Here is a 56,086-nt window from a genome sequence, read left to right as displayed (position 1 = left end):
CGAACTGCCCTGCAGCAACCTCGCGCACGGTTTCGCCGCATGCAGCGGCTCCGACCGGCTCGCGGTGCGCGGCGTCAGCAAGCCCGGGGTGGCGATCGTGTCGGCCTACAACGACATGCTCTCCGCGCACCAGCCCTACAACGAGTTCCCGGCGTGGCTGAAGGACTCGGTGCGCGAAGCAGGCGGTGTCGCGCAGTTCGCGGGCGGCGTTCCCGCGATGTGCGACGGGATCACCCAGGGCCGCACCGGCATGGAGCTGTCGCTGTTCTCCCGCGACGTGATCGCGATGGCCACCGGTGTGGCGCTGTCCCACGAGATGTTCGACGGGGCGCTGATGCTCGGGGTGTGCGACAAGATCGTGCCCGGTCTGCTCATCGGCGCGCTGGCGTTCGGTCACCTGCCGACCCTGCTGGTGCCGGCCGGCCCCATGCCCTCGGGCCTGCCCAACCGCGAGAAGAGCCGCATCCGGCAGCTCTTCGCCGAGGGCAAGGCCACCCGCGAGGACCTGCTGGAGGCCGAGTCCGCCTCCTACCACTCCCCCGGCACCTGCACGTTCTACGGCACCGCCAACTCCAACCAGCTGGTCGTCGAGGTCATGGGCCTGCACCTGCCCGGCTCCAGCTTCGTGCCGCCGGGCACCCCGCTGCGCAAGGCGCTCACCGAGGAAGCCGGCCGTCAGGTCGTGCGGCTCGGCCAGGGCGAGGGGCGCACGCCGATCGGCGAGCTGCTCGACGAGAAGGCCATCGTCAACGGCGTGGTCGCGCTGCTGGCCACCGGCGGCTCGACCAACCACACGCTGCACCTGCCTGCCATCGCCGCGGCCGCGGGCATCGAGCTGACCTGGGACGACTTCTCGGAGCTGTCGGCGGTCGTGCCGTCGCTGGCGCAGGTCTACCCGAACGGATCCGCCGACATCAACCACTTCGCGGCGGCCGGTGGCGTGCAGACGCTGATCGGCGAGCTGCTCGACGCGGGCTTGCTGCACGCCGACGTCAAGACCGTCGCCGGGCCCGGCCTGGACCGCTACCGGCAGCAGCCGTTCCTCGACGACGGGGAGCTGGTGTGGCGCGATGGCCCCGCCAAGAGCCTGGACACCGACGTGCTGCGCGGCGTCGACGACCCGTTCGCGCCCGATGGCGGACTGCGCGTGCTGGAGGGCAACCTCGGACGCGCGGTGATCAAGGTGTCGGCCGTGGCCGCCACGCACCGCACCGTCACCGCGCCCGCGCGGGTCTTCGACGACCAGCACGACTTCACCGCGGCCTTCTCCGCGGGCGAGATCGACCACGACGTCGTGGTCGTGATCCGCAACCAGGGCCCGCAGGCCAACGGCATGCCCGAGCTGCACGGCCTCACCCCGGCGCTGGGCGTGCTGATGGATCGCGGGCACCAGGTCGCGCTGGTCACCGACGGCCGGATGTCGGGCGCCTCGGGCAAGATCCCGGCCGCCATCCAGCTCACCCCGGAAGCCACCGCGGGCGGACCGCTCTCGCGCATCCAGGACGGCGACGTGATCCGGCTCGACGCCGACCGGGGCACGCTGGAAGCCCTCGTTCCCGATGACGAGCTCACCGCGCGGCAACCCGCGCGCGGGGCGGACCCGGCGCCGTTCGGCACCGGCCGAGAGCTGTTCAGCGCCTTCCGCCAGGCCGTCGGCCGGGCCGACCAGGGCGCGAGCGTGTTCGGGCAGGCGCAACCGCAGGTGCGAGTATGACCAGCGGCGGAACCACCGCCCCGACGCGATTGGACGAGCAGATGAACACCGCAGCCGACGTTTTCGACCTGGCACCCGTGGTGCCGGTCGTGGCCCTCGACGACGCCGAGCACGCCGTCCCGCTGGCCGAAGCGCTGCTGCGCGGCGGGATCCGGACCATCGAGGTCACCCTGCGCACTCCGGCCGGACTCCCGGCGATCGAGCGGATCGCGGCCGAGGTGCCCGACATGGTCGCCGGCGCGGGCACGATCACCGAGGTCGGCCAGGCCAAGCAGGCCGCCGACGCCGGTGCCCGCTACCTGGTCACCCCCGGCACCACCGACCGGCTGCTGGACGACCTGGACGCCTCCGGCGTGCCGTACCTGGCGGGTGCCGGCACGGTTTCCGAGGCGATGCGGTTGGCCGAGCGCGGGGCGAGCGCGATGAAGTTCTTCCCCGCCGAGCTCAGCGGCGGGGTGCCGTTCCTCAAGGGCATCGCCGGACCCCTGCCGCACCTGCGGTTCTGCCCGACCGGCGGGATCAGCCCGGCGACCGCGCCGGACTACCTGGCACTGCCCAACGTCGGTTGCGTCGGCGGTTCCTGGCTCGCCCCGAAGGACCTGCTGGCAGCGGGCGACTGGGCGAAGATCGAGCAGCTGGCCGCCGAGGCCGCCGCGCTGCGCTGATGCTCGGGGCGCCCGCACCGGCGGGCGCCCCGGCTTCACGCCGCGATCAGGCTGAGGGCCTCCGGAATCGAGTCCACGACCGGGTACCCGGACTTCTCCAGCTTGGGGCGGTCCATCACGCCGGTGGTCACCAGAACGCACTGCGCACCGGCCTGCTCGGCCGCGTGGGCGTCGTCGAGGACGTCGCCGATGAGCACCACCTCGGCCGGATCGAGCTCCTGAACCTTGAGGTGGGCGCGCAGGTGCTCGTCCTTGGAGCCACCTCCCACCGATGTGCGCAGCCCGTCCATCCGGTCGAAGAGCTCGTGCAGCCCCCGGGCCGTGACCAGCTCGACCAGCTCGTCGTGGAACCACATCGACAGCAGCGACTGGGTCCGGCCGGTCGCCGCCCAGTCCTGCAGCACGTGCGGCACGCCCTCGGTCATGCCGCAGGAGTCCAGCAGTTCCCGGTAGGCGACGTGGTAGAGCTCGTCGACGGCGGCCCAGTCCTCCTCCGCGATCTCGCGCCGCAGGAGGGTCTCGTAGCAGGCGCGCAGCGGCCTGCTGTAGATCGTGCGCCACTCGTCGATGTCGATGTGCTCCCGGCCGAACCGGGTGCACACGTTGTTCACCGCGGCCACGACCGCGTGGTTGTCGTCAAGAAGTGTTCCGTTCCAGTCCCACACGATGTGCTGCGGGCTCCTCGACTTCGTCATGACCCGGAACCCTACGACGCGCCACCGACGTTCTGGTACCCACGTCCCACAGTCAGAACGGACCGGCGAAGTGCGCGGTCTCCTCAGCGGCGAACGCCGGCTGCACGCTGACCCGGAGCTCGCCCGGCTCGGCCCCGATCTCGAAAACCACGGTGTAGCGCGCTTCTCCGCCCGGCGGCAGCTGCGCCACCGGGATCGGGTCGCCCGCTCCGAAGTGCTGCTGGGCGAGCCGTCCGTTGTGGGTGACGGTGATCGTCGCGTTGATGACGTTGTAGGCGGTGTCACCACCGTTGCGCACCGCCACGTCGAACTGGACGTGCCGCTTCCCCTCGGGAGGACGGGAGAACTGGCTGGTCTCCTCGTAGTGAACGGGCGGGAGGATCGAGATCGTCCGCCCCTTGGGCCAGGTGTGCCGCTCGCCGAACGGCAGCCGCAGGGCAGGGGCCTGCGCGCTCGGCGGCGGCTGTTCTTGCTGCGCACCGGAGAGCACCCGGTCCAGCTCGGCGACCACGAGCCCTTGGAGCACGGCGGTGGCGGCGATCCCCAGCGCGCACAGCACAGCGCCGAGTCCGGCCAGCAGCTTCCGGCTTCCGAACAGCGCGATGACGCCCAGCACCAGACCGACGAGCGCGGCCAGGGCCGTGGCGTTGTTCAGGATCGGCAGGATCGATCCGCAGACCCCGACGATGCCGAGGATGAGCGCCGTCCACGCCAGCCCGCCGAACTTCGGTTTCGGCTGGGTCACGTACGGGTTCTGCGTTGGTGTTCGCGCGGGCTGACTCACCTTGTCCCCCAGGTCCGTCGAGCGCGACCGACGTCCACTGCGCCGATCCACGCGGCGCGCTGGAGCCTAGGGAGAGCGATCAGCTCCGCTCACGGTATTCACCGGGTTTCACCCCAACGGCCCAGGAACCGCCAGGGGTCAGGAGAAGTCGGAGTCCGCCGCGTCGCCGGCGTTCTCGATCTCCTCCTTGACGATGCGGTAGGCCAGACCTTCGGAGTAGCCCTTGCGGGCGAGCATGCCGACCAGGCGGCGCACCTTCGCGGTGTAGTCGAGCGATCCCGTGCTGCGCAGCTTGCGCTGCACCAGTTCGCGGGCGCGCTCGGCCTCGGCATCGTTGTCCACGTTGGACAGAGCCGATTCCACGAGGTGCTCGTCGATGCCCTTGCGCCGCAGCTCGAAGCCCAGCGCCTTGCGCCCCAGGCCCTGGGAGCGCTGGCGCTGGTTCACCCACTCCTCGGCGAACGAGGCGTCGTCGATGAGGCCCGCGTCGGCGAACTTCTGCAGCACACCGTCGGCGACGTCTTCCTCGATGTCCTTGCGCAGCAACGCCTGCCGCAGTTCGAGCCTGCTACGAGCGCGACTGGCCAGCAGCCGGTACACGATGTCGCGGGCCTGCGCGGCGGGGTCCTCGGGCTTGCGAGGCTGCTTCTTCTCCGCCGCCTCGCGGTCGCGAGGTTCGGCGCCGGGGGTGCGACGACCGCTCCCCCGGCGCGTTCCTTCGTCGTTCATCCGTGCCAAGGCGTCGATCAGAACTCGACCGGTGCCGGCTCGGCGGCGCTGTCGCCGCCCTCGGCGTCGAGGGTGGCGCCGATGCCGAGCTTCTCCTTGATCCGCTTCTCGATCTCGTTGGCCACGTCAGGGTTCTCCCGCATGAACTTGCGGGCGTTCTCCTTGCCCTGGCCAAGCTGGTCGCCCTCGTAGGTGTACCAGGCACCCGACTTGCGGATGATGCCCTGCTCGACACCCATGTCGATCAGCGAGCCCTCGCGGCTGATGCCGATGCCGTAGATGATGTCGAACTCGGCCTGCTTGAACGGCGGCGCGACCTTGTTCTTGACGACCTTCACGCGGGTCCGGTTGCCGACCGCGTCGGAGCCGTCCTTGAGCGTCTCGATCCGGCGCACGTCCAGTCGCACCGAGGAGTAGAACTTCAGCGCCTTACCACCGGTGGTGGTCTCCGGGGAGCCGAACATGACGCCGACCTTCTCGCGGAGCTGGTTGATGAAGATCGCGGTGGTCTTGGCGTTGTACAGCGCGGAGGTCAGCTTCCGCAGCGCCTGGCTCATCAGGCGGGCCTGCAGACCCACGTGGCTGTCGCCCATCTCGCCCTCGATCTCGGCGCGCGGCACCAGCGCGGCCACCGAGTCGATGACGATGACGTCCAGCGCACCGGAGCGGATCAGCATGTCCGCGATCTCCAGCGCCTGCTCACCGGTGTCCGGCTGGGAGACCAGCAGCGCGTCGGTGTCCACACCGATCGCCTTGGCGTACTCCGGGTCCAGCGCGTGCTCGGCGTCGACGAAGGCCGCCGTGCCGCCGAGCTTCTGGGCGTTGGCCACGGCGTGCAGGGCGACCGAGGTCTTACCGCTGCTCTCCGGGCCGTAGATCTCCACGACACGACCGCGCGGCAGGCCGCCGATGCCCAATGCGACGTCCAGCGAGATCGAACCGGTCGGGATGACCTCGACCGGCGGCCGCGAGTCGTCGCCGAGCCGCATGACCGATCCCTTGCCGAACTGCTTGTCGATCTGAGCGAGCGCCAGCTCCAGCGCTTTGCCCTTGTCCGGTGTCGCTGCTGCCATCGGGGTCCACCTCGGTGAAGTCTTCGAGTCGGGTCTTCGGGCGACTCTCTGGGGAGCGAGTCGTTCACGTCGTTTCAGACGCTACGGGCTGGGACCGACAATCCGACTCGCGGGGTTTGCGGGCCTTCCCGGTCCGTGGCCCCATACTAAGCGAACGGATGTTCGAGCGTCATGCCGACACGCCGGACGCATCACCTGGTCGAGTGACAGTGCGATCAGCGCACCACAGGTGGACACTCGGGATTACCTCGCTCGCAGGAGGTGCCCGAAATGCGCATGGATCGCTACCTACCACCGGAACACCCGCTGAACCGCTTCTACCGGGTCGCCGCGGCCGTGTTCGGGGCGTGCCTGATGGTCTTCGGCGTGCTCGGGCTCGCCAACCGGGTCCCGCTGTTCACCACCGACGGGATCGACGTGCTCGGGCTGTCCAGCAACGGCCTGCTCGCCGTCGTGTCGATCGTCGTCGGCGCCGTCCTGGTCGCCGCCGCGGCCTGGGGCGGCCCCGTCGCCTCCACCACCACGGCCGCCATCGGGGTGCTGTTCTTCCTGTCCGGGCTGATCAACCTCGGGCTGCTCCACACCCCGTGGAACCTGTTCGCCTTCGCGATGAGCAACGTGGTGTTCAGCTTCGTCGCGGGTCTGGTGCTGATGTTCTTCGGCTTCTACGGCCGGGTCAGCGGCGGACTCCCCGAGGACAACCCCTACGTGCGCTACCGCCACCACGAGCCACCGGTCCAGGAGGACCCCGAGTCCGTGATCGCCGACGAGCGGCGGATCTCCGAACTGGAACCGATGTGCGCCGACGAACTCGCCGTCGCGGAGAACCACGCCACGCCTGAGCAGCGACGACGGGTCACGGCGGACCGGCTCGAGCACATGCGCCAGGAGCGCCGCCGTGCCTACGACCACTACCGCGAAGCCGGGCGCACCGAGCAGCAGCAGATCAGCGCCCAGAACCCGTGGGCCGACTTCCAGCAGGAGGACGGGGCCCGGGGCTGAGCCCGCTGCGGTCCCTAGCGGCGTTCGGCCGGGACCTCGAAGGTCTCGCAGACCGCGGCCCAGACCTCCTTGGTCGTGTAGCCGTCCTCCAGGGCCTGGTCCACGGTGCGTCCCCCGAGGGCCGAGAACACGTGGTCCTGGGAGAGCATCTCGGACCGGACCCTGCCGAACTCCTCGGCCATGCGTTGGCGGAAAGCGGTGTGGCGCATCGTCGACCAGCCTACGTGGCGCCCGTACGCTGGTGGTGTGCTGCTCCTGCAGACCGATCCGACCGGTATGTCCACGCCGCTGGGGCAAGTGGTGATCGCCGCGACCCTCATCGCCGTGATCGCGCTGGCCATCCGCTTCTTCTGGCAGAACCGGAAGTGAGCGGCCCGCCCCCGCGGTCGCGGTAGGCCTAGGGGCCCGACGAGCGCCATCACCAGCGCCGTTCGTCGGTGTCGTGGTCCAGCATGGGGAGCATGAGCGACGTGCTGGACGGTTTCTCCGCCGCGACCCGCGACTGGTTCCGCAGCGCCTTCGACGCGCCCACCGAGGCGCAGCGGGGCGCGTGGCAGGCCATCGCGGCGGGCGAGCACGCCCTGGTGGTGGCGCCGACCGGCTCCGGCAAGACGCTCGCGGCCTTCCTCTCCGCGCTGGACCGGCTCGCTTCCGAGGGCGTGCCGTCGGAGCCGAAGAAGCGCTGCCGGGTGCTCTACGTGTCACCGCTGAAGGCCCTGGCCGTCGACGTGGAGCGCAACCTGCGCGCTCCGCTGGCCGGGATCCGGCAGGCCACCCAGCGGCTGGGCGGCGAGCCGCCGGACATCCAGGTCGGCATCCGCACCGGTGACACCCCCGCCGACCAGCGACGTTCCTTCGCCCGCACACCGCCGGACGTGCTCGTCACCACCCCGGAATCGCTGTTCCTGCTGCTGACCTCGGCGGCGCGCGAATCGCTGGCCGGGGTGGAGACGGTGATCGTCGACGAGGTGCACGCGGTCGCGGGCACCAAGCGCGGCGCGCACCTGGCGCTGTCGCTGGAACGGCTCGACCAGCTGCTGGCCCGCCCCGCGCAGCGCGTCGGGCTGTCGGCGACGGTGCGACCGGTCGAGGAGGTCCGCACCTACCTGGCGGGCGGTCGGCCGGTGCGCACCGTGCAGCCCGCCCACCCCAAGGAGGTCGAGGTCCGGGTGGAGGTGCCGGTTCCGGACATGGCCGAGCTCGGCGCGTCCACCGGCGACACCGGAGAGCAGGCGGCCGAGCAGCACACCTCGATCTGGCCCTCGGTCCAGGAACGCGTCCTGGAGCTGATCCGCCAGCACCGCTCGACGATCGTGTTCAGCAACTCGCGGCGGCTGGCCGAGCGGCTCACCGCCGGCATCAACGAGCTCGCCGCCGAGCAACCGGAGCCGATGACCCGGTTCCCCGCGGAGGCCGTCGGCGGCTCCGGCATCGGCTCGGGAGCTCCGCCGGTGGTGGCCAAGGCGCACCACGGCTCGATGTCGAAGGAGCAGCGGGCCGTCGTCGAGGAGGAGCTCAAGTCCGGGCACCTGCCGTGCGTGGTGGCCACCTCGTCGCTGGAGCTGGGCATCGACATGGGTGCGGTCGACCTGGTGGTGCAGATCGAGACGCCGCCGACGGTGGCCTCCGGGTTGCAGCGCATCGGGCGCGGCGGCCACCAGGTCGGCGCGGTCTCCCGAGGGGTCGTGTTCCCGAAGTTCCGCGGCGACCTGGTCGGGTGCGCGGTGGTGTCGGAGCGGATGGCGGGCGGGCTGATCGAGTCGATCTCCTACCCGCGCAACCCGCTGGACGTGCTGGCGCAGCAGATCGTGTCGATGGCGGCGATGGACGACTGGCCGGTGGCCGAGCTCGCCGCGCTGGTGCGCCGCTCGGCGCCGTACGCGGGGCTGCCGGACTCGGCGCTGCACGCGGTGCTGGACATGCTCGCCGGGCGCTATCCCAGCGAGGAGTTCGGCGAGCTGCGGGCGCGGATCGTGTGGGACCGGGTCAACGACGAGCTGCGCGCCCGTCCCGGCGCGCAGCGGCTCGCGGTGACCTCCGGCGGCACCATCCCCGACCGGGGCCTGTTCACCGTGACCACGCCCGGCGACGAGGAGGCCGGTCGCGGTGGTGTGCGGGTCGGTGAGCTCGACGAGGAGATGGTCTACGAGTCGCGCGTCGGCGACACGTTCCTGCTGGGCACCAGCGCGTGGCGGGTGGAGGACATCACCCACGACCGGGTCATCGTCACCCCGGCGCCGGGCGAGCCCGGGCGGATGCCGTTCTGGAAGGGCGATCAACCTGGACGCCCGCTGGAGCTCGGACGGGCCCTGGGCGCCTTCGTCCGCGAGCTGACCAGCGCGGACGCCGACGACGCCCGGGAGCGCATCACGGCGGCGGGGCTGGACGAGTGGGCCCGCGACAACCTGATGTCCTACTTGGACGAGCAGCGGCGCGCCACGCGGCACGTGCCGGACGACCGGACGATCGTGGTCGAGCGCTTCCGCGACGAGCTCGGCGACTGGCGGATGGTGATCCACTCCCCCTTCGGCGCCCAGGTCAACGGGCCGTGGGCGCTGGCGGTCGGCGCGCGGATCAGAGAACGGCGGGGTGTCGAACCGCAGATCGCCTCCTCCGACGACGGCATCGTGCTGCGGCTGGCCGACGCGCTCGACGATTCCGGCGCCGAGGTGCTGCCGACCGCCGAGGACGTGCTGCTCCCACCGGCCGAGGTGCAGCAGATGGTGACCGACGAGGTCGGCGGTTCTGCGCTGTTCGCCGCCCGGTTCCGGGAGTGCGCGGCGCGGGCCCTGCTGCTGCCGCGCCGGGACCCCCGCCGCCGCACCCCGCTGTGGCAGCAGCGGCAGCGGTCGGCGCAGCTGCTCACCGTGGCGGCGCAGTACGAGCAGTTCCCGATCGTGCTGGAGGCGATGCGGGAATGCCTGCAGGACGTCTACGACGTGCCGGGGCTGACCGAGCTGATGCAGCAGGTCGCGGCCCGCAAGGTGCGGGTCGTCGAGGTCGAGACGCCGACGCCGTCGCCGTTCGCGCGCAGCCTGCTGTTCGGCTACATCGGCATGTTCCTCTACGAGACCGACGCTCCGCTGGCCGAGCGCCGGTCGGCGGCGCTGAGCCTGGACTCCACGCTGCTCGCCGAGCTGCTGGGCTCGGAGGCGCTTCGCGAACTGCTGGATTCCGAGGCCCTGGACGAGATCGAGCAGCAGTTGCAGCGGCTCGCCCCCGAACGCCACGCGCGCGACGCCGAAGGCGCGGCCGACCTGCTGCGCTTCCTCGGCGATCTGTCCACGTCGGAGGCCGAGAAGCGCGGTGTGCGGCCGGAATGGCTCGACGAGCTGGCCGAGCAGCGCCGCGTCCTGCAGGTCCGGATGGCCGGCGAGCAGCGCTGGATCCCGATCGAGGACGCGGGCAAGGTGCGCGACGCGCTCGGCGTCGCACTGCCGGTCGGCGTGCCGGAGGCGTTCACCGAGCCCGTCGCCGATCCGCTGGCCGACCTGCTGATCCGCTACGCGCGGTGCCGCGGCCCGTTCACCGCCGACGCCGCTGCCCGGCGGTTCGGGCTGGGCGTGGCCGTGGTGCACGGCGTGCTGGACCGGCTGACCGGCTCCGGACGTCTGGTGCGCGGCGAGTTGCGTCCCCTGGAGGCCGGTGGCGGGGGTGCGCTGGACTACTGCGACGCCGAGGTGCTGCGCCGGTTGCGGCGGGCGTCGCTGGCTCGGCTGCGGGCCGAGGTCGAGCCGGTGGAACCCGCTGCGCTGGGCCGGTTCCTGCCGGTGTGGCACGGCATCGGCGCGCGGCTGCGCACCGCTCCGACCGTCGACGACGTGTACTCGGTGGTCGAGCAGCTCGCCGGGGCACCGGTCCCGGCGAGCGCGCTGGAGTCGCTGGTGCTGCCCGCGCGGCTGCCCGGTTACTCCCCCGCGCTGCTCGACGAGCTGACCGCGACCGGTGAGGTGAGCTGGGTGGGGTCGGGATCGCTGGCCGGTGGTGACGGGTGGATCGCGCTGGCCCCGACTGATGTCGCCGACCTCCTGCTGCCGGACCTCCCCGAGGATTCGACGGATTCGCCGCTGCACCGGGCGGTTCTGTCCTCTTTGGAGGGTGGTGCGCTGTTCTTCCGGCAGCTGGCCGACCGGGCCGGTGGGCTCCTGCTGGAGCAGGAGGAGGCGGCACCTGCCGACGACGCGATCACCACCGCGCTGTGGGACCTGGTCTGGGCCGGGGCGGTCACCAACGACACCCTCGCCCCGCTGCGCGCCCTGGTCTCCGGCCGCGGTGCCGCGCACAAGCCGCGTCGCAGCGCGCCGCGCGGCCGGTACGCGCGGCTGCGCGCCGGACGCCCGTCGATGCCGCCGCGCAGCGGACCGCCGACGGTGTCCGGTCGCTGGTCGCTCGCCCCGCAACCCGCTGCTGAACCGACGCGCCGCGCGCACGCCCGCGCCGAAGCGTTCCTGGAACGGCACGGGGTCCTGACCCGGGGCGCCCTGGACGTCGAGCGGGTGACCGGCGGGTTCTCGGCGGTGTACAAGGTGCTTCGCGCGATGGAGGAGTCCGGGCGCTGCCGGCGCGGTTACGTGATCGAAGGACTCGGCGCCGCGCAGTTCGCGGTTCCGGGTGCGATCGACCGGCTGCGGGCGCTCGCCGGCGACGACGAGGCGAGCACCGATGCGGTGGTGCTGGCCGCCGCCGATCCCGCGCAGCCCTACGGCGGTGCGCTGGACTGGCCCGCGCCGATGGGCGACACCCGGCACCGACCGGGCCGGAAGGCCGGTGCGCTGGTGGTGCTGGTGGCCGGTGAGGCGGTGTTCTACGTCGAACGCGGCGGCAAGTCGCTGCTGTCGTTCACCGACGACGACGCCGCGCTCCGGGCGGCGGCAGCGGGCCTGGCCCGGGTGGTGCGCGAGGGCTGGCTCGACCAGCTCGCGGTCGAGCGCGCCGACGGCGAGGGCGCGTGGGGCTCGCGGCTGGCCGAAGTCCTCACCGAGGCGGGGTTCCGGGCCACGCCGAAAGGTCTCCGACTTCGGGCGTGAGCGTCCGCTACAGCTGCATGAACGGTGCCGCGTAGGCGAATTCGCCGCGCACGGCCGGATCGTGGGCGGTCAGCGGGCGGACCTGGAAGTGCGAGGCCCACTCGGCCACCGGCGGTGCGATGCCGAAGTCCGCGGCGGGTTCGAAGCCGAACCGGGGGTAGTACTCGCGGTGGCCGAGCAGTGCGACCAACGGTTCGCCGAGCGCGTCGGCGGCGCCGAGCACGGCGTGCATGAGCGCCGATCCGACGCCCGCGCGCTGCGACTCCGGCGGCACGCCGATCGGCCCGAGCGCCAGCACCGGCACCGCGCCCACGTGCGCCCGGCTGCACACCACGTGCCCGGCGATCTGCCCGGACCGCTCGGCGACCAGCGACAACGCCGGAAGCCACGCGTCGCCCGCGCGCAGGGCGTCGACGAGCCCGACCTCGACCGGCTCGCGGTCCGGGTTCTCGGCGTCGGCGAAGGCCGCCGCGTGCACCTGGCGGATGGCGGCGAGGTCGGCGGGGGTTTCGCGGCGGATCAGCATCCGCCCACGATGTGTCACCTCCTGGGCTAGGGCAATCGAATTTCGCCGCACCGGCCACGCCGGACCCGTGGTCATCGGGTCGCCAGCTGCAGCAGACCCCAGAGCTGGGCGATGGCATCCGGGTCGCCGCTGGTCTCCACCGCGCGGTTGGGCAAGCGCCCCCACATCCACAGGTAGACCGCGCTCGGGTCACCGCCGACCACCGCGTCCGGGGTCGTGGTGGCCACGTCCTCGGAGCTGGTCACCGCGGCGCCGCTCGGGTCCGCGGTGATCAACCAGTTGCGTCCCGGCACGTGCACGCCCACGGAGCAGGGCCGGGTCGCGGTGATCTGCAACGAGTGCAACCGGTAGCCGAACCAGGCCCGCAGCACCTCGTCGATGCCGTCGGCGGCGACCTCCGGATCGATCGGCGTGTGCTCGATGCCCGCCGCCGTCTGCACGTCGGCGCGGTGCACGGTGGTGGCGTGCAGCATCCGCCGCACCCAGAAGGCCACGGTGTGCTGCTCGGGCCACCACGTCGGGCACGGGTCGTCCGGCGGGCGGGAGATGAACTCGGCGAGCAGGTCGGCCATCCGGATGGCGAACCGGTTGGTCAGCTCCCGCAGGTCGGGTTCGGCGGGCGGGTCCCAGTGCCGTTGAGCCTCCGGCGATCCGAGCCAGCAGAGCACGTCCTCGCACAGATCACCGAGGTGCTGGAGCGTCTGGCCGACCGTGCGGCCGGACGCGCTGAACACCGGTGCGTCGGCGTGCACGTCGTGCGTCGCGGTGGTCAGCAGCTGCGCTTCGACGCCCAGCTGATCGAGCATGCGTCCGTAATCGAGTCCCACGTCAGTACCGTTCACGCGTCGCCCCCAGCAGGCTCCGCCCCACGATGCCGAGGAATTCCCGGCTGTTGTCCAGCAGTTCGTCGGCGTGCGCGTCGGTCGTGGTCGGGACCCCGGCCTCGGCAGCGGCCCGCCGGTTGGAGCGCGCAGCGAAGTAGGCGGCCCACTCGCGCAGCTCTGGTGCGGCGGCGGTGAGCAGCTGCCACACGCTCGCCGGGCGCTTGTCCTCGCGCGGCGCGGCACGCGCCACGACCACCGCTGTGGCCGCCCGCAGCGCGGCCAGGTGCGCGGCGATGAATCGCTCACCCGGGCGGTCCGCGGTCTCGGCCTCGTGCAGGCAGGTTCGCGCGTGCAGCAGGAGTGAGAGGGCACCGGCGGGCGTGTCCGCTTCCGGCGTGGGGCCCTGGTTCTCGACGGAGTAGCGCGGCGACGGGATCGACAGGTCGGTGGGATAAGACATCGGCTCTCTCCCTTCAGCTGTGAGGCCCGGCGGTGAGGTGCTTCCCCCACCCCACCGCCGGACCGAGGTTCGAACGAACGTTCGTCGAACGCTCGTTCGAACAAGCTCAGATTAGCGTCGAACGGAGATCGACTCAAGCGATGCGCTGTAGCTCACCTGTTCGAGTGCCTGCCGGCGTGCGGCACCGGCCGAACGGCGTTGCCCGGGAGCAGGAAAGACCTCAGACCCGAGAGGCGTTAGTGTTCGGCCGTGACCGCTGCGCCATCCCCCAGCTGCGACCGGGTATTCGAACTGACCGCCGAACAGTTGCGAGCGAGACTCCCGGAAGCCCTCCGGATCTACGTGACCGCGATGGGCTACCCACCGGTGACCGCCCAGCAGCGCGCCCCGATGTGGTCGGCCCACATGCTTCGCGCCGGCTGGCGCTGCATCGGCGCGTTCAACGACGACGACGAGCTCACCGGCATCGGCTACGGCTACCTCGGCGCCCCGGGGCAGTGGTGGCACGAGCAGGTCCGCCAGGGGCTGGCGACCACGGGCGTCGGCGGGGAGTCCTGGCTGGAGGACTACTTCGAGCTCACCGAGCTCCACGTGCACCCGAGCGCGCAGGGCGCCGGGCTCGGCGAGGAGATCCTGCGCAAGCTGCTCTCCGGAGCGCCCGGCAGCAAGGTCCTGCTGTCCACCCCGGAGGGCCCGACCCGCGCCTGGAAGCTCTACCAGCGCGTCGGCTTCCAGGACGTCCTGCGCAACTACAGCTTCACCGGCGACCCCAGGCCCTTCGCGGTCCTGGGCCGCCCCCTCCCCCTGGCCTGACCGGTGCGGAACTGCGGTGCTCGCCAGGGCGAACACCGCAGTTCTCGTCCCGCCGGTCCTACAGCTCCACGAGCTGCTCGCGGAGGGTGTCCAAGCCCATCGAGCCCATCTTGAGGGCTTCGGTGTGGAACGCCTTGACGTCGAAGTTCGCGCCGTGGCGCTGCCTGGCCTCGTCGCGAGCGGCGCGCCACAGGCGTTCGCCGAGCTTGTAGGACGGCGCCTGACCGGGCCAGCCCAGGTATCGGTCGATCTCGTCACGCACCTGCGCCGGGTCGGTGATGGTGCGGCTGAGCATGAACTCCAGCCCCAGGTCCGGCGTCCACCTCTCACCCTCGTGGAACCCCGTTCCGGCCGGGATCTCCAGCTCCAGGTGCATGCCGATGTCCACGACCACGCGCGCGGCGCGGAAGAGCTGGTCGTTGAGCATGCCGAGCAGGTCACCGTCGTCGGAGAGGTAGCCCAGCTCGCGCATCAACCGCTCCGCGTAGAGCGCCCAGCCCTCGCCGTGGCCGGAGACGAAGCAGGCCAGCCGCTGGAACTTGTTGAGCCGCTGGGCCTCGTGCACCGAGGTCGCCACCTGCAGGTGATGCCCGGGCACGCCCTCGTGGTACACAGTGGACACTTCGCGCCAGGTCGGGAAGTCCTGCCGGTCGGCGGGAACCGACCACCACATCCGGCCGGGACGCGAGAAGTCGTCGGTGGGGCCGGTGTAGTAGGCGCCGACGCCCCCGCCCGGCGGGGCGATCTTGCACTCCAGCCGCATCAGCGCGTCCGGGATCTCGAAGTGCGTTCCGCGCAGGTCGGCCAGGGCCTGGTCGGACAACCGCTGCATCCACTGCTCGAACTCGCGCTGACCGCGCACCCGGTAGCGCTCGTCGGCGTCGAGCACGGCCGCCGCTTCGGCCAGCGTCGCGCCGGTCTTGATCCGATTCGCGACCTGCTTCATCTCCGCCTCGATGCCGGAGAACTCCTGCCAGCCCCACTCGTAGGCCTCGCGCAGGTCGAGCTTCGCGCCGGTGAAGTAGCGCGACCAGAGCCGGTAGCGCTCCTCCCCCACCGCGTCCTTCTCCGGCGCCTTGGGCAGCAGGTCGCCGCGCAGGTAGTCGGCCAGGCCGGCGTAGGCCTCCGCGGCCGATTCCGCGGCCGTCTCCAGCTCGCGGCGCAGCGAGTCCTCGATGCCCTGGGCGCGGCCGACCATCGCGGCGAAGAACGACTCCTCGCCGTTGCGCCCGGACCAGGTGTCGCACTGCTCGGCGACCTTGCGGACCTGCCGCGCCGCGGAGACGTTGCCCGCCGCAGCCGCTTCGGTCAGGCCCGCGCGCAGCCCCAGGACGGCTTCGGGCATCGCCGAGAGGCGGCGGCCGATGGTCCGCCAGTCGGCGTCGGTGTCACCGGGCATCAGGTCGAAGACCTGCCGCAGCTCCTGCGCCGGGCTGGCGATCACGTTCAGCGAGGACATGTCCGCGCCGATCTCGTGCAGTTCGAGGTCGAGCCCGATGCGCTCGGTGAACACCGCCTTCGCGATCCGCTCGGCCTCGTCGGCCGGTTCGGCCTGGCGCACCTCGGCGAGGCTGCGGGCTGCCAGTTCGGCGCGCGCCCGGTGGCCGTCGGGCGAGTAGTCGGTCAGTTGCTCTTCCCCACCGGGCAGGCCCAGGTAGGTGCTCGCGATCGGATCGAGCGCCGCCAGCTCGTCGACGAACCGGTCGCTGATCGCGTGTACGCCGTTGTGGTCAACTCCCATGCGGCCACGCTAGCGCGCGCCGAAAGAACCGACGCGATACGACGAAAAGCGGACACCGCCGACGATCACACGAACGGCGAACTCCCCGCTTCGATGGCAGCATCCCTCGCGTGGAGGGGAACACACCGCGCCGAACCCTGTTGGTACTGCTGATCATCCTGCTCGGCACGATGCTCAGCGGGTGCCTGCACGTCAGGTCCGCCATGACCATCTCCGGCGACGACATGGTGTCCGGAGAGGTGCTGGTGGCCACCGAAACGCCGGACGGCAAGGTCCCGTTCGACCTCCGACCGCCCCCGGACCTGGCCGATCGCGTCCAGGTCCGGCCCTACCAGGAGGGCACCAGGGTCGGGGCGAACCTGTCGTTCAACGACCTCTCCTTCCAGGAGGTCGAGCAGCTCGCAGCGGCGATGAGCCCGACGGATTCGCGCTTCTCGCTCCAGATGCACCGCAGCGGCTCGCTGGTGATCTTCCAAGGTCAGGCGGACCTGACGCCGCTGGCGGACACCGACAGCGGCATCGAGCTCAAGATCAGCGCACCGGGTCAGATCACCACGACCAACGGTGAGGAGAGCGCGGGCACGGTCACCTGGCTGCTGAGCCCTGGTGAGGTCACGCAGCCGTACGCGACCTTCCAGTTCACCACCGGTTCCGGGATGGACTGGATCGGGTGGGCGCTGCTGGTGGGCGGAGTCGCGATCATCGCGGCGGTCCTGATCGCCGCGCTCGCGCTGCGCAACCACCTGCGAACCCGGCCCGGCGCCAAGCTCTGATCACGGGCTTCGCGAGACCACCCGAGATCGTCACCCTCCGGAGTTCGCCCAGATACGGGGAGCAACGCCGTGGCCCCGCAGGAAGCCGCGTGACGGCATCGCGCAGGATGGAGGTGTGCCTCCCATGTACTCGGCCACCATGCGGGCCGTCGGCGGCAACGCCGATTTCGAAGCTGATCTGCCCGGTCACGTCCAGCGGGTGCTGGCCACCTGCCTGCAGGCCCGGCGCGACGAGGCGGCCGACCTCGACCCCGCGGTCGGATCGGCGATTGCCGAGCTCAACGACTTCGTGCTCGGCGGCGGCAAGCGCATCCGCCCGACCTTCGCCTGGTGGGGCTGGCGGGCCTGCGGTGGCGCGGCCACCGGGCCCGAGGCGGAGGCGATGCTCCAGGCCGCCAGCGCCCTGGAGCTGATCCAGACGTGCGCGCTGGTGCACGACGACCTCATCGACGAGTCCGACACGCGGCGCGGCAAACCGACGATCCACCGCCGGTTCCAGCAGCAGCACCGGGACTCCGACTACACCGGCGACGACACCCAGTTCGGCATGGCCGCGGCCGTGCTGCTCGGCGACCTCGCGCTGGCCTGGGCCGACGACATGCTGCACACCTCGGGCATCCCGGCCGAGGCGATGATGCGGGCGCTGCGGCCGTGGCGCGCGATGCGCACCGAGGTCCTCTCCGGCCAGTACCTGGACGTGCTGGGGCAGGTCAACGTCGACGAGTCGCCCGAAGCCGCGCTGAAGATCTGCCTGCTCAAGGCCGCCTCCTACACCGTGCAGCGGCCTCTCGAGCTGGGCGCAGAGATCGCCGGGGCCACGCCCGAGGCGCTGACCGCGCTGCGCCGGTTCGGCTCCGACATCGGCGTGGCGTTCCAGCTGCGCGACGACCTGCTGGGCGTGTTCGGCGACCCCGCGGTCACCGGCAAGCCCGCCGGGGACGACCTGCGCGAGGGCAAGCGCACGGTGCTGATCGCCGAGGCGGTCGCGGCCGCCCACGAGCGCGACGACCAGGCGAAGCTGGACCTGCTGCACGAGGTGCTGGGCGATCCGCTGCTCACCGAGCAGCGAGTGGCCTCGGCCCGCGAGGTGCTCACCGAGCTGGGAGCGGTGGCGGCCGTGGAGAAGCGGATCACCGAGCTGACCGGATCGGCGATGCTCGCGCTGCACACCGCGGGGCTCGACGAGCCCGCGGCGTCGCGGCTGGCCGAGCTGGCCATCGCGGTCACCGACCGAAGCCACTGACGCGATGCGCTCGGTCACCGGACGCACCGACCACGTGGTGATCGTCGGCGCCGGGCTGGCCGGGTTGTCCGCGGCGCTGCACCTGGCCGGTGCGGGACGCCGGGTGACGGTCGTGGAACGCGCCGAGGTTCCGGGCGGCCGAGCGGGCCTGAAGGTGCTCGACGGGTACCGGATCGACACCGGCCCGACCGTGCTGACGATGCCGGAGCTGCTCGACGAAGCCCTGCACGCCGTCGGCTCGTCGGTGCGCGAACGGCTCGACCTCATCCCGCTGCACCCGGCCTACCAGGCCACGTTCGCCGACGGGTCGGTGCTGGACGTGCACACCGACGCCGAGGCGATGGAGCACGAGGTGCGGCGGCTGGCCGGACCGCGCGAGGCCGACGGGTACCGGCGGCTGCGGCACTGGCTGACCGAGGTCTACCGGGCGGAGATGCACCGGTTCATCGACGCCAACTTCGACTCGCCGCTGGACCTCATCTCGCCGGAACTGGCGCGGCTGGTGGCGCTCGGGGGCTTCGGCAGGCTCGGCCCGGCGATCGGGCGGTTCCTGCGCGACGAGCGGCTGCGCCGGGTGTTCTCCTTCCAAGCGCTCTACGCGGGCCTGGACCCGCGCCGCGCGCTGGCGCTGTACGCGGTGATCTCCTACATGGACACGATCAACGGCGTGTGGTTCCCGCGCGGCGGCATGCACGCGGTGCCCGCGGCGATGGCCGAAGCCGCAGCGCAGGCCGGGGTGGAGTTCAGGTACGGGACCGAGGTGACCGGGCTGGAGCGCAGCGGCGACCGGGTCAGCACGGTGCTCACCGCCGACGAGCGGATCCCCGCCGACGCCGTGGTGCTCACCCCCGACCTGCCCGTGGTGCACCGGCTGCTGGGCAACCGGCCGAAGCGCCGGCTGCGCTGGTCGCCGTCGGCCGTGGTGCTGCACGCCGGCACCGCGCGGAGCTGGTCGACGGCCCATCACACGATCTCCTTCGGCGAGGCGTGGCAGAGCACCTTCACCGAGATCATCCGCGACGGACGACCGATGACCGACCCGTCCCTGCTGGTCACGCGGCCGACGGCGAGCGATCCTTCGCTGGCGCCGGCCGGCGGGGAACTGCACTACATCCTCGCGCCGTGCCCGAACCTGCAGACCGGACCGATCGACTGGGCGCGCGTGGGACCCCGCTACCGCGAGGAGCTGGTGCGCGTCCTCGAGGACCGGGGGTTCTCCGGTTTCGGCGCGGCGATCGAGACGTCGGACCTGGTGACGCCCGTGGAGTGGGCGGCGGAGGGACACGCCGCGGGCACTCCGTTCTCGGCCGCGCACACCTTCTCCCAGACCGGACCGTTCCGGCCCAAGAACCTGGTCCGGGGTCTGGGCAACGTCGTCCTCGCGGGTTCCGGGACGACTCCGGGCGTCGGGGTCCCTCCGGTGCTGATCTCGGGGAAGCTCGCCGCGCAGCGGGTCCTGGGCGGTTCGAGCCCGAGCTGACCAGGCGAAAGGGATTGTTCGGACCCGCCACCCCCGGATGGCGGCGCGCCGCCGATGTGGCGATGATGCTCCTCGCGGGGATCGGTGATCTTCACGGCTCCGCCGCAACGACACCCCAGTGATCGAGGAGACCACATGTCCAAGCCGCCGCTGCCGCCCGACGCCGTCGAGCTGTTGCGCCGCGCCAACCCGTCCGTGATCACGACGCTGCGTTCCGACGGCACGCCGGTGTCCACCCCCACCTGGTACCTGTGGGAGGACGACGGCCGGGTCCTGATCAACATGGACGCGGCCCGCGTTCGCCTCAAGCACATCCAGCGGGACCCGCGCGTGACGCTGAGCGTCCTGGATTCCGGCGACTGGTACACCCACGTCACCGTCGTCGGCCGGGTGGCCGAGTTCAAGGACGACGAAGGACTGGTCGACATCGACCGCCTCGCCCACCACTACCTCGGCAACCAGTACCCGAACCGGGAGAACCCGCGGGTCAGCGCCTGGATCGAGGTCGACAAGTGGCACGGCTGGGGCTCGATGAAGGACAACGACCAGCCCGGCTGAGCGCGTTCTCCCCGGGTGGTGCCACGCCACCCGGGGAGCCCGTCAGAAGCCCAGTGCTTGAGCCCGGCGCTTGACCTCTCGGCCCCGGTCGCCGCGCAACGCGTCGATCGGAGCGCCCGGGAGCGTGTCGTCCGGGGTGAACAGCCACCGGAGGATCTCGTCCTCGTGGTAACCGGCGTCCCGGAGCAGGGTGATCGTGCCGGGCAAGCCCTTCACGATCTCGTCGTCGACGAAGAAGGCGCTGGGCACGCCCAGCTCCTTGTTCCGCCGCAGGGCGAGCAGATGACCATCACGAATGAGTTGATGCACCCGGGTGACGGACCGACCGAGCTTCTCAGCCACGGCGGTCAGCGGTACGACCTCCACATCGGGAGCCAGCACGTCCGGGGCAGCAGGGATTGCAACCACATCGAACACCTTGCCACATGACCGCCCGGCGTGCCGTGCACCGCGCGGGTAAAGTTGTTGATCACCACCTCCGCCCCACCGAGCACCGGTACCGTGCGCGTACCTGCCACAATCGGTGGTGGCAAGGAACCCGGGGAATGGCGAGCGATGACACCTGAGACGCGGCAAGGACAGGGCAACAGCCTCGTCGGAGCCTTTCTCGAACGTCGCTACCGGGTCGACTCGATGATCGCGCGCGGCGGCATGTCGACCGTTTACCGAGGTCTGGACACCCGCCTGGAGCGCCCGGTGGCGCTGAAGGTGATGGACGCCCGCTACTCCGGCGACCGCTCCTTCGTCGACCGGTTCGAGCGCGAAGCCCGCTCCGCCGCGAAGCTGCACCACAACGACGTCGTGGCCGTCTACGACCAGGGCGTGGACCACGGACCCGACGGCGACCACGTGTTCCTGGTCATGGAGCTGGTCGAGGGGTGCACGCTGCGCGACCTGATCCTGGACCGCGGCGGGAAGCTGCCGCTGGCCATGGCGATCAGCGTGATGCAGCCGGTGCTCTCGGCGCTGGCCTCCGCGCATCGCGCGGGCATGGTGCACCGGGACGTCAAGCCGGAGAACGTGCTCATCGGCAAGGACGGTTCGGTCAAGGTCGCCGACTTCGGGCTGGTCCGCGCCGCCGCCGAGGCGGGCACGACCAGCGGGAGCGTCATCCTCGGCACCGTCGCCTACCTCTCCCCCGAGCAGGTCACCACGGGTGCCGCCGACGCCCGCACCGACGTCTACGCCGCCGGGATCGTGCTCTACGAGCTGCTGACCGGCCGCCCTCCCTTCACCGGCGACACCGCGATGTCGGTGGCCTACCAGCACGTCAACGACGACGTGCCCCCTCCCGCCACGACCTCACCCGAGGTGCCCGACGCGCTCGACGCCCTGGTGCTGCGCGCCACCCGGCGCGACCCGGCCGAGCGCCCCGCCGACGCGGAGGCGTTCCTGGCCGAGCTGGAGCAGGTGCGCAGCGACCTGGGCATCGCCCCGGTGGCCGTGCCGGTGCCGGCCTCGGAGGCCACGACCGCGCTGATGCCGCCGGTCGCCGACCCGCCGACCGAGCAGTTCCCGACCGTGCGGGCCCAGCCGACCCGGGTCGAGCCGGTCCCGGCGAACTTCGAGCAGCAGCCGCCGCGCCAGCACACCCGCGCGCTCGCCCGCCCGGCCACCGAGGACTACGACACCCCGCGACCGGGCGCGGGCATGGAACCGCAACGGCGCAAGGGCCGCCGCAACGGCGCGATGTGGGCCGCGATCGTGCTGGTCCTGGCGGCGCTGGTGGGCGGTGCGGCGTTCTGGCTCGGCTTCGGCAGCTACGTCTCGGTGCCCAGGATCGTCGGGGTGTCCGAGCAGCAGGCCGTCCAGACGCTGGAAGGCGCCGGGCTGACCGCGAACGTGACCAAGGAGAACGACAACGACGTGCCGGAAGGCATCGTGCTCAGCTCGAACCCGACCGAGGGTTCGCAGGTGCGCAGCGGCGGCTCGGTGGACGTCGTGGTCTCGCTGGGCAAGCCCGCCGTGCCGCAGATCGCCGCGGGCATCACGGTCGCGGAGGCCGAGAACCTCATCCGCAACGCCAAGCTGCAGCCCAAGCAGGACTCCTCGTCCGCGCAGTACGACCGCGCGGTGCCCGAGGGGCACGTGATCAGCGTGGATCCGGCCCCGGGCACCCGGGTGAACCTCAACTCCGAGGTGTCGCTGATCGTCAGCAAGGGTCCACCGCCGGTGCAGGTCCCGGACGTGCGCGGGATGAGCCGCGAGGACGCCTTCACCACGCTGAGCAACGCGGGCTTCGAGCCCTACGACGCGGGCCAGCAGTTCGACGGCGACATCGACGCCGGCAAGGTCGTCAGCACCAACCCGACGATCGGCACCGAGGTCAAGCTGGTCGGCCGTCCGCGCATCGGCGTGGTGGTGTCCAACGCGGTCCCGGTGCCCAGCCTCAACGGCATGAAGGTCACCGAGGCGCAGGTGCAGGTGGCTCAGCTCGGACTCCAACTCAGCGTGCAGGCTCTGTTCCAGCGCGAGGACATGATGATCCTGGGCCAGTACCCGCTGCCGGGAAGCCGGGTGCAGCCCGGTTCGGCCATCCACGTCACGGCGTTCTGACGACTCGCTAGCTGAATCGGCGGTCGTCTTTCCGGGGGAAGATCTCCACCCGTAGGCGTGATCCTGATCTCGTGTCCGAGTTGTAACGTTCTTGCGACGTGTGGATCTACCAGCGGCGATCCGGGATGCGAAGATCATCCGCGAAGCTACCGGAACACGCGATCTGACCTGGTCAGAGCCGGACCGGCGGGCGCTTGTGGAAATATTGAGCGCACCATGGCCCCGATTGTCTCCGTGGAGTCGGCACCAGGCAGGTCCGAACGGACCCACAACACGACAGCCGACCCGTTCAGCTTCGGCGGACGTCTCCCCGGACGTCCGCTGCCCCTGCGCACCATCGCGCTCGGCGCGATCGGTTCCGTGATGCTGCTGGCCGGCTCGGTCGGCGCCGCGGGAACCCTCATCCACGACCCGATCCTCGGCGACGGCCCGCTGTCGGTGCTGCGCTACGGCCACGGCCGCGATGTCGCGGTCACCGTCGTCTACGTGGGATTCGCCCTGCTGGTCTGGGCGTGGGTGCGGCTCGGCCGCGGCGTGATCGCACGACTGGTGTCCTCGCGCGGAGTGCTGTGGGCGACGGCCGCCTGGCTGGCGCCGATCCTCATCGCCCCGCCGCTGTTCACCCGCGACGTCTACAGCTACCTCGGCCAAGGGCTTCTCGCGCTCCACGGCCTCGACCCCTACGGCGTGGGCCCGGCGATGCTGACCGGCCCGATCCCGGAGAACGTCCACCCCACCTGGCAGACCACCCCCGCGCCCTACGGCCCGCTGTTCATGGGCGTGGCCAAGGGCGTGATCCTGCTGGCCGGGCACGACGTGATCGCCAGCGTCATCGTCATGCGGCTGGTGCTGCTCGGCGGCCTGGTGCTGCTGATCTGCGCGCTGCCCGGCCTGGTCGAGCACCTGGGCGGACGCCTGCCGGTCGCGCTGTGGCTGGTCGCGGCGAGCCCGATGACCGTGGTGCACCTGGTCGGCGGCCCGCACAACGACATGCTGATGATCGGCCTGCTCGCGACGGGCACGCTGGCGATGCTGCGGGGACGCAACGTGCTCGGCATCGGCCTGGTGTCGGCGGCGATGGCGGTGAAGGCGACCGCAGGGCTGGCGCTGCCGTTCCTGGTGTGGATCTGGGCGGCACGGCTGGAGGGCCCGAGGCTGCGCCGGTTCGTGCACGCGGTCGTGCCCGCGCTGGGCGTGTTCGCGGTGGTCTTCGGCTCCTGCACGGCGCTGGCGAAGGTCGGTTTCGGCTGGTTGTCGGCGCTGTCGGCACCCGGCATGATCGTGAACTACCTGTCGGCGCCGACCGCCGTCGGGCAGGCCGTGCACACCGTGCTGTCGCTGTTCGGCGAGCTCAACATCTGGCCGATCGTGGGCACCACCCGCACGCTGGGCTCGATGCTGCTGCTGGCGCTGCTGGCCTGGAACTGGTGGCAGGCCCGCGACGGCGGGACCGAAGCCGTGCGCCGCGCGGCGATCGTGCTGTGCTGCGGCGCGCTGCTCTCACCGGTGGTGCTGCCCTGGTACCTGACCTGGGGCCTCGCCCTCGGCTCGGCGTTCGCCTGGACTCCCCGCGCCCTGTCCTACGTGGTGGGCGCCTCGATCGCGCTGGTGCTCGCCTACTACCCCGACGGCGAGCAGGCGATGTACAACTGGCCGTTCGTCGCGGTCGGCATCGGCGCGGCCGTGCTGGGCGGGATCTCGCTGCTGCGCTTCGACCCGCTCGGCCTGAGCGGCCCGATCCGCGACTTCACCCGAGACCTCCGCGAAGAGAGCCTCCTCCGCCGCTGACCGAAGCAGAACGGGCCCGGAATCACTTCCGGGCCCGTTCTCTCGTCAGGCAAGCGGCGAAGCCGCTTTCCACATCAGTCGCGGATCCCGGAGCCAGAAGGTAGCGGGAAACGAGTCGCTGCTCAGCCTCGCAGCATCTCGGCGACGAGGAATGCGAGTTCCAGCGACTGCTGGGTGTTCAGGCGGGGGTCGCAGGCGGTCTCGTAGCGACCGGACAGGTCCGAGTCGGAGATCTCCTGGGCACCGCCCAGGCACTCGGTGACGTCCTCACCGGTCAGCTCGATGTGGATGCCGCCCGGGTGCGTGCCCAGCCGGTTGTGCACCTCGAAGAAGCCCTGCACCTCGTCGACGATGCGGTCGAAGTGGCGGGTCTTGTAGCCGGTGCTGGCCTCGTGGGTGTTGCCGTGCATGGGGTCGCACTGCCAGATCACCTGGTGCCCGGAGGCGGTGACCTTCTCGACGATGGCGGGCAGGACATCGCGCACCTTGCCGTTGCCCATCCGGCTGATCAGCGTGAGGCGGCCCGGCTCGTTGTTCGGGTCCAGCCGCTCGACGTACTCGACGGCCTGCTCGGGCGTGGTGCTCGGGCCGATCTTGAGGCCGATCGGGTTCGAGATCAGCTCGGCGAAGGCGATGTGCGCGCCGTCGAGCTGGCGGGTGCGGTCGCCGACCCACAGGAAGTGACCGGACAGGTCGTAGAGCCGAGGCGTGTCGCCGCTGTGGTCCAACCGCAGCATGGCCCGCTCGTAGTCGAGCACCAGCGCCTCGTGGCTGGCGAAGAACTCCACGGAGTGCAGGCTGGAGTCGTCGACGCCGCAGGCGTGCATGAAGCGCAGGCCCCGGTCGATCTCGGCGGCCACGGACTCGTAGCGCTCACCGGCCGGCGAGTTGAGGACGAAGTCCTTGTTCCAGTCGTGCACCTTGGTCAGCGCGGCCATCCCGGCGCTGGTCAGCGCGCGGGAGAGGTTCATCGCGGCGCTGGCGTTGGCGTAGGCGCGGATCAGCCGCGACGGGTCGTGCCGACGGGCCTCCTCGGTGGCGACCAGCGAGTTGACCATGTCGCCCCGGTAGGAGGGCAGGCCGAGCGCGTCGGTGTTGCTGGAGCGCGGCTTGGCGTACTGGCCGGCGATCCGTCCGAGCTTGACCACCGGCATGCTCGCGCCGTAGGTCAGCACGACGGCCATCTGCAGCAGGGTCCGGATGTTGCCGCGGATGTGCGGCTCGGTGTTGTCCGCGAACGTCTCCGCGCAGTCACCTCCCTGCAGCAGAAACGCCTCGCCACGGGCGACCGCGGCGAGGTGCTGACGCAGCTGGTCCACCTCGGAGGGCACGGTCACCGGCGGAACGCTCTCCAGCACCTTGCGAACGTTGCCGACCTCTTGGTCCGGCCACGTCGGCTGCTGAGCCGCGGGGCGAGCCAGGGCGTCATCAAGACGGGCACGCATCTCCGACGGCAGCGGAGGCAACTCGGGCAGGTCATCTACGGGGACGTCGACGGTCCAGTTCACGCGGTCAAGAATAGGCGCTCCGCGCTACTCCTTTTCCGTCGGGAGCGCAGTCTCACACTCGGACCCACGACGTCCACTACCGGTCGGCGTCGATTCAGAACCGGATCAACCCCATCCACCGCGCGAATCCCTTCAACCCACCGGGAACCCGCCGCTCCCCCGCGAGCAGCACCCGCACGGTCTCACGCACCGAGGGATGAACCCGGACCTGGTGCGGCGAGACCCGGCGTGCGGCGTTGAGCTCCGCGAGGGCGCGCTCACCGCTGCCGTGCAGCGTCCAGGCTCGCGCCTGGTCGATGTGGTGACGTGCAACACGCTCCGGCCTGGTGGGGTCGGCGATCACGACTCGAGCGGCGCGGCTCACGGCCTCCGTCGGGTCGTAATACTCGACCGGTACCGCGCACCAATGCACGTCAACGTTCAGCTTGCTGGCGTCGGTGTTGTAGTACGGCACAGCATCGGCACCAGCCCCGACCAGTTCCCTGGCCGACCGGACGTGATCATCGGCCCGTTCGACATCACCACTACGCGCAGCCAGCACCGCTGCCCGCAGGTGCAACTGCGCCTGCACCCCGAGCGCTCGCGGATCGCGCCGGTCACCAATCCGATTCAGAGCGCGACCGAGCAGACGGCTGCCCGCCGAGTGGTGTCCGGCCTGCAGGAAGTTGCTCGACCGGTGCCAGTCCGAGACCGCCAGACGAAGCGGATCTCCGGTTTCCGGCGCCAGCGCCACGTGCCTCTCGGAAGCGATCGCAGCCAGGTCCGGATGCCCGAACCGCCCTGCCGCCGAGGCGCTGAGCCGGTAGGCGTCGTGCAGGACCGACCGCACCTGCTCGCCGTCACTGGTGCCCGGTACGGCGCGCCCGGCAAGCGCATGGAGGTGGTGGAGAGTCTGCGGAAGCATCCGGGTCAGCTCGGCGTACCGCTGCGCGGCGCGGAGTCGTTCGGCTCGATCGAGGAGCGCTCGCAGCTCTTCCACGCCGAGTTCGGGGGCACTGGGTTGCGGATCATCGAACGCGTGCAGCGCTTCCCGGAGCTCAGGGATGTCGGCCTGTTCGCTGTGGAAATCAGTCACCACGTCGGCGACTCGCACCCCGTGCAGCTCGCGGACGTCGACGCCGAACGCCTTCGCGCAGGCCGCGATGAACGCCGAGCTGGGCGGCGTCCTCCCCTGCTCGACCTTCTTGACCAGGCTCGTGGACACGAAGGTGCGCGCCGCCAGCTGCTGCTGCGTCCACCCGGCGAGCTTGCGCAGCACGGCGATCCGAACCCCGGCGCTCTCCACTCGAGCATTGTCCCCGCGTTGTCCCTCAGAACCGCAAGTAACTCCTAGTGTCATTCATGGCACGTTACGTAATCGATAGTGATCGACCGGAGGCACCGCATGACCAACGCCGCGCGCTATTTCTGGCTCCCAGTGGCTGACGGCTCCCACGGCTACGGACTGACCCGGCACGCCTTCCCTGGGCGGAGAGCCAACGCCAGCACGGCGGCGCCTGCGCACTGCGGCAAGACCTTCGCCCTGGCCGTCCCATCCGAAATGGACTGGATCTGCGCTCCGACCTGCCAGGAATGCAACGACACCCTCAAGGCTGGCCACGCGAGGTGATCCGAAAACCTCCGTGCTCGGGTTCTGAAAAATGACGGTGAATCCGGCCACCGAATTGCTGCAGCGACGAGTTGTGGTGGCTCGAAAGATCAGGGGCCGACACCCGATTGACGTGAAACGTTGAAAACCGCCCCAGCGAACGTCTGCCCGCCGCTAGGCTCCCGCCGCGTTGATCGACACGAGAGGAGCCAGCGGTGACGGGGACTCGCGAGGAGCCCGGCCAGCAGCACGTTCAGGAGAGGACTGACCGCAAACCCCTTTCCCAACGGTTGTGGCCCATCAGCATCCTCGCCGATATCGCCGCAGTGGTCGCGCTGCTGACGAGTTCAACGCACAACATCGCCTTGGTCATCGCATCGCTCGCGCTGGTCCTAGGCACCGTGCACCTCTGGATCGCCTTCGGTAGGACGGTCGATCGGTGGGTGATCTTCTCCATCGTGGCGATCGTGGCCGGCGCCTCGCTCATCACGGCTGTGGCGACCAGCGCGATGATCACCCGGGCGCAGGCGGGATCGCCCACCAACTCCGGAAAACCATCCCAGGCACCCCAGCCCTCGCAGTCGTCCGATCAGCCGGCCCACGTCCCGTCGACGAGCTCACCCGTGACGACGCCGCAGGAATCGAGCCCGCCGAGCGAACCGGCTGGGGGTGACCCCAGCATCGCCAGGGCGAGCGGCGACAAGCCCATTGCCCTAACGCCCTACTACGCACTGGATCTCGACTCGCGCGAGCCCTACTGGATCGCGAAGTACTCGTCGAGCAGCAGCAACCCCAACCTCTCCGACGACCTCAAGAATGCGAGCGGAACCCTGACCGCGCCGTACCACTTGGCGTACATGGGCAGCAAGCAGGCGACCCTCGACGATTGCATCCGAGCTCCGTACAAGAGCTACAGCGGCTTCGAAGAGGTCGTCACCGGCGCAGTGTTCTGCGTGCGGACTTCTGAAGGCGCTTACGGGCGGATCACGCTGCTCCGGGCTGAAGAGCAACAGCTCATGCTGGACGCCGTCGTGTGGAGAACGTCCGCATGAGATGAGGACGGGACGTGGTGGCCTGGATGAACCCCGCTCAAGGGACCACGCCCGCTCAGCAGTGTCCCGGATCCGCGAGTTCCGGGCACCGCTTCAGTTGACGGCTGCGCGTTCCACGCCCGCTTCGACGGCGTCGGCGTCGTAGCCGACCGGTTCCCAGCGCTTGGCGAGGAGGGCGATCAAGCCCATGAGGGGTGCCAGGGCGATCACCCAGAAGACGCCGCTGGCGAGGGCCGTGCTCAGGACCGGGAAGAAGAACAGGGCCAGCGTCGAGCCGACGCGCAGCGTGCCCTGGTTGAAGCCGAGGCCGGTGCCGCGCATCGACGTCGGGTAGCTCAGCGACGCGAAGCTCATGAAGTGCGCGCCCGGGCCGGACGCCTGGGCGAACATGAACGCGCCCAGCGCGGCGATGGCGAACAGCACGTAGGCGGTGCCGTCTGGCTTGCCGATCAGGGCCAGCGCCACCAGCGAGGCCAGCTGGACCGCGAAGCCGACGAACGTCAGCTTCCACGCGCCGACTCGGTTGGCCAGCCGGATCCCCAGCACACCACCGGTGACCGCGAAGACCAGGTTGAGCACCAGCGACGCGCTGATCGTGTTCAGCGCGCCCTGCGCCAGGATGCTCGCGATGATCACCGGCAGGCCGTAGGCGACCGCGTTGTAGCCGAAGGTCTGCGCCAGGCCGATCGTCAGGGCCTGGAAGGTGCGGGCCCGGTAGCGGCGCTCGAAGAGCCGCTTGACCTCCGGAAGTCCCTTGCGCTTGGGCTTCTCGGGAACCTGAGCGTCCTCGGCGACGGTGGCGTTCACGCCGTAGGAGCGGGTGAGGATCTCCGCCGCGCGCCGCAGATCACCGTTGTCCGCCGCCCAGGACGGGGACTCGTTCATGTACTTGTTGCGCACCAGCAGGATCACCAGCGCCGGCACGGCGCCGAAACCGACGGTGAACCGCCACAGCAGACCGTGGTGGGCCTCCGGCAGCAGGAAGTACAGCGCCATGATCACCACGTAGCAACCGCTGGTCGCCACGTACCAGGCCGTCGACCAGGACGCGGTGCGCGCGCCCTTGCTGCCCTTGCCGCGCAGTCTGGAGAACTCGGCGAGGAAGGCCATCGCCACCGGGATGTCCATGCCGACGCCGAAGCCCATCAGGAACCGGAAGAAGATCAGCACCTCGGCGTTGGGGGCGAGCGCGCAGCCCAGCGCGGAGATCACGAAGAACAGCATGTCGGCCATGAACACGCGGTAGCGGCCGAGCCGGTCGACCAGCACGCCGCCGAACCAGGCGCCGAGGATCGCGCCCACGCTGATCGAGGCCGTCACCGCGCCCGCGCCCACCGAGGTCAGGCCGAACTGCTGCTTGATGTCGGTGATGCCGTAGGCCAGCGAGGTGAGGTCGTAGGCGTCCAGGAAGATCCCGCCCAGCGCCAGCAGGACGATCATCTTCGCGTGACTGCCGCGCGCCGCACCCGAGTTGACCAGTTCGGTGACGTCCTGCGCCGAGCGGATGAGCACCGGCGGGCGCTCGGCGGCGGATTGCGTGGACACGCGCGGGCTCCTTCGAGATGAACGGGGATGTCGGCCGCAACGCTGCGAACCGTTCGAATCGCGAAGGAAGAGCCTAACCGGACGAGAAACCGCGTCCACGTGGTGGAACGCAGGGGCCTTCGTTCGAGGCCCCCGCGTTGCCGGGTGGGTCAGCCGAAGAGGACTTCGGCTTCAGCGAGGCGCTCCTTGGGGACCGTCTTGAGCGCCGCCGTCGCCTCCCCGAGCGGGACCCGGACGATGTCGGTGCCGCGCAGGGCGACCATCTTGCCGTGGTCGCCGTCGGTGATGGCGTCGATGGCGTGCAGGCCGAAGCGGGTGGCCAGGACCCGGTCGTAGGCCGTGGGGGTGCCGCCGCGCTGGGTGTGGCCGAGCACGACCGCGCGGGACTCCTGGCCGGTCCGGTGGGCGATCTCATCGGCCAGCCAGGTGCCGACACCACCGAGCCGGACGTGCCCGAACGCGTCCTTCTCGCCACCGGCCAGCAGCTCCTCGCCGCCCTCCGGGATCGCGCCCTCCGCGACGACGATGATCGGGGCGTACTGGCGCTCGAAGCGCTGCTGGACCCAGTCCACGACGCGCTCGACGTTGAACTCCTGCTCCGGCACCAGGATCACGTTCGCGCCGCCCGCCAGGCCCGAGTGCAGGGCGATCCAGCCCGCGTGCCGGCCCATCACCTCGACCACCAGCGCGCGGTGGTGCGACTCGGCCGTCGTGCGCAGCCGGTCGATCGCCTCGGTGGCGATGTGCACGGCGGTGTCGAAACCGAAGGTGTAGTCGGTGGCGTCGAGGTCGTTGTCGATCGTCTTCGGCACGCCCACCACCGGCACGCCCTCCTGGGTGAGCTTCTCGGCCACGCCGAGGGTGTCCTCACCGCCGATGGCGACCAGCGCGTCGATCCGGTGCTCGGCGATCGTGGCCTTGAGCCGGTCCACGCCACCGTCGACCTTGAACGGGTTGGTGCGCGAGGAGCCGAGGATCGTGCCACCCCGGTTGAGGATCTCCTCCACCTTGTCCAGCGTCAGCGGCGTCGTCAGGCCTTCGATCGGGCCGAGCCAGCCGTTCCGGAATCCGATGATCTCGTGCCCGAAGACCGAGACCCCCTTGCGGGTCACCGCGCGGAGCACCGCGTTGAGCCCTGGGCAGTCGCCGCCACCGGTGAGTACTCCGACACGCATTCCAGCGGGCATCGCTGTTGCCGCCTCCTCGAATCCAACCCGTCAGTGATCCACGTCTCCCCCTCGGGACAGCGTTTCACGGACTGGATCGGTGCAGCAAGAACCTGACGTGCTTACTCGCCGGTATGGCGGAATTACAGCGGGTATCCGCGCTTGCGCTGGATCTCCTCAATGACCTTCCAGCGCTCGAGGTTGTGCTTGGCGTCGGCGAGCGCGTCGTGGGCGTTGTCCGGGGCCGACGGCAGCTTGGGCTTGCCGACGTCCTCCCAGCGCTGCCGCAGGTCGCGGGTGAACTTCGGGATCCGGGACGGCAGCGTCGGCATCGGGCCCCACAGCTGCGCCAGCGCCACGTGGTCGTAGGCGGCGTACCAGGCCCACAGCTCGATGTTCCCGCTGCGCGAGGTGAGGAACTTGTACAGGTCCTCGCGGATGCGGGACCGGGACTTCCAGCACTGCTCGGCCGGCGGCGGCAACTGCGGCAGGACGTGCTCGCGCACCCAGGCGCCCGCCCGGGCGGCGTCGAACTCGGTGGACACCGCGTAGAACTCGCGACCCGTCTCGTCGACCACACCGATCGACACCAGATCGATGGTCCGCCCGTCCTCGATGAACTCGCAGTCGTAGAAGTACCGCACCCACGAAGCGTATGCGGCGGTGTTCGAGCGACTCGGTCGGGCCCGTCAGCCCGCCTTGGACTGCGGCAGCCGCGAAGCCGAACTGCTGCTCCACCCGCCCAGGTCGTTGCCCTGCGCGGCCAGCTCGTCCTTGACCTTGGAGGCGTAGACGTCGACGTACTCCTGCCCGGAGAGCTCCATCAGCGCGTACATGATCTCGTCGGTGATCGAGCGCTCGACGAAGCGGTCACCCGCCATGCCCTCGTAGCGGGAGAAGTCCAGCGGCTCGCCGACCTTGACCACGACCTTGTGCGGCCACCACATCTTCGAGCCGATCGGGTTGACCTTGTCGGTGCCGAACATCGCGATCGGGATCACCTGCATCCCCGACTCCAGCGCCATCCGGGCCACACCGGTCTTGCCCTTGTAGAGACGGCCGTCCGGGGAACGGGTGCCCTCCGGGTAGACGCCCAGCAGCTTGCCCTCCGACAGCAGCCGCACACCCGTGTCCAGGGCGGCCTGCGCGGCGGCACCGCTGGAGCGGTCGATCGGCACCTGGCCGACGCCGGAGAAGAACGCCTTCTTGAACTTGCCGCGCACACCCTTGCCGGTGAAGTACTCGCGCTTGGCCAGGAACGTCACCCGCCGCGGCATCATCAGCGGCATGAAGAACGAGTCGGCGACGGCCATGTGGTTGCTGACCAGGATCGCGCCACCCTCGCGCGGCACGCGCTCGACGCCTTCGACTCGCGGGCGGCAGAACAACTTCATGAGGGGACCGAGCAGTAGGTGTTTCATCACCCAGTACATCACGGCGCCGCCGCCTCCTCACGCGCGAAACTTTGCTGTTCAGCCTACGGAGCGCGAACTTTGCGCACAATGAGCACCGTCCGGAAACCGATCACGTCACACCTGGTATGGAATCCTCCGTTCCGCTCGTTGTGCACTGCGCCGCGAACGGCCGATCCTCGGACGCTCGCGAGCCAGTCCCAATCGGCGGCTCCGCGTGCGACGATGAAGCGCAACAGGCACAGCGGCCCCGTGGCGTTCGAGCCGGGTGGGAGGTTCACGGGTGGGAGGAACAGGGTCAGTGCTAGTCGGCGCAGAACCATTCGCGCACGAGGGCTCCGACGACATCGGCGTGCTGCTGTGCCACGGGTTCACCAGCACGCCGCAGAGCATGCGGGGCTGGGCCGAACACCTGGCCGAAGCCGGCCACACCGTGCGCTGCCCGCTGCTCCCCGGCCACGGAACGCGGTGGCAGGAACTCAACCGGACGACCTGGCGCGACTGGTACGGCGCCGTCGAGCAGGCGCTCGACGAGCTGCGCGACCGGTGCCGGTCGGTGTTCGTCTTCGGGCTCTCGATGGGCGGCACGCTGACGCTGCGCCTCGCCGAGCTGCACCCCGACATCGCCGGGATCGTGCTGGTCAACCCGTCGGTCATGACCCTGCGCAAGGAGGCCAAGCTGCTGCCGGTGCTCAGCAGGGTCGTTCCGTCGATGGCGGCCATCGCGGGTGACATCGCCAAGCCGGAGGTCGTGGAGCTGGCTTACTCGCGCCTGCCGCTGCGCGGCATGGCGAGCCTGCAGCAGATGTGGAGCGTGGTGCGGGCCGACCTCGGATCGGTCCGGCAGCCGCTGCTCCTGCTGCACTCCGCCGTCGACCACGTCGTGGAGCCGGAGAACTCCGCGATCGTGCTGCACGAGGTGGGCAGCCAGGACGTCACCGAGGTCGTGCTCGACGACAGCTACCACGTCGCGACCCTGGATCACGACGCGCCGCGAATCTTCAGCGACAGCGTCGAGTTCGTGCACCGCGTCCACAGCGCACGGGTCGGTGAGTCGGCATGAGCGCCCGCCACAACTCCTCGGACGGGCCGGAGGACATCGACGCCGCCTTCGCCGAGATCGTCGCCGACCTCGAACGCGACACCAAGTTCGGCAAGTGGCCGGGCGAGGACGACGACGCGCAGCCGCAGCCGTCCCCGGAGGAGCCGACGCGTCCGGCGGCCGACGCACCGGAGGAGACCAAGCCGGTGGAACCGCCCGCGGAGCAAGGTCCGCGCGATTGGGCCCCGGCAGCGGAAGAGGAGGAGCACTTCGTTCCGCCCGAGCCCCCGCCGCTGCCGATCCCGCGCCCGGCGACCTTCCTCGGAGTCGGGATCGTGGTGCTCGGAGTGCTGGTGCTGCTGATCCCCGGCCTGGCGGGCATCGCGGCGACCGTGAAGCTCCCGCTGGGCCTGGTGCTGATCAGCGCCGGTATCGGCTGGCTGCTCTTCCGGCTCCGGCACACGCCGCCCAGCGATTCCGACGACGACGGCGCGCAGGTTTAGCAGAGGCCCGTTGCCTCAGGGGACTTTCGGGCCGGTCAGGACGTGCTGGCGGGCCATGGCCGCCGCCCCGATCATCGCGGCCGGGTCGCCGTGGTGGGCGACGCGGACCCGGGCGAGGGGCCGGTGGCCGGAGCCGGTGACGGCCGCCGCGTAGTGATCGCGGGCCTTGTCGAGGAACAGGTGCGCCGAGTCGGAGACACCACCGGAGATGACCACGACCTCGGGGTCGTAGACGTCGGCGACCAGCGCCAGCCCCTCCCCCAGCCAGCGGGCCAGGTCGTCCCACGCGCGGACCGCGACCTCGTCTCCGGCGTCCGCTGCGCGGGCGACGTCGAGGCCGGACGGTTCCGCCGGGAGCGACGTGCTGCCGGTTCCGGTGAGCTCGGCGGCGGTCGTGGCCAGCGCGGTTCCGCTGCAGTAGCGCTCCCAGCAGCCGCTCTTGCCGCACGGGCACTCCCGGCCGCCCGGCACCAGCCGCAGGTGGCCGAGTTCCGGCGCCACGCCGAACGCGCCCCGGAAGACCTCGCCGTCGATCACCAGCGCACCGCCGATGCCGGTCCCGATGGCCACCAGGGCGGCGACGCGGGCACCGACGGCGGCGCCGAAGCGCTGCTCGGCCACGGCCGCCGCGTTCGCGTCGTGCTCCAGCACCACCGGGAGCCCCAGCCGGTGGGAGAGCTCGTCGGCGACGGCGACGTGCCGCCACGGCAGGTGCGGCGCGAACCGCACCACCCGGCGGTCTTCGCTGACGAAACCCGCGACCGCCAGACCGACTCCGTCGATCGGGTACTGATCGGTGAGCACCCGGACCGTGTCGGCGATGGCCGTGTTGAGCTCCGGACCCGTCTTCGGGGTCGGCACCCGGTGCATCCGCAGGATCTGGCCGTGCTCGTCCGCCACGGCCGCGCGCACGCTGGTGCCGCCCACGTCCACGCCGATGGTCAGCACACCGCGTCTCTCTCCGCCAGAACCGGTCCCGCGACCCGCTGGACCTGGATGCGCTGCACCTTCGGCTCCTCCGGCTGAGCCTCCTCCGGCTCGTCCGCGGAGGGCTCGGCGTGGTCGGCCAGCGCTTGCCTCAGCTGCTGGACGATGCCCAGCAGCTGGTCGTTGAGCTCGGGACGCTGCCCGCGCGCCAGGTCCATCGCCGCGCACAGCGGGCACCAGCCGCAGCCCGCACCGGACTCGTCCGGCTGCCCGTCGCGCGCGCAGCCGCGCAGGTACTCCTCCGCCTTGCCCGCCAGGGCGTCCAACAGCAGCCGCAGCTCTTCGAGCAGTCGATCGTGCTCGCGCATCTGGTTCACCGCATCCACAGATCGGGGTCGGGACGGAACCGCACCGTCAGCCCGTCGTCGCCGGCCACGGCCGAGGTCACCACGCACCGCTGCAGCACAGCGGGCAGGGCGACGAGCCGTCGCCGTCCATCGACGGTAATCGCCAGCTCGGGTCCGATCCGGGCCAGGTCCAGCTCGGCCGCCGGGTGCAGCGGCAGACCGATGCGCAGCGTGTACTCCGCGTCCAGCGACTTGCCGCCACCGCCGACGCGCATCTCCGGCGGGGTCGCGTCGTTGGCGAGCGGGTCGCCGTCGCCGTAGAGCTCGGCGCCGAGTTCCAGCAGCTGCGCGGTGCCGACCGGCTCGGCCGCGCGGTGCTCGACGGTGCGCAGCGGCAGGTCGGTGGCCGCGCGCAGCGTGTCGAGGACCGCCTCCTGCTCCTTGCGGCGGGTCCGCAGCCAACCGGCGGCGTCGCCCCGAGCCGAACCCGGGTGCGGGACCACGCGATTGGCGACCAGCCCGTCGACGCGGATCCGCTGCAGCGCGAGGGCCGTCAGCGTCCTGCGGGTCTCGGCGGCGACGACGGATTCCGGCGTCAGCACCAGGCGAACGCTGGTGCCGGGATCGGTGAGCATGTCCTTGAGCGCGGCCAGCTGCTCGGCGAGCCTGCCGAGCCCGTCGGCGACGGCGTCCCAGCGCTCCACCTGGTCGCTGCCGGCGATGCCGGCCAGCAGACCGCGAACGGCCCTGCGGTGGGCGGGGAACAGCCGCTCCAGGTACCCGGCCAGGGACTCCGGAAGTGCCAGCAGGCGCAGCGTTTCGGCGGTCGGGCCGCAGTCGACGATGACGGTGTCCCACAGCCCGCTGCTCGCGAGCCGGTGCACCTCGGTCAGCGCGAGCAGGTCCTCGACGCCGGGCAGCACGGTGAGTTCCTCGGCGTCGACCTCGCCGACCCCCGCGCCCCGCAACAGGGTTCGCAGGTGCTCGCGGAGCTCGCGCCAGGTCCCGTCGACGAGGCTGCGGGTCTGGACCTCGGCGGCGTGCAGCACCGCGCCGGTGTCACCGACGCGGACCTCGGCGGGTTGCGCGCCCAGATCGGCGCCGAGCGCGTCGGCCAGCGAGTGGGCCGGGTCGGTCGAGACCGCCAGCACCTTGCCGCCGTCGCCCCCGACGCGCGCGGCAGTGGCCGCGGCCAGGGTCGTCTTGCCGACCCCGCCCTTTCCGGTGAACAGCAGGATGCGCAATGGGCGGTCTATTCCGCTTCCACGCGGCGCTTGAGCTCCTTGAGCGCCGTATCCATGATCATCTTCTCCGCCTTGCGCCGGAACAGGCCGATCATCGGGATCGCCAGGTCGACGGCGAGGCTGTAGGTGACCTCGGTGCGCTCGTCACCGAGCGGTTTGAGCGCGTAGCTGCCCTTCTGGGCCTTCTGCACCTGACCTTCGACCAGCTCCCAGCTCACCGAGAGACCGTCGGCGGACCAGCTGTAGACGTTGGTGTAGGTGTCCTTGACCACGCCCGCGTCCAGCACGAAGCGGACCCGCTCGGCGCTCCCGCCGGAGTTGTGGGAGAGCACCTCGGTCTCCTTGACCGCTTCCGCCCACTCCGGATACGCCGGGAAATCCGCGATGACCGCCATGATCCGCGCAGCGGGGGCCTCGATCTCGATGGACTGGGTGGACTGATCGACCATGCGCGCAGGCTACCGGGTAGCCACCCGCGCGGCGTCAACGAGGAGCGAGGTTTCTGCGAAGTCCGCGAAACTCACCTCCTCGGGCGTCGTTCACCACCGCAGGACGTACGGCCGCTCCGTCCGCTTGAAGTGCCCGACGTTGACGCACTCGGTGCGGCCGATGCGCATCCGCTGCGACAGCGGCTGGTGCACGTGCCCGAACAGCGACCACCGGGGCTGATCAGCGTTGATGCGCGCCAGCACGCTGGCGGAACCCGCCTCCTGGCTGCGCGCCACCACGTCGTAGGTCAGCTCCGCGACGGCGGGCGGCTGGTGGGTGCACAGCACGTCCACGGCGGGCAGCGAGGCCACCGCCTCGTCGTACTCCTCCGCGACACGCAGGTAGGGCACCCAGGCCGAGTGGGCGCGCAGCGTCGCTCCTTCGGGCAGCCGCACGCCACCGACGAACCCGAACGTCAGCCCGCCGATCTCGGTCGTCTCGCCGTCGAGGACGTGGATGCCCTCGCGCGCGAACTCCGGCCACAGGTAGGGCGCGTCGACGTTGCCGGGCGTCGCGTAGGTGGGCGCGGTCATCGCACCGAACAGCTCCGCGTACTGCTCGCGCACGGCGTCGGCGACCGTCTGGGCCGGGTCGGTCAGGCTCGCCCACAACGAGCGGATGTAGGCCCCGAACTCCGGGCCGCGGCGGCTGCGCCGCAGCTCGGCGAACCGCTCGACCTTCTCCGCGCCGAAGACGCGACCGAGGATGCCGTTGCCGTGATCGTGGTAGTCGACGAAGTCGATCAGGTCACCCAGCACGACCAGCGCGTCGGCCCCGTCGCCGGCGCGCTTGAGCGCCTCGACGTTGCCATGGACGTCGGACACGACGTGAACGCGCAACTTCCAACCCCACTTCCGCGATGACGGCTTCTGTCGAACCTAATCCGCCGAGGTGCCGGATCGCACCGCCCGTTGTGCACTTGTTCTTACCTGCCGTCGCCGCACCCGTCGCGCCGTCGACCGGTGGACGATCGTCCGAATGGAAGAGGTTTAGGCTGTGCCCGCTGGTGTGGCCTGAGATAACGGGGGCTACCGCCCAGTAACTATCAGCGTTAGGTTGAGCCCACTAGACAGGCTTTTCTTCGGAGGTTTCGACGTGCGAGAGTTCAGCGCACCCGCCACTACGAAAGTGGCCGAGGACGAGAACCTCACCGACATGGTGTGGGCCAACGCGGAGCGTTTCGGGAGTACTGTGAGCTTCCGGCGCCGGGTGGACGGCACCTGGGTCGACGTCACCGCCGCCGACTTCGCCGCGCAGGTCTTGGCCGTGGCCAAGGGCATGATCGCCGCCGGGCTGGAACCCGGCGACCGGGTGGGGCTGATGTCCCGCACCCGCTACGAGTGGACCCTGCTGGACTTCGCGATCTGGACTGTCGGATGCATCACAGTCCCGATCTACGAGACCTCCTCGGCCGACCAGGCCGAGTGGATCCTCACCGACTCCGGCGCGAAGGCCGCCTTCGTCGAGACCGAGGCGCACCGCGCCGAGATCGAGAAGGTCATCGACCGGCTCTCCGAGGTCCGCCACATCTGGCAGATCGAGGGACCGACCAGCGGCGGCGCGGCCGGCGCGGTCGACGAGCTCACCGCGCTGGGCGCCGAGGTACCCGACCAGCAGGTGCACGAGCGGCGCAGGGCGGTCACCGCCGAGGACGCCGCGACCCTCATCTACACCTCGGGCACCACCGGCCGCCCCAAGGGCTGCGTGCTGACCCACCGCAACCTGCTCGCCGAGGTGCGCGCCGACATCGACGCGTTCCCGCAGCTGACCAAGCCCGGCAACTCGTTGCTGATGTTCCTGCCGATGGCGCACGTGCTCGCCCGCGCGATCACCATCATGTGCATCTACGGCAAGGTCACCCTCGGCCACACCGCGGACGTCAAGGACCTGATCAACGACCTCGGTTCGTTCCGGCCGACGTTCGTGCTGGCCGTCCCGCGCGTGTTCGAGAAGGTCTACAACACCGCCAAGCAGAAGGCCCACGGCGACGGCAAGGGCAAGATCTTCGACGCCGCCGAGGAGACCGCCGTCCAGTACTCCAAGGCCATGGACGACGGCGGCGCGGGGCTCGGCCTCAAGGCCAAGCACGCGGTGTTCAACAAGCTCGTCTACGGCAAGCTGCGCGCCGCGCTGGGCGGTCGCTGCATCGCGGCGGTCTCCGGCGGTGCTCCGCTGGGCGAGCGGCTGGCGCACTTCTTCCGCGGCGTCGGCGTCCCGGTGCTGGAGGGCTACGGCCTGACCGAGACGACCGCCGCGGCCGCGGTGAACGTCGAGGAGGGCTTCAAGGTCGGCACCGTCGGCCGCCCGCTGGCGGGCACCTCGATCCGCATCGCCGAGGACGGCGAGATCCTGATCAAGGGCGACGTGGTGTTCAAGGAGTACTGGAACAACCCGACCGCCACCGAGGAGTCCATCGAGGACGGCTGGTTCCACACCGGCGACCTGGGCTCGCTCGACGACGAGGGCTACCTGCGGATCACCGGCCGCAAGAAGGAGATCATCGTCACCGCCGGCGGCAAGAACGTCGCCCCGGCCGTGCTGGAGGACGGGCTGCGCTCGCACCCGCTGATCAGCCAGTGCATGGTGGTCGGCGACCAGAAGCCGTTCATCGGCGTGCTGGTCACGCTGGACCCGGAGTTCGTGCCGTCCTGGCTTGCCAACAACAACCGGCCGGCCGACACGCCGATGTCCGAGCTGATCAACGACCCGGACCTGCGGGCCGAGGTCCAGGGCGCGGTCGACGAGGCCAACAAGGCGGTGTCCCGGGCCGAGGCGATCAAGCAGTTCCGCATCCTCACCGAGGACTTCACCGAGGCCACCGGCGAGCTCACCCCGAGCATGAAGCTCAAGCGCAACAAGGTCGCGGAGAACCACGCGGCCGACATCGAGGCGATCTACTCCTGATCCACCGGCACCGTCCGGTCGACCCGGGCGGTGCCGGTGCTCGAACGCCTCCGGGTGACACACGGCGGTGCGACGACCGGATTCCGGTTGGAGCACCGCCGTTCTCGTCCCTCAGGCCAGCGACCTCGGGAGGTCGGCGCCCCAGGCCGCCAGCAGCTGCGGCGAGGTCATGCCGGTGGACTCGTGGAGGGCGGCCTCCGCCTCGTCCGGGCTGGTGGCCATCGCGATGCGGCGGTAGAGCTCGGTGAGGCCCGGCTCGCCCAAGCGCTGCGCCAGGAAGTGCACCACCGACCAGGACTGCTGGTAGGCGAGGTCGAGACGGCGACCGGCCTGGTGGAACTCGCTGTTGGTGGGCAGCCGCAGCGGCGGGCCCACTTCCCGGACCGCGCGGGCGAGGTCCGGGGCGACGTCGCGCGGGGCCAGTCCGCTCTTGCGGTAGCCGATGTAGTCCGGGTAGCCCTCCAGCATCCACATCGGAGCGCCGTCGGCGGTGACCGCCCGAGCCGCGACGTGGGTGATCTCGTGCCGCAGCACCACGCCCAGCGCCACGCCGGAGAGCTGCTCGGTGGTGCTCGGGCTGAGCACGACGCGAGCTCCCTCCACCCGCCTCGTCCGGGTGTCCACCAGATCGGCGATCGCCACACCGGCGATGCCGTCGACGGCGAACTCCGGTCCCACCAGCGACCGCAGCTCCTCCGGTGAGCCGGGAACCAGCACGCCCACGCGCTGCGCCCAACCCCTCCCCCACACCTCGGTCACGTCGGCCACCGATGCGTCCAGCTGCTCCGCGACCCGGTCCACAGCGGCGGCGTCGTGGCCGACGACCACCCCGCGATCGGTGCGGCGCACCTCGACGCGGCCGAAGTCCCACGGTCCGCGCCACGCGTCGGGCACCACGCCGGTGTCCTCGGCGAGGTACCAGGAGGCACCTCGGCGGACGAACAGGTAGCCGAGCGGGCGCTGCGTGGGCACCGAATCGGCACCGGAGAGCGCGTACCGCAGCACCACCCGGGACGCCAGCACCTCGTCGGCGGCCGGAACCGGGGCGTGCGCCAGCGGAGCGCCGTCGAGCCGGTAGCCGAAGCTGCTCAGCGGCACGGACCGCAGGTTGTGGAACAGCTGCAGCTGGCGCTGCTGGAACTCGGCGGGCGCTTCCGGGTCCACAGTGGCTGCGAACGCCGCTTCGTCGCCGTCCCGGATGGATTCCTCGCGGCGGGCCAGCAAGTCGCGCACGGCCATCTCAGGGGCCGGCAAGCGGGCGGCCAGACCCGCGTGCCCGGCCGAGGCCGGGGCCGGCGGCGGTTCGACCGGAGCCGGCGACGGCAGACCCACCAGCGCGAGCCCACCCAGCACCGCAGCCGACGCGGCGAGCACCAGCCAGCCGCGCGCTTTTCCGGTCGAAGACACGGCTCGCATCGTAAGTCCGTTCACCGCACCGGTCGACGCACACCGCACGTGAAAACATTTCGGGGCCGGCACCCGAAGGCACCGGCCCCGAAGCACGACTTCGCGGATCAGCCCGCCACGCGGCGCATGGCCGTGACGTCACCGATCTTCTTGTAGTCGGTCACCTTCACCACGTCGCCCGAGGTCGGGGCGTGCACGGCCTTGCCGTTGCCGATGTACATCGACACGTGGCTGACCGGGCTGTAGTAGAAGATGAGGTCGCCCGGCTTGAGCTGGCTGGCCGTCACCGACTTGCCCTCGCTGACCTGGGTCTTGGTCGAGCCGCCGATGGTCACGCCCGCCTGCTTGTAGGCCCAGTACATGAGCCCGGAGCAGTCGAAGCTGCTGGGGCCCTTGGCGCCCCAGACGTAGGGCGAGCCCTGCTTGCCCAGCGCCGCGTTGACGGCCTGGATGGCCGCACCGGCACCGGCGATCGAGCCGACACCGGTCTCACCGTCGGAGATCAGGGAGTCCTGGTCCTCGCCGCTGAGCTCGGCGTACTTCTCCTCGACCTTCTCGATCTGGTCCTTCATGGCCTTGGACTTGTTCTTCATGTCCACGGCCAGCCGCGCGGCGTCCTGCTCGGCCTGGGCCGCGCGGTTGCGCGCGTCCTTCGCGGTCCGCTCCGCGTTCTCGGCCTGGTGCGTGGCCGCCGCGAGCGCCTTGACCGCGTCGTTGTTGTCCTTGGCCAGCGCGTCCAGCGCGGAAGCGCGGTTCAGGAAGTCGTCCGGGGTCTCGCTCACCAGCAGTGCGGAGAGCTTGTTCAACCGCGCGCCCTGGTAGGAGGCGTGGGTGAGCTTGTCGACCTGGCCGCGGAACCGCTCTTCTTCACCGCGGGCCTGGTTGGCGACCTGCTCGGCCTGCGCGGCCTGAGCTTCGGAACGAGCCAGTTCGGCCTTCTTGGCCTCGTGGTCGTCCTCGGCCTTCTTCATGTCCTCGGTGAGCTGCTCAGCCTGGTGCTGGAGCTCGCGGACCTGCTTGGCCGCGTCCGAGGCGTTGTTCGGGAGAGGCGGGTCTGCGAGGGCGGCACCGCCGGAGGTCATGCCGACGACTGCAGCGACCGCGGTAGCGGCCAGGGCGCCTCGCAATGAGCGCTTGATTCCGTGCGACGCCACGTCGCGCACAGCTCCTTCTGATTCCGACCGCCTGACCGCATGCGGAAAACCCGCTGGAACGCGGCCCGGTTCCCCGACAAAACCGAATCAGCGGCGCCTCGCGTGTCGCCCGGTATGAGCAACTGATCGCCACGAGGACTCAGGTAGGTTACGAAAGGTGAGGCGACACGTCTAGAAGCGGGGCCCGTTTTCTACTGAGCGCGACCGAACACCCCTAACGGAGGATAGTCACTTGCTCACAGTAACGGATCTTGCGCCACCGTCACCTGGACTTGTCACCACAACACGCCCACCTTCGGGATACGGAGCGTACCCGAGTGATCCACTATGACTTCGGACACCTCCCCGAAGTCGCCGGGCGGCACCAGAACAGCGACGAACGGCTGGACCCGGTTTGAGAATGCGGCGGAGCCGCTGTTTCAGGTGCGGGACTCAACCTGCACCGCCGCAGGTTCTGAGCGGCTTCGTGGCGAGTACGTCGCGACGCCGTGTATTGGACATACATCAGGAGCGGCGCAGGGAGTCCACGGAGCCGCTCAGGTTCTGCTACCCGCACCGCTGAGCAAAACGACTCCTCACAGCACCTAGACCCGGTTCAGCCGCGCCAACAACATCGCCGAGGACACCGAGTAGGCGCCGCGCCGCTGCACCGAGGTCACCACCGCCCGGTCCGACGTGGCGACCACGACCTGACGGCCCTCCGGCTCTGCGGCGACCAGATCGCGGATCACGTCGTCGGCCTGCACCCCTGATTCGCTGAACAGGACCCGCACACCACGAGGTCCCGCCGTCGGCACCGCCAGCACGTCCGCGCCGTCGAAGACCAAGGTGACCTCGGCACCGGTGCGAGCGGCCAGCGCCGCGAGCTGATGGCCCAGCCGATCGCGCTGATCGGCCAGCGGCAGCTCCGGGTACCCGGTCTTGGTGACGTTGTAGCCGTCCACGATCAGGTGCACCGCGGGCAGGCCCAGGAGCCGGTCCAGCGCGGCGACGTCGGCGACCTCGCCGGAAGTCGCCCTCTGCTCCCGGACCCGCCGCACCACGTCGGCCGGGCGCGGCCCGGAACCGGCGGCACCCAGCTCGCGGCGCAAACCGCCGACCGCGCCCTCCAAGGTCTCCAGCAGCAGCGCCAGCCGGACCTCGTCGCCCTGCCGGGCCTCCCGGGCGCTCTCCCGCGCCACCCGCACCTCCGCGGCGGCGTGATCGGCGCGCTGCCGCTCCTCCTGCGCGCGCAGGCGTTCGCGGTCCCGGTCGGCGGCGACCTCGGCGACGGCCGATTCCCGCTCCTCGTGGGCCCGCGCGAGCTCCTCCCGCGCGGCCTCGGCGGCGTCCTTGGCCTCCCGCAACCGCACGCCCTGCTCGCGCAGGCGCTTCCGCAGCCGGTCGGCCTCCGCGTTGCCCGCGGCCTGATCCGCCGACTCGCGAGCCTGCGCGAGCTCCGCCTTGAGCCGGTCGACCTCGGTGGTCAGCCGCTCGACCTTCGCCAGGGCCGAATCGCGTTCGGCCCGCAACTGCCCCTGCTCGCTGCGGAACCCGATCAACTCCGCGTAGTGCGAGGCGATCGCGGCGCCCTGCAACACCGCCGCGGCACCGACGACCACCGGATCCGGGTCCTGCAACGACAACGCCCCCGGGCGGTGGTTGCGGCACCAGTCCAGCACCGAGGTGCGGAACACCGAGGAATCGCGCAGCGCGCTCAGCAGCGCGGGCTGACCGAGCTTGGCGCGCTTGGCCGGTGCGAAGCGCACCACCGGGCGCAGCGCGGCGGGCACGTCGGTCGAGCGCATCTCGTCGAGCGCGCCCGCGGCCAGGTCGGCCAGCCGGGCGCGCAGCGGAGGCGGCAGGAGCTCGGGATCGACAGGCGCGGCACCGGGAGTCTGCTGGGAACCGTCCACAGCGGACTCCTCCGGAGTGGGGCCGTCCGGCCCCGAGTTCGGTGTCGCCATTCCCACAGGCTAATCGCCGTCGTTCCGCGCACACGCACGCGTCGCGGTGTCGGTGGTGGGACGTAGCGTGCCGATGATGTCCGCGCACCGCCAGCTGACCTTCGACGAGATCGCCATCAGCGAGGAAATCCCGCTGCAGGAGGCGACGTTCGTGGTGGTCGACCTGGAGACCACCGGTGGCGACCGGCAGGGCGACGCCGTCACCGAGATCGGCGCGGTGAAGGTGCGCGGCGGAGAAGTGCTCGGCGAGTTCGCAACCCTGGTCAACCCCGAACGCGGCATCCCGCCCGCCGTCGTGTCGATCACCGGCATCACCGAGGCGATGGTGCACGACGCACCTCGCTGGGACAGCGTGCTGCCCGCGTTCCTGGAGTTCTGCCGGGGCGCGGTTCTGGTCGCGCACAACGCTCCCTTCGACCTCGGATTCCTGCGGGCCGGCTGCGAACAGCTCGGACTGGAATGGCCGAAACCGCAGGTGGTCGACACCGTCCGGCTGGCTCGCCGGGTCCTGACCCGCGACGAGACGCCCAACCACAAGCTCGGCACGCTGGCCCGCGTCCTGGGCGCCCGCACCGAACCCGTGCACCGCGCGCTGGACGACGCCCGCGCCACCGTCGACGTGCTGCACGCCCTGCTGGAACGGCTCGGACCGCTCGGCGTGCGCACCCTGGAGGACCTGCTCGGGCACCTCCCGGACGTCACACCCCAGCAGAAGCGCAAGCGCGGCCTGGCCGACTCGCTGCCCAACTCCCCCGGCGTCTACCTCTTCCGCGGCCCCAACGACGAGGTCCTCTACGTCGGGACCGCCTCCGACCTGAGGCGACGCGTGCGGCAGTACTTCACCGCGGGCGAGCGCAGGGCCCGCGTCAAGGAGATGGTCGGCATCGCCGACCGGGTGGACCACGTCGAGTGCGCGCATCCGCTGGAAGCTGAAGTGCGGGAACTGCGGCTGCTCTCGGCGCACCAGCCCCGCTACAACCGGCGCTCCAAGTTCCCGCAGCGCGCGTGGTGGGTGGTGCTCACCGACGAGGCGTTCCCGAGGCTGTCGATCGTGCGCACGCCGCGCGAGGACGCGCTGGGGCCCTTCGGTTCCCGGCACGCCGCGAGCGCGGCCGTGGAAGCCCTGCAGTCGGCGACCTTCGTCCGGCGCTGCACCGAGCGCCTCTCGCCGCGCAAACCGATCCGCCCGTGCGCGCTGCACGAGCTGGGCCGGTGCGGCGCGCCGTGCGCGGGTTTGCAGAGCGCCGAGGAGTACGCCCCCGAGGTCATCGCCATCCGGGACGTGATCCGCGGACGCAGCGGAGACCTGCTGGAGCGGTTGCGCGAGGAGCTGCAGCGGCTCTCCGACACCGAGCGGTTCGAGGACGCCGCCCACCACCGCGACCGGCTCGCCGATCTCGTCCGCTCGCTGGACCGCGGCCAGCGGCTGTCCGCGCTCGCCTCGGTCCCGGAACTCGTCGCCGCCCGCCCGGACGGCCGGCGCGGCTGGCACCTGTCGGTCATCCGCCACGGCCGCCTCGCCTCCGCCGGGGTCGCCCGCCGGGGCGTCCCGCCGATGCCGGTCGTCGACATGCTCCAGGCCTCGGCGGAAACGGTCCTCGACGGCCCAGGTCCCCTCCACGGCGCCACCGCCGACGAGACCCGCGTCATCTACCGCTGGCTCACCACCGGCGGAACCCGCCTGGTCCGCACCACCACTCCCTGGACCGAGCCCGCGAGCGCAGCAGCCACCTGGCGGACCTGGCTCGACAAGGCCACCACAGGCCGAACCCCCTACGCAGCCATCGACTGACCCCGCCCCGGGGCACCGGAATACCGCAGTAATCAGAACCCCGATTACCGGGGTACTCCGTCCACCACCCGGAAAACTCCCGTAATCAGGGACCCGACTACGGCAGTATTCAGGACCACCACCCGGAAAACTCCCGTAGACAGGGACCGGACTACGGCCGTAATCCGGGTCGTCGCACGGAATACTCCCGTAATCGGGGGTCTGATTACTGCGGTATTCGGGGTTGGGGGTGGGGTCAGGCCGTCATGTCGAAGGCTGCGTTGATCTTGGTGGGGTGGAGGCGGATCGCGAGTTCGCCGGGGACTCCGTTGCGGCGGCCGAAATCCTCGGCCTTGTCCGGTCCGACGTAGCGGGCCGCGATCATCGTGGCGGTGTCGACGAGGTCCTGGGGATCCTCCGACACCTCCGCCGTGCCCTGGACCTGGACGAACGCGTACGGCGGCTGGGGCAGGTCGACGCACAGCGCCAACCTGGGGTCGCGGAGGACGGACCTGCCCTTGGCGGAGTCCTTGCCGGTGTTGAACACCAGCACGTCGCCGTCGACGACGAACCACACCGGCGCGACCAGCGGACGGCCGTCGGCGGCGGTGAAACCGAGCAACCCGGTCCGGGTGCCCTGGGAGAGGAACTCGCGAACCTTCGGATCCTGCAACGTAGCCATGCCCGGACGCTACCGATCGCCGCGAACCCGCGCCGGGAACGCGACACGGCCCGGCACCCGCTCGGGGTACCGGGCCGTGTCGGCTTCGGTGCTTATTCCGTCGGCTGCGAAGGCTTGCCGGCGGTCAGCTGCGTGCGCTCCTCGGCTTCGCGGACCGCGTCGTCGTGACGGGCCTGCTCCAGCGCGGCGGTCTCCTCGACCGGGTCGGGCTTCAGCAGGCTGCCCTCGACCGGGTGACCGGCGGCGCCCAGCTGGTTCATCTTCTTCGGCACCGGAGCGCCCTGGTAGGGCAGCGCCTCCGGGTGGCCGTGGTCGTCCACCGGGCCGAGCGGCTGGTGGACCTCGATGAACTCACCGTGCGGGAGCCGCTTGATGATGCCGGTCTCGACGCCGTGGTCGAGCACCTCCCGGTCGCTGTGCTGGAGACCCAGGCACATCCGGTAGGTGATCCAGTAGGCGATCGGCGGCGCCACCAGCAGGCCGATGCGGCCGGCCCAGGTCATCGCGTTCAGCGAGATGTTGAACTCGAAGGCGATGATGTCGTTGGTACCGGAGATCATCAGCACCATGAAGAACGTCAGCGCCATGGCACCCAGCGAGGTGCGTACCGGGTTGTCGCGCGGACGCTGCAGCAGGTTGTGGTGCGCGTTGTCGCCGCTGAGCTTGCGCTCGATGGCCGGGTACATGATCGCCACCGTGAAGATCATGCCCATGAACAGCGCGGTCGGGAAGAACGGCGCCGGGATCGTGAACGGTCCCAGGTAGACCTCCCAGGCCGGCCACAGACGCGACGAACCGTCCGTCCAGATCATGTACCAGTCGGGCTGCGACGCGGCGGAGATCTGCGAGGCGATGTACGGGCCCAGGTTCCAGATCGGGTTGATCTGGAAGACACCGGCCATGATCGCGCAGACGCCGACGACCATCGCGAAGAAGGCACCGGCCTTGACCGCGAACACCGGCATGATCCGGACGCCGACCACGTTGCGCTCGGTGCGCTTCACGCCCGGGAACTGGGTGTGCTTCTGGTACCAGACCAGCGCCAGGTGCGCCGCGACCAGACCCAGGATCAGACCCGGCAGCAGGAACACGTGGAACAGGTAGAACCGCGGGATCAGGTCGGTGCCGGGGAACTCGGCGCCGAACAGGATCCAGTGCACCCAGGTGCCGAGCACCGGGACCGACATGGTGATGCCGGAGGCGATGCGGACACCGGTACCGGACAGCAGGTCGTCCGGCAGCGAGTAGCCGGTGAAGCCCTCGAACATGCCCAGGATGAACAGCGTGACGCCGATCATCCAGTTCGTCTCACGCGGGCGCCGGAAGGCACCGGTGAAGAAGATGCGCAGCATGTGCGCCACCATCGACGCCATGAACAGCAGCGCCGCCCAGTGGTGCAGCTGACGGGCGAACAGACCGCCGCGAACCTCGAAGGAGATGTCCAGCGTGCTCTCGAACGCCCGCGACATCTCCACGCCGCGCAGGTTGGTGTACAGGCCCTGGTACTCGACCTCCTGCATGGAGGGGTCGAAGAAGAAGGCCAGGTACGTGCCCGTGATCAGCAGCAGGATGAACGTGTAGAGCGCGATCTCGCCGAGCAGGAACGACCAGTGCGTCGGGAAGACCTTGTTCAGCTGCCGCCGCATGCCGGGAGCCAAGCGGTAGCGCGTGTCCAGCTCGTCGGCCGCGTGCGCGACTTTGCCGTACAGCTTGCTCTCTCCCTTCGTGGGCGTGGTGATCGAACTCATGACTTACGCTCCCAGTACGCCGGACCGACGGGCTCGATGAAGTCGCCTTTCGCCACGAAGTAGCCGTCCTCGTCCACCGTGATCGGCAGCTGGGGCAGGGCACGCGTGGCCGGGCCGAACACCGGCTTCGCATAGGTGTTGACCACGTCGAACTGCGACTGGTGGCACGGGCAGAGCAGGCGGCCGGTCTGCTGCTCGAACAGCGACGTCGGGCAGCCCAGGTGGGTGCAGATCTTCGAGTAGGCGTAGTAGTCGCCGTAGTTGAAGTCTTCCTGCCCCTTGCGCTTGACCGGCTTGCTGCCGGGGCGGAGCCGGATCAGCATGACCGGCGCGTCGCCCTTGCGCATCGAGGTGATCAGCTCGTGCTCGTCGTGCCGCCAGGCTTCCCGGAACGGGAAGACGGTCTCGAAGCCACCGGCGTCGATGTCCTCGGGCCGCAGCAACGAGACGTCGTGCGGGTTGCCGGTGTCGCGACGCAGGTAGATCTTCTCGCCGGGGTGCTCCGGCATCCAGCCGGTGTGCAGCAGCGACTCCTGGCCCTCTTCGGCCCAGGGGTTGCGCACCATGCCGCCGAGGGCGAACACGCCGGCGCCGAGGCCGAAGGCACCCAGGCCGAAGCCGGCGGTGCGCGTGATCATCTTGCGGCGGGCGATGCCGCTGCGGTTGCCGGCGTCGGCCAGGATCGCGGCCGTCGTCTGCCGGTCGACCTCGCTGGACCCGTGGCCGTCGTGGCGCTGCTGCACCGCGACCTCGTGCGGGATGAACTTCTTCTGGTACTGCACGACACCGATGCCCACGGCCAGGATCGACAGGCCGAGGAAGAAACCGATCAGCGGGTTGTACAGCGAGTAGATGAAGTGCGCGGTCGGATCGGTCGAGGGCTGGTAGCCCCACGGCCAGAAGATGAACACCGCGATGAAGGCCAGCGCGGACAGGCCGGCCAGCACGAACCAGGCGGCGACGTTGCGCTCGGCACGTCGCTCGGCGCGGGTCCCGCTGACCGGGAAGTTGTCCCGGTATTCGACCAGCTCGACGTCGTCGAGGGCCAGACCGAGCCGCATCTTCTCGTCGCGGCTCATCTCGGCCAGCTCGGCCTCGGTGTAGTCCTTGTTCTCTTGCTCACTCATGCCCTGGCTCCGATCCACAGGGTGAGGCCGATCAGCGCTCCGAGTCCGACGACCCAGGCGATCACCGTTTCCGGTCCGGGGCCGTAGCCGCCGAGGGAGTTGCCGCCCGGGTTGTTGTTGCCGTTGGTGACGGACTTGACGTAGGCGATGATGTCTTTCTTCTCTTCCGGCGTGAGCTGCCGATCCGAGAACTTGGGCATGTTCTGCGGCCCGGTGAGCATCGCGTGGTAGATGTCCTGCTCGGTCGCCTGGTCCAGGTTCGGCGCGAACTTGCCGGAGGACATCGCGATGCCTCGTCCGGTGAAGTTGTGGCAGGACGAGCAGTTCAGGCGGTAGAGCTCGCCGCCGCGCGAGGGGTCGCCGCCCTGCAGCGCCTGGCCGGACTGCTTCTGGGCCTCCGGCCCACCGCCGTAGGTCTGCACGTACGCGCCCAGCGCGTCGATCTCCTCCGGGGTGAACTTCGGCGGCTTGCGCGTCGCCTGAGCTTCCTGGCGGACCATCGGCATGCGGCCGGTGGAGACCTGGAAGTGCACTGCGGCTTCGCCAACGCCCGTCAGGCTGGGTCCACGGTCCTGCACGCCCTGCAGGTTGGATCCGTGGCAGCTGATGCAGGCGTTGTTGTAGAGCTGCTCGCCCTGCCTCACCAATGCCGGGTCCGCTGCGGCGTGCGCGGTCTGCGGCTCGGGAGTCAGGACGGTGTACAGCCCACCGGCACCCACCAACGCGATGCCCAGCGCCAGTACACCGGAGATCCGCCGCTTGAGCTTCGAGCCCGCGCGGTTCCGTTTCTTAGTGGTGGTCATGAGTGCGGCAACCCTTGCTGTCCGGTTCGGGGTGTTCGTTTCGGCCTCGTTCGTGCCAGGCGATCGAGGTTCCTCGCTGGAGGAGCGATCACGGGACGAGGTAGATCACGGCGAAGAGGCCGATCCACACGATGTCCACGAAGTGCCAGTAGTACGACACGACGATCGCTGCGATGGCTTGAGCCGGCGTGAACTTGCTGAGCTTCGTCCGGATGATCAGGAAGACGAACGCGACCAGTCCGCCGATGACGTGCAGCCCGTGGAAGCCGGTCGTCATGTAGAAGACCGTTCCGTAGGCCGACGACGCGATCGTGGTCGCGTGCTCGGTGACCAACTGGTAGTACTCACCGGCCTGCCCGAGCACGAAGACCGTGCCCATGATCAGCGTGATCACGTACCACCGGCGGAGACCGAAGACGTCACCCCGCTCCGCCGCGAACACGCCCCACTGGCAGGTGAACGAAGACGCCACCAGGATGACCGTGAACGGGAGGGCATACGGGAGGTTCAGGTGAGTGGGCGGTGGTGGCCACGCGCCCTCGTTCTGCGCCTTCACCGTGAAGAACATGGCGAAGAGTCCAGCGAAGAACATCAGCTCGCTGGCCAACCAAACGATGGTGCCGACGCTGACCATGTTGGGTCGGTTCAGCGAGTGCACGCGTTGACTGATTGAGGGCGCTGCCGTTGTCACGCGACGCATTATGTCTTGCAGCTTTTCCCCTCGCGCTCTCGGGTCCTCCCCTACGACCGCGAGGTGATCGGATTGCGATCTGGAGGTAACTCAACGTGAAAACTCTTCGGTCCGCTCTGGCCGCGCTGGGACTCCGCCGGACCGACCGCGACAAGCCCGTGATCAGCATCGATGACCCCGGACTGCAGGTGGTGGTGTGGTCCTACGACGACACCGAGGCCGCGTCGACGGCACTGGCCAGGGCCGCGGACTGGAACCCGGACGACCCCGCGGTGCTGCGCCACCACCTGGCACTTCCCGGTGACGTGGTCGACACCGCGAGGGCCTTGCTGGCCTCGGATGAGTGGACCTTGCGCACCGGAGGCCGCGGAGATGACCTCAGCGTGTCCGGTTTGACCCCGTTGGTAGCGCTCCGTGTGCAGCGATTGGATGCGTTGCATTGCTCACAGGAGACCTCCCGGATGGCCGGTCTGGCGCAACGGCACGGCGGTGAGACCTTCGGCTGGGACGCCCTGCAGCCGAGGGCGGAATGATCGAATCCGGCCGGGTGGCTACTGTCACACCCGCTCGGGCGGCTAGCATTCGGACCTGTTAATGCCCCGTGCTGCGCAGATCGGGTGCGGGTGTCCGCAAGCTCGCCGAGGAGCCAGTGATGAGCACCGCAACAACGAACGTTCTCGTGTTCAGCCACCGCGCCGAGGTCCGGGAGGCGATCATCAACGCCGTCGGGCGACGCCCGGCACCCGATCTGGACCGGCTGCACTACACCGAGGCGAGCACCGTCGCCGACGTCCTCAGCGAGGTCGACGCGGGCAAGGTCGACCTGCTGATCCTCGACGGCGAAGCGCAGCCGACCGGTGGCATGGGCGTGTCCCGGCAGCTCAAGAACGAGATCACCCAGTGCCCGCCGGTGGTCGTGGCCGTCCGCCGCAAGGACGATCGATGGCTCGCCACCTGGTCGCAGGCGGACGCGGTCCTGGTGCACCCGCTGGACCCGCTGGCCTCCGCCGAGACCGTCGCCGAGGTCCTGCGCACCCAGGGCAAGCCCGTCCCGGCCTGATCCTCGCCTCGCCCGCGAGGGCGACTCGGTCTGCGCAGGCACCGACCGGGCCTCAGCGGAATTCCGCGTTCCGGTTTCCGCTGAGATCCGGTCGGTGCCTGCGATCCATGCCATATCGGGCAGATCAGGAGGCGTGCGCGGCGGCACGATAGTTTTCCTTGGACAGCCGAACCGACGGAGTAGATCGTGGGAACCATGGCGGGAAGTTGGGCAGGGCTGCTGGGCAGCCTGGTCGCGGGTACGGACCTGTCCGCGGAGGACACCGCCTGGGCCATGGACCTGATCATGTCGGGCGAGGCGACACCGGCCCAGGTGGCGGGCTTCGTGGTGGCGCTGCGGGCCAAGGGTGAGACGTCCGCCGAGGTGCGCGGCATGGCCGACGCGATGCTCCAGCACGCCCGCACGCTGGACATCACCCAGCGCGCGGTGGACATCGTCGGCACCGGCGGTGACCGCAGCGGCAGCGTGAACATCTCCACCATGGCCTCGATCGTGCTGGCCGCGTCCGGGGTGACCGTGGTCAAGCACGGCAACCGCGCGGCCTCGTCGAAGTGCGGCACGGCCGACGTGCTCGAAGAGCTCGGCGTGGCGATCGACCTGCCGCCGGCCGCCGTGGCGCGCTGCGTGGAGGAGGTCGGCATCGGCTTCTGCTTCGCGCCGGTGTTCCACCCCGCGTTCAAACACGCCGGAGCCCCGCGGCGCGAGATCGGCATCCCGACCGCGTTCAACGTGCTGGGCCCGCTGACCAACCCGGCCCGACCGGCCGCGGGCCTGATCGGCTGCGCGGACCGACGGATGGCACCGGTGGTCGCCGAGGTGTTCGCGGCGCGCGGCAACGCGGCGCTGGTGGTGCGCGGCGACGACGGCATGGACGAGATCACCACCACGGCCGCCAGCACGCTCTGGGTGGTCAACGACGGCATGGTCCGCGAGGACGCGCTGGACCCGCAGGACTTCGGCATCGCCCGCAGCCGCCCGGAAGATCTGCAGGGCGGCGACGCGAAGGACAACGCCGAGGTCGTCCGCGACCTCCTGGCCGGCGCCACCGGCCCGGTCCGCGACGCGGTCCTGCTCAACGCGGCCGGAGCCTGCGTCGCCTACGACGGCCCCGGAACGGACCTGCAGACGCAGTTCGAGGCCGGCCTGACCCGAGTGGCCGAAGCCATCGACTCAGGCGCCGCAGCAGCCCTCCTGGACCGCTGGACAACCCTCTGCGCAGAACTCCGCTGAAGGCCCAACCGTCAGGCAAGCGACGAAGTCGCTTTCTCAGTGCAACCACCTGAGCAACTGGCACCCCCGGGGGTTCTGAGCGGCTTCGTGGCGAGCACGCCGCGACGCCGTGTATTGGACATACATCAGGAGTGGCGCGCGGAGACCACGGAGCCGCTCAGGTTCCCCCACCTGCACCGCCAAGCAAAGAAACCACGAATCACTCCTCCTCGAGACCGATGGAGAAGGCTGCTTCTGTGTCCCTGCGGGAGTAGGAGCGGAAGGCGATGTGGGTGTCGGTGTCCTGGACGCCGGCGACCTTGTTGATCTTGCCGGGGACGATGTCCGCGAGGTGCTCGTGCTTGGCGACGCGGAGCATCGCGATCAGGTCGACATCACCCGCGCAGGAGTAGACCTCGTCGACGCCGTCGATGTCGGCGATCTCCTGAGCCGCTTCGGCGAGGCGGTCGGCGGCGGTCTGGATCAGCACGATGGCCGTGATCACGAGGGAGAACCTCCTGCTGCGTGGTTGTTCGTCGAACGAGATCCTAGATGCGAAAAGGCCCCTCGGTCGCGACCGAGGGGCCTTTCACGTTCTCTTGCGTCAGTGGCTGCTCTGACCGGTGTGGTACTCGAACACCAGCCCGGCGACCATGATCAGCAGGAAGCCGACCGCGAGCACGATCATCCAGACGTGGAAGAACGCCAGGGCGATGCCCGCGAACGCCGCACCGGCGGCCAGGCCGACCGGCCAGTAGCTGCCCGGGCTGAAGAAGCCCAGCTCACCAGCACCGTCGCTGATCTCCGCGTCCGGGTTGTCCTCGGGACGCTCCTCGATCCGGCGAGCCACGAAGGAGAAGTAGCTGCCGATGATCAAGGACAGACCGCCGACCAGGACCAGCGCCACGGTGCCCACCGGCTCCTTGGCCCAGACGCCGTAGACGACTGCGGACAGGAAGAAGAAAACGGTGATGATGTTGAAGATCTTCGATTCGACCTTCATGGAGTCCTCGCTCTCACGCCGTACGCCCTGTCGAGGGCACCCCTAGCTGTTCGTCCCGATGCCGGAGGGCACGCCACCGGTGCGGTCGGTGTTGAACGGAACACCGGTCACCGCGTGCGGCGTGCACAGCTCACCGCAGTTCATCGCGCCGAGGGCCTCGGCAGCGGTGTAGGTCTGCCCGGTCTGCGGGTTCACCTGGGTGCGCAGCTGCATGTACCGGTCGAACTTGTCCGGCGACAGCGCCCGGACCTCGAAGTTCATCATCGCGTGGTAGGTGCCGCACAGCTCGGCGCACCGGCCCACGAACGAGCCTTCCCGCTCAACGGTGTTCTGGAAGACGTTGTCCTGGTTGTTCTTCTCCGGGTACGGGAAGGTGTCCCGCTTGAAGTGCCACTCCGGGACGAAGAACGAGTGGATCACATCGGTGGACCTGATGTGGTACTCGACGCGCTGCCCGACCGGCACGACCAGCAGCGGGATCTCGCTGCTGCTGCCGACGGTGCGCACCGGCTGCCCGTCCGGCGTCTTGTAACCGGGGTAGTTGAACTCCCAGTTCCACTGGAACGAGATCACGTTCACGGTCTGGTCCGGCTTCGCCGGCTTGGCCAGAACCGTGTTCTGCGTGACCGCCGTGAAGTAGAACAGCACGACCACCAGCACGAACGGAATCGCCGTGTAGATGAGCTCGAGCGGCAGGTTGTACTGGAACTGACGCGGCAGTTCCTCGTCGTTCTTCTTCTTGCGGTGGAAAGCGACCGACCAGAAGATCAGTCCCCACACCAACACACCGACCGCGAGTGCTGCGATCACCGACCAGGTCCACAGGTTCCGCATCGCCTCGGCCTGCGGGGTGACACCCTCTGGCCATCCGAACCGCAGGACCTCGTCGGTCGTGCAGCCAGTGGCCGCGACACCAACCAGGCCGATCAGACCAGCGACCTTGACCAGCCGTGGCACTCGGGTCCCCTCCTTCAGGCCCACTGCGCGACGCCTCCTCGTGCAAAACTCACCGAAGCGGCTTGGTCGATCCCCGCTCGCCCGCAGGCAACCGCAGATCCGCCGCCGGAATCCTGGGCAGAGCCTAGCCCAGGTGTAGCCGCGATACTGCTCCGGGGGCGTCGATCGCTCGCGCACCACGCGCGTGCAGCGCGCGGGCTGAGGTTCTGCATACTGGAGCCAGCCTTTTCCCCCCGACTCGGAGAGGTGCACGAGACGCGTGTGCGGCCTGCTTGGACTCATCTGTCCCACTGAAGAATCTGCCGGTTACAGCGTGAACGCCGTGGCCAACGCGCTGCCCTGTCAACGAC

54 protein-coding genes (2 of these 54 cut by a window edge) are annotated in these 56,086 nt (G+C 70.3%); 22 read left to right on the top strand and 32 right to left on the bottom strand.

Going from position 1 to position 56,086, the window contains the following annotated elements; genetic code table 11:
- Both edd and eda read left to right on the top strand, forming a co-directional pair.
- Nucleotides 1-1,714, top strand: the 3' portion of a protein-coding gene (gene edd / locus KBO27_RS04630) for a phosphogluconate dehydratase (protein ID WP_210968723.1). 122 nt of this gene lie to the left of the window's left edge; only the last 1,714 of its 1,836 coding nucleotides appear in the window; the start codon falls outside the window, past its left edge; it ends in the stop codon at nucleotides 1,712-1,714.
- A 41-nt stretch (nucleotides 1,715-1,755) separates the two neighbouring features.
- Complete coding sequence (eda, locus tag KBO27_RS04625; protein ID WP_210969211.1) at nucleotides 1,756-2,379, top strand: bifunctional 4-hydroxy-2-oxoglutarate aldolase/2-dehydro-3-deoxy-phosphogluconate aldolase; 624 nt, start codon at nucleotides 1,756-1,758, stop codon at nucleotides 2,377-2,379.
- A gap of 35 nt (nucleotides 2,380-2,414) precedes the next feature.
- On the opposite strand, the gene KBO27_RS04620 is transcribed toward eda, so the two are convergent.
- From KBO27_RS04620 to recA, 4 genes are all read right to left on the bottom strand, one after another.
- Nucleotides 2,415-3,074 (bottom strand): HAD family hydrolase, encoded by a 660-nt coding sequence (locus tag KBO27_RS04620; protein ID WP_210968722.1) that lies wholly within the window; start codon nucleotides 3,072-3,074, stop codon nucleotides 2,415-2,417.
- A gap of 52 nt (nucleotides 3,075-3,126) precedes the next feature.
- Nucleotides 3,127-3,819, bottom strand: coding sequence for a hypothetical protein (locus KBO27_RS04615; protein ID WP_210968721.1), 693 nt, complete (start codon nucleotides 3,817-3,819; stop codon nucleotides 3,127-3,129).
- A 177-nt stretch (nucleotides 3,820-3,996) separates the two neighbouring features.
- Complete coding sequence (locus KBO27_RS04610) at nucleotides 3,997-4,587, bottom strand: regulatory protein RecX (RefSeq protein WP_210968720.1); 591 nt, start codon at nucleotides 4,585-4,587, stop codon at nucleotides 3,997-3,999.
- Between the two features lie 17 nt (nucleotides 4,588-4,604).
- The gene (recA, locus tag KBO27_RS04605) at nucleotides 4,605-5,660 is read right to left on the bottom strand and encodes a recombinase RecA (RefSeq protein ID WP_132672583.1); all 1,056 of its coding nucleotides are present in this window, start codon (nucleotides 5,658-5,660) and stop codon (nucleotides 4,605-4,607) included.
- Between the two features lie 270 nt (nucleotides 5,661-5,930).
- On the opposite strand from recA, the gene KBO27_RS04600 reads away from it, so the two are divergent.
- Nucleotides 5,931-6,662 carry a DUF4383 domain-containing protein gene (locus KBO27_RS04600; RefSeq protein ID WP_246536303.1) on the top strand — a complete coding sequence of 244 codons (732 nt, stop codon included), beginning with the start codon at nucleotides 5,931-5,933 and terminating at the stop codon, nucleotides 6,660-6,662.
- Between the two features lie 14 nt (nucleotides 6,663-6,676).
- Here KBO27_RS04600 and KBO27_RS04595 read toward each other — a convergent pair whose 3' ends face one another.
- Entirely contained in the window at nucleotides 6,677-6,871 is a 195-nt protein-coding gene (locus tag KBO27_RS04595) for a DUF3046 domain-containing protein (protein ID WP_210968719.1), read from the bottom strand.
- A gap of 37 nt (nucleotides 6,872-6,908) precedes the next feature.
- Here KBO27_RS04595 and KBO27_RS34115 point away from each other — a divergent pair, with 37 nt between their 5' ends.
- Both KBO27_RS34115 and KBO27_RS04590 read left to right on the top strand, forming a co-directional pair.
- Entirely contained in the window at nucleotides 6,909-7,031 is a 123-nt protein-coding gene (locus KBO27_RS34115) for a hypothetical protein (protein ID WP_268952428.1), read from the top strand.
- Between the two features lie 92 nt (nucleotides 7,032-7,123).
- A complete protein-coding gene (locus KBO27_RS04590) occupies nucleotides 7,124-11,689 on the top strand; it encodes an ATP-dependent helicase (RefSeq protein WP_210968718.1) in 4,566 nt (1,521 codons plus the stop codon).
- Between the two features lie 7 nt (nucleotides 11,690-11,696).
- Here the strand turns inward: KBO27_RS04590 and KBO27_RS04585 are convergent, their stop codons facing one another.
- From KBO27_RS04585 to KBO27_RS04575, 3 genes are all read right to left on the bottom strand, one after another.
- Nucleotides 11,697-12,215, bottom strand: coding sequence for a GNAT family N-acetyltransferase (locus tag KBO27_RS04585; protein ID WP_210968717.1), 519 nt, complete (start codon nucleotides 12,213-12,215; stop codon nucleotides 11,697-11,699).
- Between the two features lie 71 nt (nucleotides 12,216-12,286).
- Nucleotides 12,287-13,042, bottom strand: coding sequence for a maleylpyruvate isomerase N-terminal domain-containing protein (locus KBO27_RS04580; RefSeq protein WP_307870236.1), 756 nt, complete (start codon nucleotides 13,040-13,042; stop codon nucleotides 12,287-12,289).
- A 1-nt stretch (nucleotide 13,043) separates the two neighbouring features.
- Complete coding sequence (locus KBO27_RS04575) at nucleotides 13,044-13,499, bottom strand: SAV_6107 family HEPN domain-containing protein (protein WP_132672577.1); 456 nt, start codon at nucleotides 13,497-13,499, stop codon at nucleotides 13,044-13,046.
- Between the two features lie 249 nt (nucleotides 13,500-13,748).
- On the opposite strand from KBO27_RS04575, the gene KBO27_RS04570 reads away from it, so the two are divergent.
- Nucleotides 13,749-14,312, top strand: a complete 564-nt coding sequence (locus KBO27_RS04570) for a GNAT family N-acetyltransferase (RefSeq protein ID WP_210968716.1) — start codon at nucleotides 13,749-13,751, stop codon at nucleotides 14,310-14,312.
- Nucleotides 14,313-14,370: 58 nt separating this feature from the next.
- On the opposite strand, the gene KBO27_RS04565 is transcribed toward KBO27_RS04570, so the two are convergent.
- Complete coding sequence (locus KBO27_RS04565) at nucleotides 14,371-16,053, bottom strand: DUF885 domain-containing protein (RefSeq protein ID WP_210968715.1); 1,683 nt, start codon at nucleotides 16,051-16,053, stop codon at nucleotides 14,371-14,373.
- Between the two features lie 110 nt (nucleotides 16,054-16,163).
- Between KBO27_RS04565 and KBO27_RS04560 the strand changes: the two genes are divergently transcribed.
- The 4 genes from KBO27_RS04560 to KBO27_RS04545 all read left to right on the top strand — a co-directional run bounded on the left by KBO27_RS04560 (nucleotide 16,164) and on the right by KBO27_RS04545 (nucleotide 20,107).
- A complete protein-coding gene (locus tag KBO27_RS04560; protein ID WP_307870235.1) occupies nucleotides 16,164-16,826 on the top strand; it encodes a DUF3153 domain-containing protein in 663 nt (220 codons plus the stop codon).
- Nucleotides 16,827-16,950: 124 nt separating this feature from the next.
- Entirely contained in the window at nucleotides 16,951-18,069 is a 1,119-nt protein-coding gene (locus KBO27_RS04555; protein ID WP_246536302.1) for a polyprenyl synthetase family protein, read from the top strand.
- Between the two features lie 4 nt (nucleotides 18,070-18,073).
- Nucleotides 18,074-19,549 carry a phytoene desaturase family protein gene (crtI, locus tag KBO27_RS04550; RefSeq protein WP_210968714.1) on the top strand — a complete coding sequence of 492 codons (1,476 nt, stop codon included), beginning with the start codon at nucleotides 18,074-18,076 and terminating at the stop codon, nucleotides 19,547-19,549.
- Nucleotides 19,550-19,684: 135 nt separating this feature from the next.
- Nucleotides 19,685-20,107 carry a PPOX class F420-dependent oxidoreductase gene (locus KBO27_RS04545; protein ID WP_210968713.1) on the top strand — a complete coding sequence of 141 codons (423 nt, stop codon included), beginning with the start codon at nucleotides 19,685-19,687 and terminating at the stop codon, nucleotides 20,105-20,107.
- 42 nt (nucleotides 20,108-20,149) lie between these two features.
- Here the strand turns inward: KBO27_RS04545 and KBO27_RS04540 are convergent, their stop codons facing one another.
- On the bottom strand, nucleotides 20,150-20,515 hold the full coding sequence (locus KBO27_RS04540; RefSeq protein WP_207918473.1) for an Rv2175c family DNA-binding protein: 366 nt from the start codon (nucleotides 20,513-20,515) through the stop codon (nucleotides 20,150-20,152).
- A gap of 147 nt (nucleotides 20,516-20,662) precedes the next feature.
- On the opposite strand from KBO27_RS04540, the gene pknB reads away from it, so the two are divergent.
- Nucleotides 20,663-22,663 (top strand): Stk1 family PASTA domain-containing Ser/Thr kinase, encoded by a 2,001-nt coding sequence (pknB, locus tag KBO27_RS04535; protein ID WP_210968712.1) that lies wholly within the window; start codon nucleotides 20,663-20,665, stop codon nucleotides 22,661-22,663.
- Between the two features lie 216 nt (nucleotides 22,664-22,879).
- The gene (mptB, locus tag KBO27_RS04530) at nucleotides 22,880-24,451 is read left to right on the top strand and encodes a polyprenol phosphomannose-dependent alpha 1,6 mannosyltransferase MptB (protein WP_210968711.1); all 1,572 of its coding nucleotides are present in this window, start codon (nucleotides 22,880-22,882) and stop codon (nucleotides 24,449-24,451) included.
- A 122-nt stretch (nucleotides 24,452-24,573) separates the two neighbouring features.
- Here the strand turns inward: mptB and KBO27_RS04525 are convergent, their stop codons facing one another.
- Nucleotides 24,574-25,959, bottom strand: a complete 1,386-nt coding sequence (locus KBO27_RS04525) for a class II 3-deoxy-7-phosphoheptulonate synthase (protein ID WP_210968710.1) — start codon at nucleotides 25,957-25,959, stop codon at nucleotides 24,574-24,576.
- Nucleotides 25,960-26,053: 94 nt separating this feature from the next.
- Nucleotides 26,054-27,244: a helix-turn-helix domain-containing protein gene (locus KBO27_RS04520; protein WP_210968709.1), complete on the bottom strand. Its 1,191-nt coding sequence runs from the start codon at nucleotides 27,242-27,244 to the stop codon at nucleotides 26,054-26,056.
- A gap of 99 nt (nucleotides 27,245-27,343) precedes the next feature.
- Between KBO27_RS04520 and KBO27_RS04515 the strand changes: the two genes are divergently transcribed.
- Both KBO27_RS04515 and KBO27_RS04510 read left to right on the top strand, forming a co-directional pair.
- Nucleotides 27,344-27,568, top strand: a complete 225-nt coding sequence (locus tag KBO27_RS04515; RefSeq protein WP_210968708.1) for an HC3 family zinc finger protein — start codon at nucleotides 27,344-27,346, stop codon at nucleotides 27,566-27,568.
- Between the two features lie 194 nt (nucleotides 27,569-27,762).
- The gene (locus KBO27_RS04510) at nucleotides 27,763-28,599 is read left to right on the top strand and encodes a hypothetical protein (protein ID WP_210968707.1); all 837 of its coding nucleotides are present in this window, start codon (nucleotides 27,763-27,765) and stop codon (nucleotides 28,597-28,599) included.
- 93 nt (nucleotides 28,600-28,692) lie between these two features.
- On the opposite strand, the gene KBO27_RS04505 is transcribed toward KBO27_RS04510, so the two are convergent.
- The 4 genes from KBO27_RS04505 to KBO27_RS04490 all read right to left on the bottom strand — a co-directional run bounded on the left by KBO27_RS04505 (nucleotide 28,693) and on the right by KBO27_RS04490 (nucleotide 32,746).
- A complete protein-coding gene (locus tag KBO27_RS04505; protein WP_210968706.1) occupies nucleotides 28,693-30,144 on the bottom strand; it encodes an MFS transporter in 1,452 nt (483 codons plus the stop codon).
- Nucleotides 30,145-30,293: 149 nt separating this feature from the next.
- Entirely contained in the window at nucleotides 30,294-31,319 is a 1,026-nt protein-coding gene (locus KBO27_RS04500; RefSeq protein ID WP_210969206.1) for a 6-phosphofructokinase, read from the bottom strand.
- Between the two features lie 134 nt (nucleotides 31,320-31,453).
- Nucleotides 31,454-31,954 carry a polyadenylate-specific 3'-exoribonuclease AS gene (locus KBO27_RS04495; protein WP_132672568.1) on the bottom strand — a complete coding sequence of 167 codons (501 nt, stop codon included), beginning with the start codon at nucleotides 31,952-31,954 and terminating at the stop codon, nucleotides 31,454-31,456.
- A gap of 45 nt (nucleotides 31,955-31,999) precedes the next feature.
- Nucleotides 32,000-32,746 carry a lysophospholipid acyltransferase family protein gene (locus KBO27_RS04490; RefSeq protein WP_210968705.1) on the bottom strand — a complete coding sequence of 249 codons (747 nt, stop codon included), beginning with the start codon at nucleotides 32,744-32,746 and terminating at the stop codon, nucleotides 32,000-32,002.
- A gap of 277 nt (nucleotides 32,747-33,023) precedes the next feature.
- On the opposite strand from KBO27_RS04490, the gene KBO27_RS04485 reads away from it, so the two are divergent.
- Nucleotides 33,024-33,785: an alpha/beta hydrolase gene (locus KBO27_RS04485; RefSeq protein WP_210968704.1), complete on the top strand. Its 762-nt coding sequence runs from the start codon at nucleotides 33,024-33,026 to the stop codon at nucleotides 33,783-33,785.
- Complete coding sequence (locus KBO27_RS04480; RefSeq protein WP_210968703.1) at nucleotides 33,782-34,267, top strand: DUF308 domain-containing protein; 486 nt, start codon at nucleotides 33,782-33,784, stop codon at nucleotides 34,265-34,267. The genes KBO27_RS04485 and KBO27_RS04480 overlap by 4 nt, the downstream gene beginning before the upstream one ends.
- A gap of 15 nt (nucleotides 34,268-34,282) precedes the next feature.
- On the opposite strand, the gene KBO27_RS04475 is transcribed toward KBO27_RS04480, so the two are convergent.
- The 5 genes from KBO27_RS04475 to KBO27_RS04455 all read right to left on the bottom strand — a co-directional run bounded on the left by KBO27_RS04475 (nucleotide 34,283) and on the right by KBO27_RS04455 (nucleotide 38,113).
- Nucleotides 34,283-35,215: an ROK family protein gene (locus KBO27_RS04475; RefSeq protein WP_210968702.1), complete on the bottom strand. Its 933-nt coding sequence runs from the start codon at nucleotides 35,213-35,215 to the stop codon at nucleotides 34,283-34,285.
- A complete protein-coding gene (locus KBO27_RS04470) occupies nucleotides 35,209-35,562 on the bottom strand; it encodes a hypothetical protein (RefSeq protein ID WP_246536299.1) in 354 nt (117 codons plus the stop codon). The genes KBO27_RS04475 and KBO27_RS04470 overlap by 7 nt, the downstream gene beginning before the upstream one ends.
- Before the next feature lie 5 nt (nucleotides 35,563-35,567).
- Nucleotides 35,568-36,785, bottom strand: a complete 1,218-nt coding sequence (locus KBO27_RS04465) for an ArsA family ATPase (RefSeq protein ID WP_210968700.1) — start codon at nucleotides 36,783-36,785, stop codon at nucleotides 35,568-35,570.
- Nucleotides 36,786-36,793: 8 nt separating this feature from the next.
- The gene (locus KBO27_RS04460; protein ID WP_210968699.1) at nucleotides 36,794-37,234 is read right to left on the bottom strand and encodes an SRPBCC family protein; all 441 of its coding nucleotides are present in this window, start codon (nucleotides 37,232-37,234) and stop codon (nucleotides 36,794-36,796) included.
- A gap of 90 nt (nucleotides 37,235-37,324) precedes the next feature.
- Nucleotides 37,325-38,113, bottom strand: coding sequence for a metallophosphoesterase family protein (locus tag KBO27_RS04455; RefSeq protein ID WP_210968698.1), 789 nt, complete (start codon nucleotides 38,111-38,113; stop codon nucleotides 37,325-37,327).
- Between the two features lie 256 nt (nucleotides 38,114-38,369).
- On the opposite strand from KBO27_RS04455, the gene KBO27_RS04450 reads away from it, so the two are divergent.
- Nucleotides 38,370-40,178, top strand: coding sequence for an AMP-dependent synthetase/ligase (locus KBO27_RS04450; protein WP_210968697.1), 1,809 nt, complete (start codon nucleotides 38,370-38,372; stop codon nucleotides 40,176-40,178).
- Nucleotides 40,179-40,289: 111 nt separating this feature from the next.
- Here the strand turns inward: KBO27_RS04450 and KBO27_RS04445 are convergent, their stop codons facing one another.
- From KBO27_RS04445 to KBO27_RS04435, 3 genes are all read right to left on the bottom strand, one after another.
- A complete protein-coding gene (locus KBO27_RS04445; protein ID WP_372448823.1) occupies nucleotides 40,290-41,594 on the bottom strand; it encodes a hypothetical protein in 1,305 nt (434 codons plus the stop codon).
- A 98-nt stretch (nucleotides 41,595-41,692) separates the two neighbouring features.
- On the bottom strand, nucleotides 41,693-42,739 hold the full coding sequence (locus KBO27_RS04440) for a C40 family peptidase (protein ID WP_307870233.1): 1,047 nt from the start codon (nucleotides 42,737-42,739) through the stop codon (nucleotides 41,693-41,695).
- A gap of 584 nt (nucleotides 42,740-43,323) precedes the next feature.
- Nucleotides 43,324-44,685 carry an NYN domain-containing protein gene (locus tag KBO27_RS04435; protein ID WP_210968695.1) on the bottom strand — a complete coding sequence of 454 codons (1,362 nt, stop codon included), beginning with the start codon at nucleotides 44,683-44,685 and terminating at the stop codon, nucleotides 43,324-43,326.
- A 76-nt stretch (nucleotides 44,686-44,761) separates the two neighbouring features.
- Between KBO27_RS04435 and KBO27_RS04430 the strand changes: the two genes are divergently transcribed.
- Complete coding sequence (locus KBO27_RS04430; protein WP_210968694.1) at nucleotides 44,762-46,477, top strand: DEDD exonuclease domain-containing protein; 1,716 nt, start codon at nucleotides 44,762-44,764, stop codon at nucleotides 46,475-46,477.
- 235 nt (nucleotides 46,478-46,712) lie between these two features.
- On the opposite strand, the gene KBO27_RS04425 is transcribed toward KBO27_RS04430, so the two are convergent.
- The 5 genes from KBO27_RS04425 to ctaE form a co-directional block, all read right to left on the bottom strand.
- Nucleotides 46,713-47,138: a PPOX class F420-dependent oxidoreductase gene (locus KBO27_RS04425; protein ID WP_210968693.1), complete on the bottom strand. Its 426-nt coding sequence runs from the start codon at nucleotides 47,136-47,138 to the stop codon at nucleotides 46,713-46,715.
- Between the two features lie 92 nt (nucleotides 47,139-47,230).
- The gene (gene qcrB, locus KBO27_RS04420; protein WP_210968692.1) at nucleotides 47,231-48,886 is read right to left on the bottom strand and encodes a cytochrome bc1 complex cytochrome b subunit; all 1,656 of its coding nucleotides are present in this window, start codon (nucleotides 48,884-48,886) and stop codon (nucleotides 47,231-47,233) included.
- A complete protein-coding gene (gene qcrA / locus KBO27_RS04415) occupies nucleotides 48,883-50,013 on the bottom strand; it encodes a cytochrome bc1 complex Rieske iron-sulfur subunit (protein WP_132672555.1) in 1,131 nt (376 codons plus the stop codon). The genes qcrB and qcrA overlap by 4 nt, the downstream gene beginning before the upstream one ends.
- On the bottom strand, nucleotides 50,010-50,816 hold the full coding sequence (gene qcrC, locus KBO27_RS04410; protein ID WP_210968691.1) for a cytochrome bc1 complex diheme cytochrome c subunit: 807 nt from the start codon (nucleotides 50,814-50,816) through the stop codon (nucleotides 50,010-50,012). Before qcrC ends, qcrA begins: the two co-directional genes overlap by 4 nt.
- Before the next feature lie 88 nt (nucleotides 50,817-50,904).
- A complete protein-coding gene (gene ctaE / locus KBO27_RS04405; protein ID WP_210968690.1) occupies nucleotides 50,905-51,516 on the bottom strand; it encodes an aa3-type cytochrome oxidase subunit III in 612 nt (203 codons plus the stop codon).
- Nucleotides 51,517-51,602: 86 nt separating this feature from the next.
- On the opposite strand from ctaE, the gene KBO27_RS04400 reads away from it, so the two are divergent.
- From KBO27_RS04400 to trpD, 3 genes are all read left to right on the top strand, one after another.
- The gene (locus KBO27_RS04400) at nucleotides 51,603-52,040 is read left to right on the top strand and encodes a hypothetical protein (protein ID WP_372448822.1); all 438 of its coding nucleotides are present in this window, start codon (nucleotides 51,603-51,605) and stop codon (nucleotides 52,038-52,040) included.
- A 119-nt stretch (nucleotides 52,041-52,159) separates the two neighbouring features.
- Nucleotides 52,160-52,567, top strand: a complete 408-nt coding sequence (locus KBO27_RS04395) for a hypothetical protein (RefSeq protein ID WP_132672552.1) — start codon at nucleotides 52,160-52,162, stop codon at nucleotides 52,565-52,567.
- A gap of 195 nt (nucleotides 52,568-52,762) precedes the next feature.
- Nucleotides 52,763-53,797, top strand: a complete 1,035-nt coding sequence (gene trpD, locus KBO27_RS04390; protein ID WP_210968689.1) for an anthranilate phosphoribosyltransferase — start codon at nucleotides 52,763-52,765, stop codon at nucleotides 53,795-53,797.
- A 199-nt stretch (nucleotides 53,798-53,996) separates the two neighbouring features.
- Here trpD and KBO27_RS04385 read toward each other — a convergent pair whose 3' ends face one another.
- From KBO27_RS04385 to ctaC, 3 genes are all read right to left on the bottom strand, one after another.
- Nucleotides 53,997-54,281, bottom strand: a complete 285-nt coding sequence (locus tag KBO27_RS04385; RefSeq protein WP_132672550.1) for an Lrp/AsnC family transcriptional regulator — start codon at nucleotides 54,279-54,281, stop codon at nucleotides 53,997-53,999.
- Between the two features lie 99 nt (nucleotides 54,282-54,380).
- The gene (locus tag KBO27_RS04380) at nucleotides 54,381-54,779 is read right to left on the bottom strand and encodes a cytochrome c oxidase subunit 4 (RefSeq protein ID WP_132672549.1); all 399 of its coding nucleotides are present in this window, start codon (nucleotides 54,777-54,779) and stop codon (nucleotides 54,381-54,383) included.
- A 42-nt stretch (nucleotides 54,780-54,821) separates the two neighbouring features.
- Nucleotides 54,822-55,760: an aa3-type cytochrome oxidase subunit II gene (gene ctaC / locus KBO27_RS04375; protein WP_207918470.1), complete on the bottom strand. Its 939-nt coding sequence runs from the start codon at nucleotides 55,758-55,760 to the stop codon at nucleotides 54,822-54,824.
- A 235-nt stretch (nucleotides 55,761-55,995) separates the two neighbouring features.
- Here ctaC and asnB point away from each other — a divergent pair, with 235 nt between their 5' ends.
- On the top strand, nucleotides 55,996-56,086 hold the beginning of the coding sequence (asnB, locus tag KBO27_RS04370) for an asparagine synthase (glutamine-hydrolyzing) (RefSeq protein WP_210968688.1). It continues 1,838 nt past the right edge of the window; the window shows 91 of its 1,929 coding nt (coding positions 1-91); its start codon is at nucleotides 55,996-55,998; its stop codon lies off the right edge, out of view.

The organism is Saccharopolyspora endophytica, assembly GCF_018070075.1.
GTDB classification, from domain to species: Bacteria; Actinomycetota; Actinomycetes; order Mycobacteriales; family Pseudonocardiaceae; genus Saccharopolyspora; species Saccharopolyspora endophytica.
Note: the sequence above shows the minus strand (reverse complement) of the source record. Positions and strands in the feature narration are given on the sequence as shown.

Coding starts and splice junctions, on each gene's coding strand:
- KBO27_RS04575 (WP_132672577.1), bottom strand. CDS start 13,499: ATGTCTTATCCCACCGACCTGTCGATCCCGTCGCCGCGCTACTCCGTC.
- KBO27_RS04445 (WP_372448823.1), bottom strand. CDS start 41,594: ATGCGAGCCGTGTCTTCGACCGGAAAAGCGCGCGGCTGGCTGGTGCTC.
- KBO27_RS04515 (WP_210968708.1), top strand. CDS start 27,344: ATGACCAACGCCGCGCGCTATTTCTGGCTCCCAGTGGCTGACGGCTCC.
- KBO27_RS04545 (WP_210968713.1), top strand. CDS start 19,685: ATGTCCAAGCCGCCGCTGCCGCCCGACGCCGTCGAGCTGTTGCGCCGC.
- KBO27_RS04590 (WP_210968718.1), top strand. CDS start 7,124: ATGAGCGACGTGCTGGACGGTTTCTCCGCCGCGACCCGCGACTGGTTC.
- KBO27_RS04595 (WP_210968719.1), bottom strand. CDS start 6,871: ATGCGCCACACCGCTTTCCGCCAACGCATGGCCGAGGAGTTCGGCAGG.
- KBO27_RS04425 (WP_210968693.1), bottom strand. CDS start 47,138: ATGGCTACGTTGCAGGATCCGAAGGTTCGCGAGTTCCTCTCCCAGGGC.
- eda (WP_210969211.1), top strand. CDS start 1,756: ATGAACACCGCAGCCGACGTTTTCGACCTGGCACCCGTGGTGCCGGTC.
- recA (WP_132672583.1), bottom strand. CDS start 5,660: ATGGCAGCAGCGACACCGGACAAGGGCAAAGCGCTGGAGCTGGCGCTC.
- crtI (WP_210968714.1), top strand. CDS start 18,074: ATGCGCTCGGTCACCGGACGCACCGACCACGTGGTGATCGTCGGCGCC.
- KBO27_RS04600 (WP_246536303.1), top strand. CDS start 5,931: ATGCGCATGGATCGCTACCTACCACCGGAACACCCGCTGAACCGCTTC.
- KBO27_RS04620 (WP_210968722.1), bottom strand. CDS start 3,074: ATGACGAAGTCGAGGAGCCCGCAGCACATCGTGTGGGACTGGAACGGA.
- KBO27_RS04555 (WP_246536302.1), top strand. CDS start 16,951: ATGTACTCGGCCACCATGCGGGCCGTCGGCGGCAACGCCGATTTCGAA.
- KBO27_RS04460 (WP_210968699.1), bottom strand. CDS start 37,234: ATGGTCGATCAGTCCACCCAGTCCATCGAGATCGAGGCCCCCGCTGCG.
- qcrC (WP_210968691.1), bottom strand. CDS start 50,816: ATGACCACCACTAAGAAACGGAACCGCGCGGGCTCGAAGCTCAAGCGG.
- KBO27_RS04395 (WP_132672552.1), top strand. CDS start 52,160: ATGAGCACCGCAACAACGAACGTTCTCGTGTTCAGCCACCGCGCCGAG.
- qcrB (WP_210968692.1), bottom strand. CDS start 48,886: ATGAGTTCGATCACCACGCCCACGAAGGGAGAGAGCAAGCTGTACGGC.
- pknB (WP_210968712.1), top strand. CDS start 20,663: ATGACACCTGAGACGCGGCAAGGACAGGGCAACAGCCTCGTCGGAGCC.
- KBO27_RS04585 (WP_210968717.1), bottom strand. CDS start 12,215: ATGCTGATCCGCCGCGAAACCCCCGCCGACCTCGCCGCCATCCGCCAG.
- trpD (WP_210968689.1), top strand. CDS start 52,763: ATGGCGGGAAGTTGGGCAGGGCTGCTGGGCAGCCTGGTCGCGGGTACG.
- KBO27_RS04565 (WP_210968715.1), bottom strand. CDS start 16,053: ATGGGAGTTGACCACAACGGCGTACACGCGATCAGCGACCGGTTCGTC.
- KBO27_RS04480 (WP_210968703.1), top strand. CDS start 33,782: ATGAGCGCCCGCCACAACTCCTCGGACGGGCCGGAGGACATCGACGCC.
- ctaE (WP_210968690.1), bottom strand. CDS start 51,516: ATGCGTCGCGTGACAACGGCAGCGCCCTCAATCAGTCAACGCGTGCAC.
- KBO27_RS04610 (WP_210968720.1), bottom strand. CDS start 4,587: ATGAACGACGAAGGAACGCGCCGGGGGAGCGGTCGTCGCACCCCCGGC.
- KBO27_RS04470 (WP_246536299.1), bottom strand. CDS start 35,562: ATGCGCGAGCACGATCGACTGCTCGAAGAGCTGCGGCTGCTGTTGGAC.
- mptB (WP_210968711.1), top strand. CDS start 22,880: ATGGCCCCGATTGTCTCCGTGGAGTCGGCACCAGGCAGGTCCGAACGG.
- KBO27_RS04435 (WP_210968695.1), bottom strand. CDS start 44,685: ATGGCGACACCGAACTCGGGGCCGGACGGCCCCACTCCGGAGGAGTCC.
- KBO27_RS04500 (WP_210969206.1), bottom strand. CDS start 31,319: ATGCGTGTCGGAGTACTCACCGGTGGCGGCGACTGCCCAGGGCTCAAC.
- qcrA (WP_132672555.1), bottom strand. CDS start 50,013: ATGAGTGAGCAAGAGAACAAGGACTACACCGAGGCCGAGCTGGCCGAG.
- KBO27_RS04430 (WP_210968694.1), top strand. CDS start 44,762: ATGTCCGCGCACCGCCAGCTGACCTTCGACGAGATCGCCATCAGCGAG.
- KBO27_RS04380 (WP_132672549.1), bottom strand. CDS start 54,779: ATGAAGGTCGAATCGAAGATCTTCAACATCATCACCGTTTTCTTCTTC.